The 57671-nt window shown below is 45.4% G+C and carries 53 protein-coding genes (2 of these 53 running past the window's edge); 19 read left to right on the forward strand and 34 right to left on the reverse strand.

All coding sequences use genetic code 11. The annotated features are described in order from the left end of the window. Together OO774_RS12190 and OO774_RS12195 are read left to right on the forward strand one after the other, a co-directional pair. Positions 1-89 carry the final stretch of a methionine ABC transporter permease gene (locus OO774_RS12190; protein ID WP_264902927.1) on the forward strand. Its footprint begins 589 nt before the window's first position, so the window shows 89 of its 678 coding nt (coding positions 590-678); its start codon lies off the left edge, out of view; it ends in the stop codon at positions 87-89. Between the two features lie 33 nt (positions 90-122). Beyond that, positions 123-932 carry a MetQ/NlpA family lipoprotein gene (locus OO774_RS12195; RefSeq protein WP_263838148.1) on the forward strand — a complete coding sequence of 270 codons (810 nt, stop codon included), beginning with the start codon at positions 123-125 and terminating at the stop codon, positions 930-932. A gap of 273 nt (positions 933-1205) precedes the next feature. Here the strand turns inward: OO774_RS12195 and OO774_RS12200 are convergent, their stop codons facing one another. Together OO774_RS12200 and syd are read right to left on the reverse strand one after the other, a co-directional pair. After that, a complete protein-coding gene (locus tag OO774_RS12200) occupies positions 1206-1982 on the reverse strand; it encodes a Zn-ribbon-containing protein (RefSeq protein ID WP_065296433.1) in 777 nt (258 codons plus the stop codon). Between the two features lie 2 nt (positions 1983-1984). Further along, positions 1985-2530: a SecY-interacting protein gene (gene syd, locus OO774_RS12205; RefSeq protein WP_264902928.1), complete on the reverse strand. Its 546-nt coding sequence runs from the start codon at positions 2528-2530 to the stop codon at positions 1985-1987. Positions 2531-2637: 107 nt separating this feature from the next. Between syd and queF the strand changes: the two genes are divergently transcribed. The 5 genes from queF (at position 2638) to xni (ending at position 9983) form a co-directional block, all read left to right on the forward strand. Then, a complete protein-coding gene (gene queF, locus OO774_RS12210; RefSeq protein ID WP_264902929.1) occupies positions 2638-3483 on the forward strand; it encodes an NADPH-dependent 7-cyano-7-deazaguanine reductase QueF in 846 nt (281 codons plus the stop codon). 139 nt (positions 3484-3622) lie between these two features. Beyond that, positions 3623-5905, forward strand: coding sequence for a tetratricopeptide repeat protein (locus tag OO774_RS12215; protein WP_264902930.1), 2283 nt, complete (start codon positions 3623-3625; stop codon positions 5903-5905). Positions 5906-6002: 97 nt separating this feature from the next. Then, the gene (locus OO774_RS12220) at positions 6003-7568 is read left to right on the forward strand and encodes a GGDEF domain-containing protein (RefSeq protein ID WP_264902931.1); all 1566 of its coding nucleotides are present in this window, start codon (positions 6003-6005) and stop codon (positions 7566-7568) included. Between the two features lie 197 nt (positions 7569-7765). Next, entirely contained in the window at positions 7766-9142 is a 1377-nt protein-coding gene (gene ppnN, locus OO774_RS12225) for a nucleotide 5'-monophosphate nucleosidase PpnN (protein ID WP_264902932.1), read from the forward strand. 58 nt (positions 9143-9200) lie between these two features. Then, a complete protein-coding gene (xni, locus tag OO774_RS12230) occupies positions 9201-9983 on the forward strand; it encodes a flap endonuclease Xni (RefSeq protein WP_264902933.1) in 783 nt (260 codons plus the stop codon). A gap of 292 nt (positions 9984-10275) precedes the next feature. Here the strand turns inward: xni and rlmM are convergent, their stop codons facing one another. The 7 genes from rlmM to pomA form a co-directional block, all read right to left on the reverse strand. Further along, the gene (gene rlmM / locus OO774_RS12235) at positions 10276-11367 is read right to left on the reverse strand and encodes a 23S rRNA (cytidine(2498)-2'-O)-methyltransferase RlmM (RefSeq protein WP_264902934.1); all 1092 of its coding nucleotides are present in this window, start codon (positions 11365-11367) and stop codon (positions 10276-10278) included. Then, on the reverse strand, positions 11364-11762 hold the full coding sequence (locus tag OO774_RS12240) for a DUF423 domain-containing protein (protein WP_264902935.1): 399 nt from the start codon (positions 11760-11762) through the stop codon (positions 11364-11366). The genes rlmM and OO774_RS12240 overlap by 4 nt, the downstream gene beginning before the upstream one ends. Next, positions 11752-12375, reverse strand: a complete 624-nt coding sequence (locus OO774_RS12245) for an alpha/beta fold hydrolase (RefSeq protein ID WP_264902936.1) — start codon at positions 12373-12375, stop codon at positions 11752-11754. Before OO774_RS12245 ends, OO774_RS12240 begins: the two co-directional genes overlap by 11 nt. Beyond that, positions 12356-13276 carry a transcriptional regulator GcvA gene (locus OO774_RS12250; protein ID WP_264902937.1) on the reverse strand — a complete coding sequence of 307 codons (921 nt, stop codon included), beginning with the start codon at positions 13274-13276 and terminating at the stop codon, positions 12356-12358. Before OO774_RS12250 ends, OO774_RS12245 begins: the two co-directional genes overlap by 20 nt. A 684-nt stretch (positions 13277-13960) precedes the next feature. Then, positions 13961-15409, reverse strand: coding sequence for a tRNA uracil 4-sulfurtransferase ThiI (gene thiI / locus OO774_RS12255; RefSeq protein WP_264902938.1), 1449 nt, complete (start codon positions 15407-15409; stop codon positions 13961-13963). 388 nt (positions 15410-15797) lie between these two features. Beyond that, positions 15798-16754 (reverse strand): flagellar motor protein MotB, encoded by a 957-nt coding sequence (locus OO774_RS12260; RefSeq protein ID WP_264902939.1) that lies wholly within the window; start codon positions 16752-16754, stop codon positions 15798-15800. 14 nt (positions 16755-16768) lie between these two features. Beyond that, positions 16769-17530 (reverse strand): flagellar motor protein PomA, encoded by a 762-nt coding sequence (gene pomA, locus OO774_RS12265; RefSeq protein ID WP_264902940.1) that lies wholly within the window; start codon positions 17528-17530, stop codon positions 16769-16771. Positions 17531-17789: 259 nt separating this feature from the next. On the opposite strand from pomA, the gene xseB reads away from it, so the two are divergent. From xseB to dxs, 3 genes are read left to right on the forward strand one after another with little or no spacing between them, the layout of a single operon-like run. Next, entirely contained in the window at positions 17790-18032 is a 243-nt protein-coding gene (gene xseB / locus OO774_RS12270; RefSeq protein ID WP_237316541.1) for an exodeoxyribonuclease VII small subunit, read from the forward strand. A 21-nt stretch (positions 18033-18053) separates the two neighbouring features. Further along, positions 18054-18938, forward strand: coding sequence for a (2E,6E)-farnesyl diphosphate synthase (gene ispA / locus OO774_RS12275; protein ID WP_264902941.1), 885 nt, complete (start codon positions 18054-18056; stop codon positions 18936-18938). Between the two features lie 20 nt (positions 18939-18958). After that, positions 18959-20824: a 1-deoxy-D-xylulose-5-phosphate synthase gene (gene dxs / locus OO774_RS12280; RefSeq protein ID WP_264902942.1), complete on the forward strand. Its 1866-nt coding sequence runs from the start codon at positions 18959-18961 to the stop codon at positions 20822-20824. 86 nt (positions 20825-20910) lie between these two features. On the opposite strand, the gene pgpA is transcribed toward dxs, so the two are convergent. From pgpA to ribE, 4 genes are all read right to left on the reverse strand, one after another. Continuing rightward, positions 20911-21417, reverse strand: a complete 507-nt coding sequence (gene pgpA / locus OO774_RS12285) for a phosphatidylglycerophosphatase A (RefSeq protein WP_264902943.1) — start codon at positions 21415-21417, stop codon at positions 20911-20913. A gap of 40 nt (positions 21418-21457) precedes the next feature. After that, complete coding sequence (gene thiL / locus OO774_RS12290; protein ID WP_264902944.1) at positions 21458-22423, reverse strand: thiamine-phosphate kinase; 966 nt, start codon at positions 22421-22423, stop codon at positions 21458-21460. 76 nt (positions 22424-22499) lie between these two features. Then, the gene (gene nusB, locus OO774_RS12295) at positions 22500-22967 is read right to left on the reverse strand and encodes a transcription antitermination factor NusB (RefSeq protein ID WP_020333700.1); all 468 of its coding nucleotides are present in this window, start codon (positions 22965-22967) and stop codon (positions 22500-22502) included. Continuing rightward, complete coding sequence (gene ribE / locus OO774_RS12300) at positions 22967-23437, reverse strand: 6,7-dimethyl-8-ribityllumazine synthase (protein WP_014231012.1); 471 nt, start codon at positions 23435-23437, stop codon at positions 22967-22969. The genes nusB and ribE overlap by 1 nt, the downstream gene beginning before the upstream one ends. Before the next feature lie 88 nt (positions 23438-23525). Here ribE and OO774_RS12305 point away from each other — a divergent pair, with 88 nt between their 5' ends. After that, on the forward strand, positions 23526-23651 hold the full coding sequence (locus tag OO774_RS12305; protein WP_264902945.1) for a hypothetical protein: 126 nt from the start codon (positions 23526-23528) through the stop codon (positions 23649-23651). Here the strand turns inward: OO774_RS12305 and ribBA are convergent. From ribBA to OO774_RS12355, 10 genes are all read right to left on the reverse strand, one after another. Next, positions 23607-24716: a bifunctional 3,4-dihydroxy-2-butanone-4-phosphate synthase/GTP cyclohydrolase II gene (gene ribBA / locus OO774_RS12310; protein WP_264902946.1), complete on the reverse strand. Its 1110-nt coding sequence runs from the start codon at positions 24714-24716 to the stop codon at positions 23607-23609. The genes OO774_RS12305 and ribBA overlap by 45 nt on opposite strands. 138 nt (positions 24717-24854) lie before the next feature. Further along, on the reverse strand, positions 24855-25508 hold the full coding sequence (locus OO774_RS12315) for a riboflavin synthase (protein WP_264902947.1): 654 nt from the start codon (positions 25506-25508) through the stop codon (positions 24855-24857). A 17-nt stretch (positions 25509-25525) separates the two neighbouring features. Next, positions 25526-26644: a bifunctional diaminohydroxyphosphoribosylaminopyrimidine deaminase/5-amino-6-(5-phosphoribosylamino)uracil reductase RibD gene (gene ribD, locus OO774_RS12320; protein ID WP_264902948.1), complete on the reverse strand. Its 1119-nt coding sequence runs from the start codon at positions 26642-26644 to the stop codon at positions 25526-25528. 5 nt (positions 26645-26649) lie between these two features. After that, positions 26650-27099, reverse strand: a complete 450-nt coding sequence (nrdR, locus tag OO774_RS12325; RefSeq protein ID WP_237316551.1) for a transcriptional regulator NrdR — start codon at positions 27097-27099, stop codon at positions 26650-26652. A 127-nt stretch (positions 27100-27226) separates the two neighbouring features. Beyond that, positions 27227-28477: a glutamate-5-semialdehyde dehydrogenase gene (locus OO774_RS12330; RefSeq protein ID WP_264902949.1), complete on the reverse strand. Its 1251-nt coding sequence runs from the start codon at positions 28475-28477 to the stop codon at positions 27227-27229. A gap of 17 nt (positions 28478-28494) precedes the next feature. Then, complete coding sequence (proB, locus tag OO774_RS12335) at positions 28495-29634, reverse strand: glutamate 5-kinase (RefSeq protein ID WP_264902950.1); 1140 nt, start codon at positions 29632-29634, stop codon at positions 28495-28497. Between the two features lie 120 nt (positions 29635-29754). Beyond that, positions 29755-30144 (reverse strand): sigma factor-binding protein Crl, encoded by a 390-nt coding sequence (gene crl / locus OO774_RS12340; RefSeq protein ID WP_264902951.1) that lies wholly within the window; start codon positions 30142-30144, stop codon positions 29755-29757. 111 nt (positions 30145-30255) lie between these two features. Next, positions 30256-31503, reverse strand: coding sequence for an esterase FrsA (frsA, locus tag OO774_RS12345; RefSeq protein ID WP_264902952.1), 1248 nt, complete (start codon positions 31501-31503; stop codon positions 30256-30258). Positions 31504-31594: 91 nt separating this feature from the next. Then, entirely contained in the window at positions 31595-32059 is a 465-nt protein-coding gene (tet(34), locus tag OO774_RS12350; protein ID WP_014231003.1) for an oxytetracycline resistance phosphoribosyltransferase domain-containing protein Tet(34), read from the reverse strand. A gap of 266 nt (positions 32060-32325) precedes the next feature. Continuing rightward, the gene (locus OO774_RS12355) at positions 32326-33615 is read right to left on the reverse strand and encodes an NCS2 family permease (protein ID WP_264902953.1); all 1290 of its coding nucleotides are present in this window, start codon (positions 33613-33615) and stop codon (positions 32326-32328) included. Between the two features lie 1012 nt (positions 33616-34627). Between OO774_RS12355 and OO774_RS12360 the strand changes: the two genes are divergently transcribed. Continuing rightward, complete coding sequence (locus OO774_RS12360; RefSeq protein WP_264902954.1) at positions 34628-36100, forward strand: aminoacyl-histidine dipeptidase; 1473 nt, start codon at positions 34628-34630, stop codon at positions 36098-36100. A gap of 79 nt (positions 36101-36179) precedes the next feature. Here OO774_RS12360 and OO774_RS12365 read toward each other — a convergent pair whose 3' ends face one another. After that, positions 36180-36719 (reverse strand): DUF3332 domain-containing protein, encoded by a 540-nt coding sequence (locus tag OO774_RS12365; protein ID WP_264902955.1) that lies wholly within the window; start codon positions 36717-36719, stop codon positions 36180-36182. 326 nt (positions 36720-37045) lie between these two features. Here OO774_RS12365 and OO774_RS12370 point away from each other — a divergent pair, with 326 nt between their 5' ends. Together OO774_RS12370 and OO774_RS12375 are read left to right on the forward strand one after the other, a co-directional pair. After that, the gene (locus tag OO774_RS12370; protein ID WP_264902956.1) at positions 37046-38113 is read left to right on the forward strand and encodes a succinylglutamate desuccinylase/aspartoacylase family protein; all 1068 of its coding nucleotides are present in this window, start codon (positions 37046-37048) and stop codon (positions 38111-38113) included. A gap of 217 nt (positions 38114-38330) precedes the next feature. Continuing rightward, entirely contained in the window at positions 38331-38771 is a 441-nt protein-coding gene (locus OO774_RS12375; protein ID WP_264902957.1) for a DNA-directed RNA polymerase subunit beta, read from the forward strand. 81 nt (positions 38772-38852) lie between these two features. Here the strand turns inward: OO774_RS12375 and OO774_RS12380 are convergent, their stop codons facing one another. Beyond that, positions 38853-39161: a DUF3622 domain-containing protein gene (locus OO774_RS12380; RefSeq protein ID WP_014230997.1), complete on the reverse strand. Its 309-nt coding sequence runs from the start codon at positions 39159-39161 to the stop codon at positions 38853-38855. A gap of 492 nt (positions 39162-39653) precedes the next feature. Here OO774_RS12380 and OO774_RS12385 point away from each other — a divergent pair, with 492 nt between their 5' ends. Both OO774_RS12385 and OO774_RS12390 read left to right on the forward strand, forming a co-directional pair. Beyond that, on the forward strand, positions 39654-41114 hold the full coding sequence (locus OO774_RS12385) for a chromosome condensation regulator RCC1 (RefSeq protein WP_264902958.1): 1461 nt from the start codon (positions 39654-39656) through the stop codon (positions 41112-41114). Next, a complete protein-coding gene (locus OO774_RS12390; RefSeq protein WP_264902959.1) occupies positions 41111-42427 on the forward strand; it encodes a di-heme oxidoredictase family protein in 1317 nt (438 codons plus the stop codon). Before OO774_RS12385 ends, OO774_RS12390 begins: the two co-directional genes overlap by 4 nt. 294 nt (positions 42428-42721) lie before the next feature. On the opposite strand, the gene purL is transcribed toward OO774_RS12390, so the two are convergent. Beyond that, a complete protein-coding gene (gene purL, locus OO774_RS12395) occupies positions 42722-46630 on the reverse strand; it encodes a phosphoribosylformylglycinamidine synthase (protein ID WP_264902960.1) in 3909 nt (1302 codons plus the stop codon). A 298-nt stretch (positions 46631-46928) separates the two neighbouring features. Here purL and mltF point away from each other — a divergent pair, with 298 nt between their 5' ends. After that, on the forward strand, positions 46929-48572 hold the full coding sequence (mltF, locus tag OO774_RS12400) for a membrane-bound lytic murein transglycosylase MltF (RefSeq protein WP_264902961.1): 1644 nt from the start codon (positions 46929-46931) through the stop codon (positions 48570-48572). Positions 48573-49085: 513 nt separating this feature from the next. Continuing rightward, complete coding sequence (locus tag OO774_RS12405; protein WP_264902962.1) at positions 49086-49220, forward strand: hypothetical protein; 135 nt, start codon at positions 49086-49088, stop codon at positions 49218-49220. Between the two features lie 51 nt (positions 49221-49271). Here OO774_RS12405 and tadA read toward each other — a convergent pair whose 3' ends face one another. The 6 genes from tadA to OO774_RS12435 form a co-directional block, all read right to left on the reverse strand. After that, positions 49272-49805, reverse strand: a complete 534-nt coding sequence (gene tadA / locus OO774_RS12410) for a tRNA adenosine(34) deaminase TadA (RefSeq protein WP_264902963.1) — start codon at positions 49803-49805, stop codon at positions 49272-49274. A gap of 157 nt (positions 49806-49962) precedes the next feature. Beyond that, entirely contained in the window at positions 49963-51522 is a 1560-nt protein-coding gene (locus OO774_RS12415; protein WP_264902964.1) for an AbgT family transporter, read from the reverse strand. A gap of 299 nt (positions 51523-51821) precedes the next feature. Next, entirely contained in the window at positions 51822-52232 is a 411-nt protein-coding gene (locus OO774_RS12420) for a prepilin-type N-terminal cleavage/methylation domain-containing protein (RefSeq protein WP_264902965.1), read from the reverse strand. Next, on the reverse strand, positions 52222-53535 hold the full coding sequence (locus OO774_RS12425; RefSeq protein ID WP_264902966.1) for a hypothetical protein: 1314 nt from the start codon (positions 53533-53535) through the stop codon (positions 52222-52224). The genes OO774_RS12420 and OO774_RS12425 overlap by 11 nt, the downstream gene beginning before the upstream one ends. Then, positions 53532-54149: a prepilin-type N-terminal cleavage/methylation domain-containing protein gene (locus tag OO774_RS12430; protein WP_264902967.1), complete on the reverse strand. Its 618-nt coding sequence runs from the start codon at positions 54147-54149 to the stop codon at positions 53532-53534. The genes OO774_RS12425 and OO774_RS12430 overlap by 4 nt, the downstream gene beginning before the upstream one ends. Continuing rightward, a complete protein-coding gene (locus OO774_RS12435) occupies positions 54130-54639 on the reverse strand; it encodes a GspH/FimT family pseudopilin (protein ID WP_264902968.1) in 510 nt (169 codons plus the stop codon). The genes OO774_RS12430 and OO774_RS12435 overlap by 20 nt, the downstream gene beginning before the upstream one ends. 103 nt (positions 54640-54742) lie before the next feature. Here OO774_RS12435 and OO774_RS12440 point away from each other — a divergent pair, with 103 nt between their 5' ends. Further along, positions 54743-55177 carry a type IV pilin protein gene (locus OO774_RS12440; protein WP_264902969.1) on the forward strand — a complete coding sequence of 145 codons (435 nt, stop codon included), beginning with the start codon at positions 54743-54745 and terminating at the stop codon, positions 55175-55177. A 66-nt stretch (positions 55178-55243) separates the two neighbouring features. Here the strand turns inward: OO774_RS12440 and dnaJ are convergent, their stop codons facing one another. Beyond that, entirely contained in the window at positions 55244-56395 is a 1152-nt protein-coding gene (gene dnaJ / locus OO774_RS12445; RefSeq protein ID WP_264902970.1) for a molecular chaperone DnaJ, read from the reverse strand. 217 nt (positions 56396-56612) lie between these two features. Beyond that, positions 56613-57671, reverse strand: partial view of a molecular chaperone DnaK gene (dnaK, locus tag OO774_RS12450; RefSeq protein WP_264902971.1) — the 3' portion only. The gene runs 855 nt beyond the window's last position; the window shows 1059 of its 1914 coding nt (coding positions 856-1914); the start codon falls outside the window, past its right edge; the stop codon is at positions 56613-56615.

Here is a 57671-nt window from a genome sequence, read left to right on the forward strand (position 1 = left end):
TGGCTGTTACCGTGGTTATGCTGATTGTACTGGTACAAATTATTCAATCTATCGGCGACGCAGTGGTACGCCGTGTTGACCACAGATAAGCATCAAAATTACACAATAATTAGGAGATACCGATGAAATTTAGCCTTAAAGGTCTTTTGACTGTCGTAACAGCCGCTTCTGCTCTAGCACTTACGGGTTGTGGTGATAAAGAAGTTGATGTGAACAAAGTAAAAGTGGGTGTTATTGCTGGCGCTGAAGCACAGGTTGCGGAAGTTGCAGCTAAAATCGCAAAAGAGAAGTACAACTTAGACGTTGAGTTGGTGACTTTTACTGATTACGTTACACCAAACGCAGCGCTAGACGACGGTTCTATCGATGCAAACGCATTCCAGCACAAGCCATACCTTGATCAACAGATTAAAGACCGTGGCTACAAACTGGCTATCGCAGGTAACACTTTCGTTTACCCAATCGCTGGTTACTCAAAGCAAGTTAAATCTGTTGATGAAATCCAAGATGGTGCACGTATCGCAGTACCAAACGACCCAACTAACCTAGGTCGCGCACTGATCCTTCTACAACAACAAGGTTTGATTGAACTACGTGATGGCGTTGGTCTACTTGCAACGGTACGTGACATCGTTGGCAACCCTAAAAACATCGAAATCATCGAACTAGAAGCGCCACAACTTCCACGTTCACTAGACGATGTAACGCTATCTATCATCAACACAACATACGCAAGCTCTATCGATCTGTCTCCAGAGCGTGACGGTGTATTCGTTGAAGATAAAGAGTCTCCATACGTAAACCTAGTGGTAGCACGTGAAGAGAACGTTAACGCTGAGAACGTACAAAACTTCGTGAAAGCTTACCAAACTGAAGAAGTTTACGAAGCAGCGAAAGAACTATTCAAAGGCGGCGTAGTTAAAGGCTGGTAATTAAACCCGTCTTAGCAAACATCTCTGCTGACAATTGCCAAAAGGGCTGATGTGAAAACATCAGCCCTTTTGCTATTTATACTTATCGACAAACCTAAATAAGAAAGTGGTCATACGTAATGATAGAGAACCAGAAAACAGGCATCGAACACAAACACGCATCAACCCATCCATGGGGCTTCTATTTGCCATCCATGGCAAATAGAGTTTGTTTATCAAAACCTGTTCCCTGACCAGTTAATTTTCCAGATTGGTACTCGGCAGTCCAAACGGCTACTTTAGGTGGTCCCAAGAGATATTCGAAACAATTCTGCAGTCATCGCACTTAAAGTAAAAGATGTCATGCAACGGCTCATCCAACAGCCAATCTCCACCACACTTCGGACACTTACGCGCTTTTTCACTTTCAAGAGACTGGCCACCCACACGGTATTGATAGTAGTAGGTTGGAATTTTAGTGATGTATTCAATACGACCACGTAAATCCCAACCTCGGCGAAACAGGACACTGTCAGCATCACATATCTCGTGCAGCGCGGCATGTTCAGCACGACATCCGCCCGCCATTTGAATTTCATCACACGCTTGCCATTCCGTTTGCCACTTAATGACCGCTTTATGGTCACCGTTTAGTGTTGGATCATTGCGGTACAAAGGGATTGGCAATAAGGTTTCACCACTGCGCAGTGGTGAACAAGTATGTACGTAAGTGGTATAAAGCACCTGCCAGCTTGGTGTCTCGTCTTCTGCGGCTTGCTCAGAGTTCAAATCTCGACCAAGCAAGCGCATTTTCGGCGCGAGCAAAGAGGCTTCCGACAAACGATTCATACACACTTTGACAAAGTCTGAATGATAACGCGGGTGTAGGCTGTCCTGCTCGGGGCAAACCACACGCACAAAAAACTCGCCATCACCCATCACAATAGGAAACTCACGACCAAGTACCTGGCCGTTATAACGCAGTGCGTCCATTAACCCATTAATCGCCTTATCAACCGCGCTGACGGTAGTGTTATCAAAACACTCAAACTGCAATTCAACAACGTACATGCTTACACCGCAGCTTCTAAATTGGTTAGAAAATCGCAGATATTATCGGCAAGAACATCACGCTGAGAAGTACCCAGACGCTCAAGAATGACGTTGCCCGTCAAGTTACAGATAGAAATCACATCCAGCTCTGCGTCGGTTGCAGCAATAAAAACGGTTGGTTTAAGCTTAAGACGACGCTGTGTCACCAGATGACCAAGGATATTTTCTTGCAGACGATCAAAGTCATCATCGCTCCACACCTGCAACAATGTCAGTTCATTGCCCTTCCAGGTCGCTTCCATGTCTGCGCTGTATTGCGAACCATAAAACGTTTTAATGTCATCGTGTAACGTCAGTTCAATCGCATTTTCAACGTTGGTGAAATCTGCTTGCTCTTCACGCTGACACGCTTTCCATAAGACCGCCCCTTCACGTTTCTCTTCAACACATGGTGATACAAGATCAGCAAGCTCCTCACTACGTGGCAATTCATTGTGCTTAGTTTGCCAGGCTTGTTGGTAGCGTAGGCTAAAATCTTGTAGCGCCTGAGTAACGGTTTGGGTCATGAAGGTCTCCTATTCCTTGTTTATCTGCCTGCAATATTTGCCAGATAGCAATTAATCAGCGGATTCAGTAAAATTCTCTCCATTCTAATCGAAAACGACCACAAAGTATGAGCAAATATTCTGACGCTAAAGAGCTTGCAGGGCTAACTCTGGGTAAAAAGACCGAGTACGCGAACCAATACGATGCGAGCTTGCTGCAACCTGTCCCGCGTAGCCTCAACCGTGATGACCTTGAATTAGGTGACGTGCTGCCGTTTATGGGTCACGACATCTGGACCTTGTATGAGCTGTCGTGGCTAAACAGCAAAGGTCTGCCACAAGTGGCTGTGGCTGAAGTGTACATTCCGGCCTCCAGCGCTAACTTAATTGAATCGAAGTCGTTTAAGCTCTACCTGAACAGTTACAACCAGACTCGTTTTGCAAGTTGGCAAGACGTGGCCGAACGTTTAGTACAGGATCTTTCGGCTTGCGCAGGTGAACAAGTCATCGTTGAAGTAAATCCTGTCACTCATTACACCAATCAGCCTATCGTCACGATGGAAGGTGAATGTATTGATGATCAAGATATTGAAATCAACAGTTACGACTTTGATGCTTCCTTGCTGGAGGGCGCTACTGGTGAAGAGCAAGTTGAAGAAACGCTACACAGTCACTTATTGAAGTCGAACTGTTTGATCACCAATCAGCCAGATTGGGGGAGCGTTGAGATTCGCTATCAGGGTGCGAAGCTAGACCGCGAGAAGCTGCTACGCTACTTGGTTTCATTCCGTGAGCATAACGAGTTCCATGAACAATGTGTCGAGCGTATTTTCACCGACCTGATGAAATATTGCCAACCGAGTAAACTGACCGTTTTTGCTCGTTATACTCGTCGCGGTGGTCTGGACATCAACCCTTACCGTTCGACGGAGCAAGACAAACCAGAGCATAACCACCGCATGGCTCGTCAGTAATTATTTAATGGCAGAAACAAGCTCGGCAATCTATTGGATTGCTGAGCGTTTTTATTGTCCAAGCATGGTACTATATTCTCCTACTCAAGGTGACTTGGTGGGATAGGCAAAATCTAAACCAGTTCGAGGGAATGAAAGGATGTTTTGGAACAGCTCGCGTCTATTCAGATTGATTGGCTTTTTCTGCTTGTTACTGGCACAGCCGCTGCACGCGACCATTTTATCTTCTGCTTTACTCAATGAAGCCCAACAACTGGCGGAAATCGACCCTTCACAAGCAAGACAAGCAGCAACAAACTACCTGTTGCAGCGAGAATTGATTGAGCGTAGTGAAAGTGATGGCCCCTCCGCGATGTCTCGTGAAGAAACCGACCGCAGTATCCGAACTCCAAATAGCACCATCGAAGCACATAAAATTATTGCCCAGGCAAACTTCGCTTTAGGGGATGTCAGTGCGGCAATCAAAAATCTCAATGAAGCCCAAACCCTGGCACAAAAATACGAGCTTCCATACCTGTATTTAGATGTACAACTGATCCGCAACCAGATGATCTGGACCGGAAATAAAAACTACGCTGCGGCAGAAGAAGCCTTAGACCAGATAGAGAATGCACTGAATCAAGAGGATGCCGTTATACAGCGTGCCGATAGCATTCGTTATCGCCTGATCATGCAACGTGCACTTTTAGCGCATTATCGTGGTGATAACCTCAAAGCGGAGAATTATTACACTCAAGCAAAAGCGATGCTGCAAATCATTCGCTCCAGCTTGATTCTCATCGATCACTACACAACCGTTGGCGAGTTTTATCTTAACGAGAAAAAATACAATATTGCCCTTTCTGAGCTTTTATATGGTTACTGGCAATCGATTGAAAGCGATAGTGGAGCCAGACTGGCCAAAATAAACCGCTTATTGGCAAGACTATTCCAAGAGCGACGCGTCTACGACAAAGCGATCGAGTACTTATCTCAGGCAGCAGACTTTTACGACTCTTACCCAAACTCACCCATCCTGGCGGATGTGCTTGAGCAGATGGGTGACATTTACTTTTATCAGGGAAAATTTAACTTAGCCTTGGTCCACTATTTCAATGTATTGGATCACGAGAGCACCAGTAAAAGTATCAACCGAATGATCAATATTCGTCTGAGCCTTGCGGCAACTTACCTTCAACTCTATAACTATGCGCTGGCAGGGCAATATCTGGACAGCTCAACTGAACTGCTTGAATATGCTGACATCCCAGCACTGAAGGCCAAAGCTGCCCTCCTGCACTCTGGTCTTGCTTATCACCAGAACAACAGTAAAAGTGTGATTGAAAATGCACAAAAAGCACTCATGTTCATTGATGCTTCGGCTGCAGGAAACAACTTTCTTAAGCAGCAGTCCTACCGTTATCTTGGGCTAGGCTACGAGCAAGCCGGTGAATACCAACTTTCGCTGCAAGCGTATAAGAAATACACCAACTTGGTTAAACTAGAACAGATACAATTAAACCAAATCAGTGAAGACGCGTTCCGACAACAAAAAGAGTTCGCGGAGCAAACTATTCACTTTGCAGGCTTAACCCAACGCTTGACGCAAGTCGAGGGTGAGCACCGTAAATTCCAGAAGATTTCTTTCGCGCTATTTATTACCGTTTTAGTGATGTTTCTGTTCATCATGCGCCGTGGCGTCATCATTCAACGTCAGTCAGGTCAAATTACGAAACTACGTAATGACCTGTTCACACACTCGCGCTCCCGACTGAGTAACTTACGCATGCTCAATGTCAAACTCTCCCGCTCTTTGAAGAAGTCAAGTGACACCTTCGAACAGTGGCAGCTTGGCGAGTTAATCCACGAGCCTCTGAATGACCGTCTGCGCTTTGTGATGATCGACCTGCCTTTCTTACGCAGTATGTACGTTCAAAACGGTTACCAAGCAGGACTGGAGCTAGAACGGGCGTTTGGTGAGTTCCTGTCTGAAAAGGTCAAAAAGCCAGCTCGTTTGTACCACTTTTCAGATGCGAATTTACTCTACATCGAACCAAACGCTGATCGAGATGCGTCGGCAGAAATGATGTTTAATAAATTTCAGGCTTGGGTGGATGACTTTGCTAACCAGCATAACGTCAATCGAACCATTCGCATGGGGATCAGTGACTACCCATTCCTGCCACGAGCCTACACGGCAATTAATGATGCAGAGCTACTGGATTTACTCCTACTCGCGACTCATATTGCGCGAGAAGTCAGCTTGCAAGATAAACAAAGCCACTGGGTATTCCTTAAAGCCATTGAGAATGCGCCAGCAGCAAGCTTTGCAACGGGTGACATAAGAAAGGCCTGTCAGCACGCCATCAATCAAGGCTTAATCAAAATTCACTCTTCTTACAAGAATGAGGATGACATCAAGAAAATATTAAAAAATGGATAATTAATCGTCACTTAGGATGAATAACTGATGACGCTATAAGGTTTTTTGTTATTATCAGGTGATCGTCAATCGTACATGGATTTAAAGTAATCGTTTCATGGGAATCTTGGAATCCGATATTCAGGCTCAGCTGCATCAGTTAAGTTGTCAACTTGATCAACTTAAACTGACTCATCGCGATAGTTCGCTCAAATTTAAACGTGAGCAACAAATCCTTAAGCGCGTTTTGGCGTCCTTATCGTCTGCATGTCCTGGCTCTGATGCTCAATTATCCAACTACTTGTCAGAAATTCAGCAAGAGCTGCAACATAAAACGGATATCAGTACTTTGATTCCGCGTTTAGCGGTGTTAGAAAGAAGGCTCAAACAGCAGTCCAGAACCATGGAAAAACAGAACGGCAACCTCGACGTTCAAATCAAACGCAGTGGTGAAACGCTGCAACGAGTGACTGGCTTACCCGCCCAACTTAAGCGTGAGCTGCGTAACCTAATGAGCTTTTCTGAAGCGAACTCGGTCACCAACGTCGATCAAGCGACCAAACTGCTTAGTATTTATGAACGCGCGCTAAAAATCATCACCTCGAACTCACGTTTGCATTTAAGTGAGTTTGAGAGTACACCAGAAAAGTCTCAACTTGAGAGCCTTGCTAGTGATCTGCAACACACGATTACGGAATTGGATTTTGAGGGGGAATATGGCGACAGACTGCTCGACATTCGCGCTAAACTACTAATGAGCGTTAACGCTGAGTCATTAATTGAGCTAACACTGACCACTTTAAAGTTAGTGGTAAAAGCGACCAAATCGGAGCGAGAAACCTCCAGTCAATTTCTCGACCAGCTAAATACATCCCTTGCAAGTAACCTGAAAACCATCCATCAAAACGCTGATCAACATCAAACTTACTTTGACCACCGACACGAGTTGAACTCAGAAATGACGAGCTTAGTTGAACAAAGTCAACGCTCATTGAGTCAGGCGCAGGACTTAACCAACCTGAAGAAAGAAATGGCACCACTGCTTGCTAAAATGGCGTCACTGTCCGAACGTTTGGAGATGACGGAAGCTCGTGAGCAGGCACTACAAGAGCGAATGACTTACAGCAAGAATCAACTGGAAGCGGTGTTTGAAACCACGCAAGACTACCGCCGCCGGTTGGATGATCAAACTCAGCGCCTGCTGCTTGACCCGCTGACCAAAGTTTACAACCGCACCGCATTTAACGATCGCCTCGAACTGGAATACCGACGCTGGGTTCGGTCTCAGAGAAACTTACGTCTGGTGATGTTTGATGTCGACAACTTCAAAGCCGTTAACGACAGCTACGGCTATACCGCCGGAGACAAAGCTCTCAAAATAATTGCCCGCACCATCAGCAAACGTGTATCCGAATTAGAAACAGTTGCTCGCTTCGGCGGAGAAGAATTTATCTTACTTATTCCAGAACAGTCGGAAGAATACACATTGGAACTGATGAAAAGTATCCAGCGTGAAATCGGCCAGTTGCCATTTAAGTTCCGTGAACAAAGTATCATGATCACCCTAACCGCGGTTTCTACTTCATTTAGAGAGTCAGACTCTCCCGAGCAAGTACTGGGACGTCTCGGAAAAATGGTACGTGACACCAAAAAGCTCGGAAAAAATCAGCTAAACTGGAGCTGAATCGTTCAAAATACAACCAAACAAACAAATTTCATCCCTTCATTTTACTTATATCCACCATTTTTCAACGAGTTATCACATTTCTTCTATTCCAGTCTGCTAAGCTTCAATTATCCAGCCTTCCAATCACAAACAACACGTATAAACCAAAGGTGATGGAGTACTTTCCTCAAATATAATCACAACAAGGAGGCGCTATGATTACCCATATCAGCCCCGCAGGTAGCATGGACTTGCTATCCCAATTGGAAGTTGAACGTTTAAAAAAGACCGCATCGAGCGATCTTTACCAACTTTACCGAAACTGTACATTAGCGGTCTTGAACTCAGGCAGCCATACCGATAACTCGAAAGAGCTGTTAGACCGATACCAATCCTTTGATGTTGACGTGCTTCGCCGTGAACGTGGCATCAAGTTAGAACTGACCGATCCACCCGAGCATGCTTTTGTAGACGGCGATATTATTAAAGGGATACAGGAGCACCTGTTTTCAGTCTTACGCGATATCGTGTATGTGAATATGCACCTGGCAGACAGCCAGCGTTTAAACCTGACCAACCCGGTCCATATTACTAACTTAGTGTTTGGGATCCTACGCAACGCAAGAGCTCTTACGCCCGGAATCGCGCCTAATCTGGTGGTTTGCTGGGGTGGGCACTCTATCAACGCAGCAGAGTATCAATACACCCGAGAAGTGGGTAACGAGCTAGGTCTTCGAGAACTGAATATTTGTACCGGCTGTGGGCCCGGTGCAATGGAAGGGCCAATGAAAGGGGCTGCCATCGGACATGCGAAACAACGTTATACCGAGCAGCGTTACCTTGGTTTAACCGAGCCATCTATCATCGCTGCTGAGCCACCTAACCCTATCGTGAATGAATTAGTGATCATGCCAGACATTGAAAAGCGTCTGGAAGCCTTTGTTCGCATGGCACATGGCATTGTAATATTTCCGGGTGGTCCGGGAACTGCCGAGGAACTGCTCTACATTCTGGGTATTATGATGCACCCAGAGAATGCTAATCAACCAATGCCAATCATACTGACTGGCCCGAAAGAAAGTGAAGACTACTTCCTAGCTATCGATGAATTTATTCGTGACACGCTGGGAGAAGAGGGTCGTAAACATTACCAGATCGTGATTGATAATCCGTCAGAAGTTGCCCGGATTATGAAACGCGGTATGGATGATGTTCGCACACATCGGAAAGAAAAAGGCGATGCCTACAGCTTTAACTGGTCACTAAAAATCGAGCCGCACTTCCAGTTACCATTTGAGCCAAATCATGACGCAATGGAGCAATTGGATCTGCATATGGATCAGGAACCCCAAGTTCTCGCAGCAAACTTGCGTCAGGCGTTCTCAGGCATTGTTGCTGGTAACGTGAAAGCGGAAGGCATCAAAGAAATCGAAGCCAGAGGTCCGTTCACCATCCATGGTGAACCAATACTGATGAAGAAGCTCGACAAATTACTGCAAGACTTCGTCGATCAACATCGAATGAAACTGCCAGGTGGCAGCGATTATGAACCTTGCTACCGAATCGCTCATCCTGAAAATGATGGTCGATAGTCAGGCTAGCATTCGTTACACTAGGGGCATTACGCCCCTTTTTTATTGCTAAGTCATTATGTCTATTCATCTTGTTATTATTGATGCCCTAAATCTGATCCGCCGAGTGCACTCCGCTCAACCCGATCCCACTGACATAGCAAGAACGATTACCACTACCCAAAGAACGCTGACTCGGATCCTGTCCGAGGCGCAACCAACCCATATCATTGCGGTGTTTGATCATCATGAACAAGACCGGGGCTGGCGTGCCAAGATACTGCCGGACTACAAACAGAACCGTAAACCCATGCCAGAGCCCTTGATGCAAGGCCTTGATGTGATTCAGCAAGCCTGGTGGGAGCAAGGCATTGACTCATTACTGTCTGACGGTGATGAAGCCGATGACTTAGTAGCAACCCTAGCAACCAAAGTCGCTGGGCATGGAGAAAAGGTCACCATTGTTTCGACCGACAAAGGCTACTGTCAACTGCTCTCCCCTACACTTCAAATTCGTGATTACTTCCAGCACCGTTGGTTAGATGAGCCATTCATTGAAAAAGAGTTTGGAGTTAAGCCAAGTCAATTGGCTGATTACTGGGGACTGGCTGGTATCAGCTCTAGTCAGGTTCCGGGGGTTCCAGGTATTGGCCCTAAAGCGGCAAAAGAAATTCTTACCCAATTCGATGATATTGAAGCGGCTTACACCAGTGATGAATTGCTACCAAAGTATCGCAAAAAGCTGGATGAGCATATCGAGTCGGCTCGCTTATGTAAGCAGGTCGCCGCACTCAAATGCGATATTGAGCTTGGCTTCAATCTGCAAGATATCCGCTTTACCGGGCCCAATAAAGTGGAGTAACAAGCAAACATCATGTAATAAAAAGTACCTATTCGAAAGGAATAGGATTCTATAGATTTAAATTGTTCTCTTTACACTCATCACCGTCATTCCAGCGAGCCTTAGCGAGACTCGGAATCTAATATCAGGGTACAGTGAAGTATTAGGGTCGACCTTAGCGACAAAGCGCTCGGATAGTAGATTCTGAATCACGCTCGTGCCTCGCTGTTCAGAATGACGAGAAGGCATGGCCCTGCTGCTCGATGAGCAAGCTGCACGGCCAGTTCAAAAGGCGCTTTTTGATCCTAGAAGATTAGTATGGCGAGATGTTCGATAAGCACTGGATGTGAATGGTGATCTCTTCACGGTCATGGTAAAGGTGCTTAGCTTGCAGCTTAAACTTCACCTTGTTCTCAATCAGGAACATTTTCAGGTTTTCAAGATCTTGCAAAACCTCGTCATAACGGCCTTTCATTGGAAGTTTCAGGTTAAAGATGGCTTCTTTTGCCCAGCCTTTCAGTAGCCACTGTCCCATAAGATGAGCCACGCGTGCAGGCTTCTCAACCATGTCACACACAATCCAGGTGACATTCTTACGGTCTGGTTCAAACTTAAAGCCGTCCACCATGTGGTGCTTAATCTGGCCAGTTTCCATCAGACTGTCTGCCATCATGCCGTTGTCAACACAATGCACGAACATCGAACGCTTCACCAATTGGTATGTCCAGCCACCCGGACACGCACCCAGATCTACCCCCCACATGCCGGGAGCCAAACGCTCATCCCACTCTTCACGTGGAATAAATACATGGAAGGCTTCTTCAAGCTTCAATGTTGAACGGCTTGGTGCATCTGCCGGGAACTTCAGACGAGGAATTCCCATGAAGAATTGTGAGTTATTCCCCGGGAATGAGTAACCCACGTAACAATGACCCGGTGCAACAAAGCAGATGTGTAATACTGGCTTCTTAGCGTTGTCTTTATCCCACATCAAGCCTTTTCCACGTAGCGCCTGACGCATTGGTACAGTAAATTTACGGCAGAATTTTAGTAGCTCTTTCGCCTCATTGGTGTCTGGCGTTTCAATACGCAGATCACCACAACGAGGGAAACCTTCAACTTCAGACAACACCTCAAGAATTGGGCTGATGCGGTCATCGCTTGGCAAAGATTCACATTCGGCTGCAACAGCAAACATTTGGCGAGCAAAGATCAAAGAACTGAAGTCGAGACCTTTTACCAGCTTGTCTGCGTCTCCATCCTGGTAACACTCGAAGACAACATAACCTGAGTTTTTCTTCACACGAGGGAAGCCGTACACTTCCAACTGTGTCGCTTTGTCCTGAATTTCACCAGCACACTCTTTCTCAAAGCCTGAACGGCAATAGAGCATTAGTTGTTTCACTTGGAGACCTCTTTGATATTAAACGCAGCAAAAAAGAACGAGCACCAACCGATCATGAACATCAATCCTCCCAACGGAGTAATCGGTCCAAACCATTTAATGCCTGTCAGCGCCAGCGCGTATAGACTGCCGCTAAAACAAAAGATGCCGATGATAAAGCAAATTGCAGCGATGAAAAAATACTTTTGTGCTTTTTGTTCCAAATTCATCAACAACAGAATGGCACAAAATAGGACGGCAAAAGTATGGATGAACTGGTAAAGAACACCAGTCTCAAACACATCAAGAAGATAGGGAGCAAGCATCGCTTTTAAACCATGGGCCGCGAACGCGCCAAGCGCAACCGAAACAAGCCCGGAAAGACCAGAAAAGGAAAGTAACCACTTACTTTTCACTGTACACCTCTTTAATAAATTTCGCTAAGTGTTCAACAGCCAGAGCAATATTGCCCTCTTCGGTGTAACCAGAACGCTTACGTGGTTTAAAACTATGGTCACCATCAGGTACAAAAGTGACAGACACCTGCTCAGATAACGTGAAGTTTTCAAACTCCTCACGCTTTCCAAAGGTATCTCGCTCGCCTTGTAGAATCAGTGTGGGCTTCTCAAGCGTTGCCAGATGCTCACCTTTGTAGTTTTCTGGCTTACCCGGTGGATGAAAAGGAAAACCTAAACAAGCAATGCCTGTCACCAGCGTATTTTCAGCCAATAAACTCGACATGCGCCCGCCCATAGATTTACCACCAATGACCACTGGCTTATCGGTAAAGTGAGTGATTACTTCTTCATAGGCTTCGAGCAATTTTGGCGCACGATCTGGCGGACGCTTTTTACCGTCTTCAGCACGTTTAACCATATAAGGAAAATTAAAACGGACGACACGAATTCCCTGCTCAACGAGTCCTTTAGCGACGGCAGCCATGAAGTCATGCTCCATGCCAGCCCCAGCACCATGAGCAAAAATAAATAACGGTCCGTTTTCCGGCCCCTCAACTATCCACTGGTTCATCCAATACTTCCTCTTGTTCTTTTCTTGCCGTTGCAAGCATCCAGTCACGAAATGTCGCAATACGTCCCATGTCTGCTTGCTGCTCATGACACACCACATAGAACGCATTTTTCGAAATTAAGACCTCATCGAATGGCGCAATAAGTCGCCCAGCTTCCATTTCTGGCTGAGCTAAAACGTTATTTCCTAGCGCAATACCTTGTCCGTGTACCGCTGCCTGCAACACCATCGTCGAGTGGCTAAAAATTGGACCATGATTTACATTGATGCCTTCGATATTGTAATGACGTGTAAACTGCTTCCAGTCTTTACGCGAAGTATCATGTAACAAAGTGTGTAATCGGAGATCATTGAGTGATTCTAACGGCTTCGTCCCCAAGAGTAACGATGGGGAGCAAAGTGGAATCAAAAATTCCTGATACAATTTGTCCGCGCGAAGTCCCGGCCAGTTACCACGACCATAATAGATAGCGACATCGACGTCGTCGGTCAGTGAGCCCTCATCCATATCTACCGCTTTAATCCTTACATCAATGTCTGGCTCCTGAGCATTAAAATCGGCCAACCGAGGCACTAGCCACTGAATAGCAAAACTTGGTGGTAAGCTGATGGTCAACGCACCTTTTTCACTACGTTCCAATACTTTATCGGTCGCTTCTGCAATAGAAGTAAAAATATCCTTGATGTCTAAAAAGTAACTTTGACCTTCTTCCGTTAACAGTAATGAGCGGTTTCGGCGACGAAATAACTTGAGTGATAAAAACTCTTCCAGCGCTTTGATCTGGTGACTCACGGCAGCTTGGGTAACGAAGAGTTCTTCAGCCGCACGTGTAAAACTAAGATGACGTGCTGCAGCTTCAAATACTCGAAGAGAATTCAAAGGAGGCAATCTGCGAGACATAGGGAACCTCAAATAGGATTAGTTTTTTTTATCTGAAACATTATAAAATTTCCGTTGTCGAACAGCCAGATAAATTCTATATTTCACACCGCAGCACGGGCCTGAACGGCTTGATTTCTCTAGAAATCAATTGGCTTCGTTGTTGCGATGTTGTGTTTGCAAACTCGTATTTCGAGTTAGGTAGATTTCTACCAAGATGTTTTGTCTACAATCCCTGAGACAAAACATATACTTCCTGTATTTATTTTTGACCTGTCTGTCAAATTTCTTACACCGCCTGTTTAGGCGGTGTTTTTTTATCTGAATTATCTAAGTTTAACAAAATAACACACTAACCCATAAAATAATCTCAGTTGCATTCACTACCCCCCCCTCTTCTAATACATATTTAGTCACAACTCAGCCACCACAGTGTCATTACTCTAATTTTTACGACGACAAATACTGATAGACCGAGAATTGATCCATCCTTGGGAAAGCTATCTCATTATTACTCTTGGAACTAAGTTCACTTTTTCTAGAACATTTCGGATTAATTAACGTTATATCAGTACCCATCATAATGGTTGCGAGGGACTGCAGTATAACCAGTCAAAACCCTTGCCTTCGGCTGAATAAAAGACATAAAAAAACGCAAACTGATCGCTCAGTCTGCGTTTAGAAAGTGGTGTTGTTTTCGCCTTACTATGGGCGGTAAACCTTCACATTGTTAAAGCCCTGCTCTTGCAAGTAAAGCGCTTGCAGTCGGCTCATGACTCCACGGTCACAGTACAACAGGTAAGTCTTAGATTGGTCCAAGTCACCAAACTGCGTACCTAGCTTGTAGAACGGGATGTGTTTGATATCAACGCCGTCGATTTCGAGAGGATTGTCGTCTTCCTCTTCAGGGCTGCGGATATCAAGGACAATCGCATGCTCTTCAACAGCCTGAACTTGCTCCACTTCTGGTGCCGCTTTCTCAGACTCTTTCGCAATATCACGAATATCCATAACTCGAGCTTCTTTCACCACATTTTCCAAAATAGTGAAGTCAAAGTTCTCTTCTTCCGCTTCTAGCTTCGCTTTGATTGCTTTTACTGTTGGCTTCTTAGAAATCACGCCGCAGTATTCAGGCATGGTCTTGGCAAAGTCTTCGGTACCAATTTCGCGCGCCAGGTTGATGATGTCTTCTTTGTCCCAGTTAATCAGTGGACGAAGAATCAGTGTGTCTGTCACGTTATCAATGTGGCGAAGGTTAGTGAGCGTTTGGCTAGAAACCTGACCAAGTGCTTCACCCGTTACCAGAGCTTCAATCTTGAATTTCTCAGCAACCATACCCGCAGCACGCATGAACATACGCTTAAGAATAACGCCCATCTGGCCGTCATCCACTTTCTCAAGTATCTCAGCGACGACAGGTTCGAAATCGATAGAGATAAAGCGAACTTTTGCTGAAGAGCCGTATTTGTTCCATAGATAGTGAGAAACCTGCTTAACGCCGATTTCGTGCGCTGGACCACCTAGGTTAAAGAAGCAGTAATGTACTTTTGAACCACGCTTAATGTGCAGGTAACTTGATACACCAGAGTCAAAACCACCCGAGATCAGGCTTAACACATCTTCTTGCGTACCTAGCGGAAAGCCACCAAGACCTTTATGACGCGCAAGAACCTGGTTCAGTTTGTCGCCCGACACTTCCACCTTCACGGTTACGTCTGGGTTATGCAGTTTTACGCTCGCGCTTTCGACCGCCTGGTTCAAACCACCGCCAACATAACGTTCCAGCTCAATCGAGGTAAAGTCATGTTTACCGCGACGCTTAGCACGAACGACGAAGGTTTTGTTTTCAATCAGAGGACGACTTAGCTCAAGCACTTGCTCAAAGATGTCGTGCAAGTCTTTAAACTCAGACTGCTTCACTTCAAGTACATGGTGGATACCTGGGGTGTGAGTCAGAATCTCTAACACTTCAGCGTGGTATTGGAAGCTCTCAGAGGTCACTTCAATGTGATCACGACGGTTAAATACGGCGACAGATTCCGTGCGGCTCTTGACGATATTACGAATGTTACACTCTAAAATCTTTGTGAAGCGCTTACGCACAGATTCACTTTTGACAAAAATTTCTGGATGGGGCTTTACAATAAATTTCATAGTCTAATTCGCAGGTTAGTTTCGCAATCAACAGAGAGTGATACTCAACTTCGATACTTCATACGCAGCAAAACCACGTCTTGGTCACAAAAGATTGTCTGAGCTCACTTCAAAGGCGCAAGATTATACACCCAAGCGGATTGGAAAGACAAAAAAAGCGAACTGTCGATTTCACGCCGCTCGCTTATTTGTATAACCAATCAGTCATCCTGAACAGCGACGAAGGAGCGTGATTCAGGATCTACTTACCGAGTGTGTTAACGCTGAAAGTGCCTATTTCGCCACATACTTAAATTGAGTAGATTCCTGATGTCGCTAAGGCTCCTCGGAATGACGCCAATAAATGAAAGTCGTTTAAGCGAACGGTATCAGGCTTCCAACTCGCTTTTTATTGCTCATGTTGAATCACAGGCACTTCATCGCTGTAGAGTGGTTCACCCTGCATAATGCTGATCTCCACACGACGGTTAAGAGCACGGTTGTCATCGGAGTCATTTGGAACCAGCGGTTCAGTGTCAGCCATTCCTCGCACTCGTAAACGTTGATGAGAAAACCCTCTCACCTTCTCCATCTCCTGCGCGACAGAGACTGCTCGCTGAGATGACAGATCCCAGTTAGAGCGATACAGTTCAGAATCCAGCACCTGGTTATCGGTGTGGCCAGAGATTCTCACAATACCGGGTACGTCTTTAACCAGTTCAGCAATCTGACGTACCAAAGGACGAAATTTAGGCTGTAGGAACGCAGAACCTTCCGGAAAAGCCCCCTTTTCTCGCATACGAATCACGATCTGCTGCCCTAAGTTTTCGACTTCGATCGCACCCTGATCGATCTCTCGCGCCAAAGCTTTCTTGATGCTTTCCATCAAGGTTTCCATTTCTTGCGACATCATTTGAGACTGCTGCTGTTGGATCTCGGACTCGGTAGTCTGGTTATTCCTTGTTGATGTCTCTGGTGACTGGCCGCCAGTTAATTTTCCTTGATCATGCCTACTTCCACCGGAGCGATCAGACTCACCTTCATGGAACTCCAATGTTTGCTGAGTGATGTCCATGGTTTGCTGCATAATGACGTCAATCGGCGTTGGCTCCGGGCGTCCCGGTCTGAACTCCTGAGCAATAATACTGGTTCCTTTCGGGATATCTTTTACTTCGAGCTGACTTTGTACGCCAAATGCGAACTTCATCGAGCCTGCAATCTGCTTAAACTTGAGCACATCCATCTCTGAGAACGAGAGCAGCAGAACAAAGAAGCACATCAATAATGACATTAAGTCAGCAAAGGTCCCCATCCACAACGGGAGGCCGGGGGGCGGACAATCACATTTATTATCTTCATCATCCATCACAATGCTCCTGATTACTCACCGATCTCTAAGGCACGCTTGCCTTCATTGAGATAGTTCTTCAGGTAACTATCGATGACTCGCGGGTTCTGACCATCTTGTATGGCAAGAACACCATCCATGATCAGGCGGCGATTCAACGTTTCTTGGTCACGTCGCAAAGAGAGTTTGTCAGCAATCGGGAAAAACACCATGTTGGATAAAATCGCACCGTAAAGCGTAGTCAAAAGCGCAACGGCCATGGCAGGTCCAATGGATTTAGGATCATCCATGTTTGAAAGCATCGCCACCAAACCGACTAAGGTACCAATCATGCCCATCGCGGGCGTGACATCACCAAACGCGCGGAATACGCCAGTTCCTTGCGTATGTCGCTCCCCAGTCAGCGCAATATCTTTTTTTAATGCGGCACGAACCACATCTGCATCATGACCATCGACCAAAAGATCGATGCCTTTTTGCATAAAGCTGTTAGTAATTTCCATTTCTTCTAGTGCGAGAAAGCCGCCTTTACGCGCGGCATCGGCCATTTCAACAATTTTAGCGATCAAGTCTTCAGGCTCATCGGCTTTAAACAGGAAAGCTTTACCTGCAATTTTTGCCGCCCCAAAGAACTGCCCGATTGTGAACTTCATCAACACGACAAAGGTTGAGCCACCAACAACGATAAGGATTGATGTTACATCGACGAACATACCGATGCTGCCACCAAGCACCATCGCCATTACAACGAATGCAAAACCGCCTATCAAACCTAGTAGGGTTGCTAAATCCACACAGCACTCCTCTCGCTCTATTTATCTATTACTCACGAATTACTACTTGTATCGACAACTCGAGGAGAATTTTTAGAAAAATCTTAGCTAGCCGATCACAAATTCATACCAGTAACCTTTAGTAAAATGGATACTTTCATCGCTCAGACGCATTTAGAGCCAATTTTGTGACAATTGTGTAAGGTTAAATTTGACCAAGTTACTAGGCTAAGGTAACTTTCGTGCATCTTATGAGAGGCTAAATAAAGGCAGAGAAGAGATGGCGGTTAAGAAACCAGAAAACATGACCTTCGAAGCAACCATTGAAGAGCTTGATAGCTTGGTTGATCAATTAGAAAGTGGCGATCTTGCCCTGGATGATGCCTTACGTAAATTTGAGCGAGGTATTGCCCTAGCTCGTGCAGGCCAAACAAAGCTAAGCGACGCTGAACAACGCGTAAGTATTCTTCTCAGCGAAGATGATGAAGCACCACTGAGTGACTTCAATCCAGATTCAGAATAATTATTAGTAGTGAGCGATGTGATGCAACAGACATTGACTTCTTTTCAACAAAGAAACAATCAACAATTGAATTTGTGGCTAGAACAGCTTCCGTATCAAGAACTTCCATTGATTGATGCAATGAAATACGGCCTTTTGCTAGGCGGTAAACGCGTTCGTCCTTTTCTCGTTTACATCACTGGCCAAATGCTTGGTTGTAAGCCTGAAGATCTGGACACTCCTGCCGCAGCGATTGAATGCATTCACGCTTACTCGCTTATTCATGACGATCTACCCGCGATGGATGATGATGAGCTGCGTCGTGGCCAACCGACTTGCCATATTAAGTTCGATGAAGCGACTGCAATACTGACTGGTGACTCACTCCAAACGCTCGCCTTTACAATCTTGGCAGATGGTCCTTTAAATCCAGAAGCAGAAAAGCAGCGTATCAACATGATAAAAGCTCTGGCTCACTCGTCAGGCTCTAACGGCATGTGTGTCGGACAAGCACTGGATTTAAGTGCGGAGAATCGCCAAATTTCTCTCGAAGAAATGGAAGAGATCCATCGTAAAAAGACCGGAGCCCTAATTGACTGTGCGGTTAAATTAGGCGCTTTGGCCGCTGGTGATAAGGGTATCGCAGTTTTACCTCATTTAGAGCGCTATTCGAAAGCAATTGGTTTGGCGTTTCAGGTTCAAGACGATATTCTTGATATCATTAGTGACACAGAAACATTGGGTAAGCCTCAGGGTTCTGATCAAGAACTCAATAAGAGCACTTACCCTTCCCTGCTGGGTTTAGAGGGAGCGATAGAGAAAGCTCACTCTCTGTTACAGGAAGCACTTCAAGCCTTGGAAGCTATCCCATACAATACTCAGTTACTTGAAGAGTTCGCCCGATATGTCATCGAGCGCAAAAATTAACACTATAAGCGCGCATTTATATGACTCTTGATATTTCAAAATACCCGACACTGGCGTTAGCAAATACACCGGAAGAATTGCGTCTTCTTCCGAAAGAAACATTACCAACTTTGTGTGATGAGCTGCGAACGTATCTGCTAAATTCAGTGAGCCAATCAAGCGGACACTTAGCGTCTGGCTTAGGCACAGTAGAGCTCACCGTTGCCCTGCATTATGTATATAACACACCAGTAGACCAGTTAATCTGGGATGTTGGTCATCAGGCTTACCCACATAAAATCCTGACCGGACGTCGTGACAAAATGCCGACCATCCGCCAAAAAGGTGGGCTTCACCCATTCCCTTGGCGCTCTGAGAGCGAATACGACACGCTGTCGGTAGGCCACTCTTCGACGTCTATCAGTGCTGGACTTGGTATGGCCATCAGCGCACAGAAAGAAGGCAAAGGGCGTAAGGTCGTGAGTGTTATTGGTGATGGCGCCATTACCGCGGGTATGGCTTTCGAAGCAATGAACCACGCTGGCGATGTTCATCCGGATATGCTGGTGATTCTGAACGATAATGAGATGTCGATTTCAGAAAACGTTGGTGCACTGAATAACCACTTAGCAAAATTACTGTCTGGCAACCTGTATACGTCGATTCGCGAAGGTGGCAAGAAAGTACTTTCTGGCGTTCCACCAATCAAAGAGTTGGTTCGCCGCACGGAAGAGCACCTCAAAGGCATGGTCGTGCCAGGCACGCTATTCGAAGAGTTCGGATTTAACTACATTGGTCCGATTGATGGACACGACGTCAACGAACTGGTTCAGACACTAAAGAACATGCGTGAGCTGAAAGGCCCTCAATTCCTGCACATCATGACCAAAAAAGGCAAAGGTTATGAACCCGCAGAGAGAGATCCAATCGGCTATCATGGCGTACCAAAGTTCGACCCGACACATGATTGCCTGCCAAAGAGCAGCGGTGGCAAGCCAACGTTCTCAAAGATCTTTGGTGACTTCCTGTGTGATATGGCTGCGCAAGATCCTAAGTTGATGGCGATTACACCAGCGATGCGCGAAGGCTCTGGCATGGTGCGTTTCTCTAAAGAGTACCCAGATCAGTATTTCGATGTTGCGATTGCTGAGCAGCATGCAGTGACGCTCGCTACAGGTATGGCGATTGCTGGCAATAACCCAATCGTTGCCATTTACTCGACCTTCCTGCAACGTGGCTATGATCAGCTTATCCATGATATCGCGATTATGGACTTACCAGTGATGTTCGCTATCGACCGAGCAGGTTTGGTTGGTGCTGATGGTCAGACTCACCAAGGTGCGTTTGACTTGAGCTTTATGCGCTGCATTCCAAACATGGTGATCATGGCACCAAGCGACGAGAATGAATGTCGCCAAATGCTTTACACGGGTCATAAGCATACGGGCCCGAGCGCAGTTCGTTACCCTCGTGGCAACGGCATGGGTACCGACATCGAAAGTGAATTTACCGCACTTGAGATCGGTAAAGGCCGAATCGTGCGTCAAGGTGAAAAAGTCGCTATCCTGAGCTTTGGTACCTTCCTGGAGAATGCGTTAGAAGCCGCTGGAAACCTTAATGCAACGGTTGCCGATATGCGCTTTGTGAAGCCACTAGATGAAACGTTGATTCGTCAGCTAGCGAGTGAACACGATGTGATCGTGACGCTAGAAGAGAATGCGATTGCTGGTGGTGCAGGTGCAGGCGTTCTTGAGTTCATGATGAAAGAAAAAATCATCAAGCCAGTACTCAACCTTGGCTTACCTGATAAGTTTGTCCCTCAAGGTACTCAGGAAGAGCTACATGAAGAGCTTGGTCTGGATGCGAAAGGGATTGAACAATCGATCACTGACTATCTGGTGAAGTAATCTTCACTGAAGATAACTTATTGATACTAAAAAGGGATGCATGATGGCATCCCTTTTTATTTTGCTCAGATTTAGTTTAAAGCTTATTAGTTCATCCAACCTGCGTAGTGAGCGACTAAAAACAGAACAATCCCCGCCATAATGCCCGCCACAATGTCATCGATCATGATGCCTAAACCACCATGCACTCGCTTATCAAGCCAGCCGATAGGCCAAGGTTTTACCATATCGAAGAAGCGGAACAAAACAAACCCCGTCAGCAACCACTTCCATTCGGTTACCGGGATATTAAGTGCCGGCATAATACTCATCGTAATCCAAAATCCAGCGAACTCATCCCAGACGATCGAACCATGATCGTGAACTTTCATGTCATCAGAGGTCACCTGACAGATTTTCACGCCAATTACGCATGATATGAGCACTACGATGACATAAGCAGAAAACGGCAGCTGAGCTAACAACAAAAAGAAGGGTACCGCAGCTAATGTGCCCATGGTTCCCGGAACAACAGGCGACAAACCGCTACCAAACCCTGTTGCCAATAAATGCCACGGATTCTTTAACGAAATAAGAGAAAGAGGGTTGGTCATATTCTTAAACCTATAACTGCTAATTTAGTGTCTATCTTGGTTACTTAAAGTGGTCGAAACCGCTTAAGTCCCAGTCAAGAGGTTGATTGTTGTCGTGAAGCTCAAACGTACCCTTCGGTCGAATCTGACCAATACATGTCACTTTACAGCCAATATGAGACAAGGCGCTTTGCAATGAGCCATGGTTTTGTTCTGATACGGTAAAACACAACTCGTATTCTTCACCACTCGATAAAGCATACTGCTGTGCGCTGACCTTATCATCTAAAAACTGCGCCAAGTCCGAAGATATAGGCAATTGAGAGACATCGATACTGACACCGACCTGTGACCGCTTCAGTATGTGCTTGATATCGGATATCAAGCCATCGGAGATATCGATAGCAGAAGATGCAAGACCGACCAGAGCTTGTCCCGCTAATACACGTGGCGTACTCAAGTAATGCGCTTTTTCCAAACTCTCCGCACCTACGCGAGTACGAAGAGAGTCGTCTAAGATAACATCCAGTCCAGCTTTCGCATCGCCAAGACAGCCTGTTACATAAACCCAGTCACCGACTTTCGCCCCCGAACGAGTTAACGCTTTTCCTTGCGGGACAAATCCCTGCACTGTCAATGTTAAACTCAAAGGCCCTTTGGTAGTATCCCCGCCGATAAGTTGAATACCAAAATAATCAGCAAGTTCAAAGAAGGCATCACAGAAAGGCGCAAGCCACTGTTCATCAGGTTCCGGCATCGTTAACGCAAAACTCACCCACGCAGGCGTTGCGCCCATCGCGGCTAAGTCGCTGATGTTGGAGGCGAGTGCTTTGTGCGCGACCCAAGCAGGGCTCGCATCAGGAAGAAAGTGTGTCCCCGCAACTAAGGTATCGGTGCTGATCGCAATATGTACATTATCTGGTGCTTTGACCAGTGCACAATCATCCCCTGCAGCAAGGTGAACATCTTTTCGTTGGTTTTGACGACCAACAAAGTACTTGTCTATTAAGCTAAATTCACCAGACATAATTTTTTTCTTTTTATATAAAAGCTTTTGATATAAAAAAGGTCAGCATATGCTGACCTTTTTACTCAAGAAATCGTTATTTCTTACGTACGTGAGGTGCTGCTTTATCCAGCACGCCATTGACAAATTTGTGACTGTCTTCCGCAGCGAACACTTTTGCAAGTTCAATCGCTTCGTTGATCACGACTTTGTAAGGCACATCTTCGCGACGAGTCATCTCGTACATAGCAAGGCGAAGAAGAGCAAGTTCCATCATATCCAGATCCTGCATTGGACGTGAAATGTATGGACGAATTTTACTATCTAGCTCAGCGTGGCTAAGTACAACACCGCCTAGTAGTTCACGAAAGTACTCTACGTCAGTTTCTGGCGCAGCTAGAGCTGGCTCTGATGCATGAAGTTCTTCTTCATCGTATTTGTCACCAGACAAAAACTGTTCTTCAATCTTGGCAACATTCTCTTTAGTAATTTGCCATGAGTAGATCGCTTGTAGAGCGAATTGACGTGCATTACGACGTGCGGCTGGTTTCACACTGGCCCCCATTAGGAATCAATTTCAGATAGTACATTAATCATTTCAAGTGCGCTTAGTGCAGCCTCTGCACCTTTATTACCAGCCTTGGTTCCTGCGCGTTCAATCGCTTGATCGATAGTATCAACAGTCAAAACACCAAATGCGACTGGAATACTGTATTCCATAGACACTTGTGCCAGACCTTTGTTCATTTCACTACAAACATAGTCAAAGTGAGGCGTTCCACCGCGAATAACTGACCCTAAAGATACGATAGCGTCGAATTTACCGGTTTTAGCAACACGTTGAGCGACTAGAGGTAGTTCTACGGCACCTGGACAACGAACAACGGTAATGTTGTCATCGCTTACTTGCCCGTGACGCTTTAGTGTATCGATCGCACCAGAAAGTAGGCTTTCGTTAATAAAACTGTTGAAACGAGAAATAACGATAGCAATTTTTGCATTTGGCGCTGGGAAGCCACCCTCGATCACTTTCATAAGCTTTCCTTTAACTCTATTTTTAAGTGAAATATGTTCATCAAGTGAGAATCGCCGGATTCTAGCACAACTTTGTGAGCAATATCTAATGGAAATTGGTTGGGAGTACCGAGTTACTGGTCTGGAACAACATAACACTATTCAAGACCAGCAACTTATCGTTCAGTCGTTACTCGCAGACGTATTCAACGACGTTCAGGCCAAAACCGCCTAACGCATGGTATTTTTTATTGCTTGACGAAAGCAGACGCATATCGTGAATACCTAAGTCAGCCAGAATTTGTGAGCCTACACCCACACGACGCGAAGTACCTTGTTTCTTCGCTAGCGTCGGTGCTTCACCTTTGTCTTGCGCTTCAAACATCTTTACGCGATGAATAAGCAGTTCACTTGAGTCCTCATGCCCCAGCACAACCAAAACACCACCCTCTTCGCCAATGCGTTTCATCGCCTTGTCCAGGGTCCAGCTGCGCTCAGCATTACGGTCACTGCGCAATAAGTCCGTAAACACATCTTGCAGATGTACGCGAACTAACGGAGCTTTATCTTTCCAGTCACCCTTACACATGGCGTAATGAACTTGGTTATCTATCGTGTCTTTGAAAGTGACCAGCTTAAACTCACCAAACTCGGTCGGCAGCTTACATTCAGCAACACGTTCAATGGTCGTCTCTGTGTTATTGCGGTATTCGATTAGGTCAGCGATCGTGCCCAGTTTAATGCCGTGTTTTTCACAGAATATTTCAAGATCTGGTCGACGCGCCATGGTGCCGTCATCGTTTAGAATCTCTACAATGACAGAAGCAGGTTCCAGACCAGCAAGACGAGCTAAGTCACAGCCAGCCTCTGTGTGGCCAGCACGCGTTAACACGCCACCATCTTGAGCCGCTAGTGGGAAGATATGACCTGGTTGAACTAAGTCTGCAGCTTTCGCGTTAGGCGCAACAGCCGCTTGAACAGTGCGCGCTCGATCCGCAGCCGAGATACCAGTCGTTACCCCTTCTGCCGCTTCGATAGAAACCGTAAAGTTTGTCGTGTATTGCGCATTGTTATCTTGCACCATTGGTGGCAAACCTAGACTAGAGCAACGCTCCTTGGTCATTGTAAGACAAATCAAGCCACGTCCATGAGTAGCCATAAAGTTGATCGCTTCCGGCGTGATATGCTCGGCAGCCATGATCAAATCACCCTCATTCTCGCGGTCTTCGTCATCCATTAAGACAACCATTTTACCTGCGCGAATATCATCAATAATTTCTTCTGGTGTACTGATTGGCATATTCTGTTTCCCGTTATTCTAAAATTTATTTTTGCGGCAACAATGTGTTGGAACTTGATTACAAGCAGACTTGCGGCAATAGTTTGAGCTTTGTCGGCGGTAAGTCAATTGCCCAGCGGGCGTTCTGTGAATACAGTCCTAGGCAAATCCGTTCTGCTGCAAGAAATCCATCGTAATACGTGACTCTTGCTTCTCTTCTTGCTGCCCCTGAAGTAATCGCTCCATATAACGAGCTAATACATCTACTTCTAAGTTAACTTTGCGACCGACCTGAAATTGATCAATCGTGGTTTCTTCACTCGTGTGAGGAACAATCGTTAACTTGAATGCATTTTTACGTAAGTCATTGACCGTCAGGCTAATACCATCGACGGTGATTGAGCCTTTTCCTGCGACATATTTGCTAATCTCAGCAGGCATCGCTACCCAAAACTCTATTGCTCGACCAACTTGATTACGTTCAACAATTTCGCCAACACCGTCAACATGACCAGACACGATATGTCCACCAAAGCGCGTGGTGGGCAACATGGCTTTTTCTAGATTAACCTTGTCACCGACTTGATATTGTGCAAAACCCGTCATTTTCAGTGTCTCTAACGACAGATCCGCACGGTAATAATTGCTGCCAAAATCAATAACCGTCAAGCAAACGCCATTAGTCGCAATACTATCGCCCAACTTAACGTCAGACATATCTAAATTACCCGTTTCAACCGTTACGGTGATGTCTTCGCCTTTCGGCGTAATCGCAGTAAGTTTTCCTACTGCTTCTACAATGCCTGTAAACATAATTGCTTCTTTTCTATCTATTTTCGTATCAGCGTTGCGGTAATTCGAATATCTACCCCAACCATACGAGCATCGGTTATGTTCAGATCGATAACGTGATCCATTGACGTTAAACCCAGCGCCCCAATCAGCCCACGGCCATCACTGCCCATCAACTTTGGCGCGAGATAAACGATCAGTTCATCGACAAGATTAGCTTGTATGAGTGCACTCGCGAGCGTCGCACCTGCTTCAACCCATAAGTGATGAACTTGATGATCATTCGCGACGGCTTGCAAAGTCGCGGCAAGGTCAATCTGGCCAGCTTCATTCAATTGAGGAACGCTATCGCCATCTTTACTGACGATGATGCGCTCACCATCGGTATTAAACAACTTAAGATCATCAGTCAACTGGCTTTGACGATCTAAAATGATGCGTACTGGCTGACGCACCGCTTCAAGTTGATACTGCTGCTGTACGGTTTGCGGCAAATCATCCCAGCGAACATTCAAGGAGGCATTATCGTCAATCACGGTTTTGCTGGTCGATAAAATCCCACCACTCATGGCACGATAACGCTGCACATCCTGACGAGCACGTGGGGAGGTGATCCACTGGCTCTGGCCATTATCAAGTGCAGTTTGGCCATCAAGGCTGGCAGCCATCTTCAATTGGACGAAAGGCATCCTCGTCTGCATAAACTTGATGAAGCCTCGATTCAACTCGAGAGCGTCGCTTTCCAATAAGCCAACCTGAACTTCAACCCCAGCATCGCGCAGCATTTGAATACCGCGACCAGCGACTTTTGGATTCGGGTCTTGCATCGCACAGACCACTCTCGCGACCTTCGCTTTAATCAGCCCTTCAGCACAGGGAGGCGTTCGCCCATAGTGGGAACAAGGCTCGAGAGTGACGTATGCCGTCGCACCTTCCGCTTTATCCGCCGCCATTCGTAACGCATGGACTTCGGCATGTGGCTCTCCGGCACGCAGATGATAACCTTCCCCGACTATCTGTCCGTCACGAACAATGACGCAACCGACATTCGGGTTCGGGGCCGTGGTATAGATGCCACGCTTAGCGAGCCTGATAGCGCGCGACATCATAGAAAAGTCTTGAGAGGAGAAGGCAGGTTGAGGCGTGTGTTGTTCCATGTTTATCAGTCTTCCAGGCGGGCAATCTCTTCGCCAAATTCGCGAATATCTTCGAAACTGCGATAAACCGACGCAAAACGGATGTAAGCGACTTTGTCCAGTTCTTTCAGTTGATCCATGACCAAGTTACCAATCATCTCACTTGGTACTTCACGCTCACCCGTCGCGCGTAACTGAGATTTAATCATACTGATCGCCAGCTCTATTGCATCGGCACTGACAGGGCGTTTTTCTAAGGCACGCTGAATACCACCGACCATTTTATCTTCGTCAAACGGTTCGCGGTTGCCATTGGATTTAATCACCTTAGGCATCACCAGTTCAGCGGTTTCAAACGTCGTAAAGCGTTCACTACAGGCCAGACACTGGCGTCGACGGCGAACCTGATGGCCATCTGCAACCAAGCGAGAATCAATAACTTTTGTTTCGTTTTCCGAACAAAAAGGACAATGCATATCACCTCCAATCAAAGCGCTCTTAAGTTTGTTCCAAGAGCCAAACTAGTGTAGCGGAATTGGTATGTGAGAGAAAACAAAAAGGGGCTCAATAGCCCCTTTTTCAATCAAACTCGAGTGGAATATGTTAACTGCGTACTAAGTAGTTGGCTTTCCCTACCCATTTGTAGCTGGTCAGCTCTTCTAAACCCATTGGACCACGCGCATGAAGCTTCTGAGTAGAAACAGCAACTTCAGCGCCCAAACCAAATTGTGCACCATCGGTAAAGCGTGTTGCCGCGTTAACGTATACTGCCGCAGAACCCACAGAGTTGATGAACAATTCTGCATTTTCCAAGCTGTTAGTCATGATCGCATCTGAGTGGCTGGCGTTATGTACTCGCATATGGTCAATGGCGTCTTTTACATCATCAACGACTTTCACACCAAGCGTGTAGCTCAACCATTCTGTATCAAAATCACCTTCGCCCGCATCGCGAATTTGCTGCGCATTCGCCATCAGCGCTTTAGCTTTAGGATCAGCAACAAAAGTGACCTTCTCGTTCATGCGCTCAACTAGCAGGGCCAAAAATTCAGCCGCCACGTTTTGGTGTACTAATAAGGTATCAAGTGAGTTACATGCCGATGGACGCTGTACCTTTGAGTTTTCAACCACATTAAGTGACTTCTCAAGATCCGCTGATTCGTCGACAAAAATATGGCTGATACCAAAACCGCCAATAATAACCGGGATAGTGCTGTTTTCTTTACACATTTTGTGTAGGCCAGCACCACCACGTGGAATGATCATATCCACGTAGTCGTCCAATTTTAGCAACTGAGAAACAAGCTCACGATCTGGCTTTTCAATGTATTGAACGGAAGCCGCAGGCAGATTCGCTTTAGCTAATGCAGACTGGATAACTTTGACCAGCTCCATATTAGAGAAGAAGGTCTCTTTGCCGCCACGCAAAATGCTGGCGTTTCCGGTTTTCAGACACAAGGCTGCAATATCAATCGTTACGTTCGGGCGCGCTTCGTAAATCACCCCCACCACACCAAGAGGAACTCGGCGACGAGCCAAAGACATGCCATTTTCTAGCACTTTACTGTCGATTTCACTACCAACTGGATCACTAAGGCTGATCACGTTACGCACATCGTTAGCGATGCCAGTTAATCGCTCTTCATTCAGCAGCAGACGGTCCAGTAAGGCATCCGTCAGGCCTGCTTCGCGGCCAAGTTCGATGTCTTTTGCATTTGCTGCCAGAATAGCCGCTGAGTTTGCTTCCAGCTCATCGGCAATGATGGCCAGAGCTTGGTTTTTCTGTGATGTTGACGCTGTCGCCAATTCAAAAGCTGCATCTTTAGCAGCTTTACCCATGTTCGTTAAATCCACTGTGCTTCCCTTAATTTCTATTCCTGAATGACGACAAGATCATCGCGGTGAATGACTTCTGAGCCGTAATCGTGACCCAAGACAGTGATAATATCTTTGCTGTGCTTGCCTGAGATTTTAGTTAAATCCTCGCTTGAGTAAGCACTAATACCACGAGCCACCAACTTACCATGGGTATTGGTAACACGCACCACCTCACCACGGGCAAAATCACCACTCACTTTAGTCACCCCTTTGGCTAACAAGCTGCTGCCTGTGCCAATCACTGCGTTTACTGCACCATCATCGATAATAATATCGCCTGATGCAGCAGGACCCGCCAAGATCCAACGCTTACGGTTTTCCAGAGCTTCAGAGCAAGGTAAGAAACGTGTGCCATGGGGTTGTGGACTCAATGAATCCGTTATTACATTAACTGCACTACCCGCCGCAATAATCACTTCGATACCCGCACGGCGAGCGATGTCAGCCGCTTGAAGCTTGGTAGCCATACCACCAGTACCCAGCGTCGTGCCGCTGTCGCCTGCGATTTTACGCAGCGTATCATCGATAGTTTTAACTTCTTTGATCAGCTCTGCATTTGGGTCTTTACGCGGATCAGCCGTAAACAGACCTTTTTGGTCTGTAAGAAGCAGTAATTTATCTGCACCACATAAAATTCCCACCAGTGCAGACAAGTTGTCATTATCACCGACTTTAATTTCACTGGTTGCTACCGCATCGTTTTCGTTCACGATTGGAACGATATCGTTTGCGACTAAAGCGTTAATAGTATCGCGTGCATTAAGGAATCGCTCGCGATCTTCCAGATCTGCACGAGTCAAAAGCATTTGGCCGATCTTAATATCGTAAATACTAAACAGAGACTCCCACGTTTGAATCAAACGAGTTTGCCCTACTGCAGCAAGTAATTGTTTACTCGCCATTTCGTTGGGCAATGCGGGGTATCCAAGATGCTCACGGCCTGCTGCAATTGCACCAGACGAAACCATTACCACTGAATGGCCTTGTTTTTTTAGTTCAGCACACTGGCGCGCCAGCTCAACCATATGAGCACGGTCTAGCGCGAGTGTCCCGCCTGTCAGCACACTTGTACCCAGTTTCACAACGACGGTTTTTGGCTGTGAAACGACTGCATTTTGTTGATTCGTTGTCATGATGTCTTCTGAAGTGAAAAACAAATTAAAGGAGATGTTTTAACAATCAAATGGGGATTTAACAAGAGAAAAGGTGCGAAAACGCACCTTTTTGTTTTTTAATAGAAGAAAAGGGGATAATTAGGCAAAGTCAAACGACTCTGTATGGTATTCAACCTCTAATTTGAAATGTTCTTCGAGGGTATCGACCAGTTTCTGATGGAAGGTACTTTGTGTTAAGTAAACTTCCTCTACCGATTTTTTAGGCAACGCTTCCGAGTCCCATTGCCCTTCTTTATTGTATTTGCCGATGTGGTATTTGGCAGTAAAGCCCCCTTCGATAGCCTCTAAGTCCATCCACCAGCCCCAAAACTCTCGTTTTTCTGGTGATTTCTTATCGTCGACGCAAACTGACAAACAATCAAAATAGTAACGACCTTCTTCTGATTGCGGTTCACGTAGATAAGGCCCTATCGCCTTTAACTTAGACATCAAGCGAAAGTGAGTTGGCCCCTGAGTCGTCTCTGACATATGAATCTCCGTTTCCATAATAAAAAGTGAATACTCAAGAATGATTATTATTTGATTATCATGAGCTTAATTTTTGCTCAGGTACTCACTTTAACTCAATGGCAAGGTTTGTCATCTTAATAATTCATCTTCCAACCACTTTATGGCCAAATCGAGGGATTGCTCATAACCTTTTGAAATCGACTTAGCGCTGATTTTTTTCGCCTGTCCATACTGACTAAAAAGTGCAACTAGCTGATTATCACTGTGTGGTGAGACCGGATCGCCCTCCAAACCTAATGCCAGAATTGGCACCTTAGTTCTACGGTTAGATAGAAAGCCTTGAACTTTCAGCGACCACGCTTTCATTTGCCCTGCCATGCTGTTGATATCGACGGCACTTTTACCTAGTCGTGATGCCAATAAATCCAGGTACATTTTCGGCATCTGCTGTAATTTTTGAGTAGAGGTAAAAAGATCATGCACAGGTGCGCCCATCGCAACACAAGCTTTTATCTTTTCCTGCTCAATAAATGAAAGACGAACCATCGCATTGCCGCCAAAGCGAAATCCAACTAGCCCCACTTTATGGTGATCAACGTAAGGAATCGAATAAAGCTCATTCAGTACCGTCTGGTGGATACAACTCGTGTCTTCGGTCAGAGGCCAACGTGAACTGTGTCCAATCGAAGGCATATCAACCGTTAGCATCGCAATATCTTTTGGCGCAAAATGATGACGGAACAGTTGCCACATGTCGGTTTGCAGACTATCCAAACCCGCACTAACCATCACAACAGGCAGTTGCTTATCCGTTCTAGGCAGATGTAAATTCGCAATGATTTTCCGATTCTGGTACGGCACTTCGATTTGTTTGATGGTGTATTGGGTTTTCTCTGCCCCTTCCGAATACGCTTTGTTGGCCAGCACCTGAGCCTGCAGCGCTAAATTATCGTTCTTTAAATGCGGGTAGCCAGCGATACTGAAACACAAAGAGGCAGTAAAAAGCTCATCTGCGGCTGCTTCTCCTTGCATATTTTCAGCACGCTTTTGATGCGCCATGCCCAACTTGATCCACTCGAACGTCCAGTTTCCGCTGTGGTAACCCATCACGGTATCTAACCAGTCATCGTTAGTACGAGAGTGGGTCGAAGAGGCAATTCTAGATAGCACCTGTTCTATCTCAATGGGATCTACACCTTGCCATGCCCATTGCAGACGCAGTAAATGACGATACCAAGCACTCTCTGCCTTTGCTTCTCTTTCATCGAGGATTTTCTGGCTGGTTGGCATGTACTGAGTTAATGCCGAGGTCTCTCTGGCTTGCTTGTGTTTAACAAACAATGTTTCGGATAGGTTTTTACTGATATCTTCCGGCATATGAAGCGCTCTAGACTAATTGCAATATCTACAATGATAATAAAAAAAATGCCCCTAAACAGGGGCATTTCTCAATATTCTTTGACTGCAATTATTTTTGCTTGCGGTTTACTGGCTCAACGTACTGGATAGACATATCCCATGGCTGCTCGATCCAAGTATCTTGCTCAATATCAACAACGTAGTCGTCTAGAAGCTCTTTGCCTGACGGCTTAGCACATACAGCAATCATTTTTGCTTTTGGATACATTTCACGCAATTGACGCGCAGTATCACCACTATCTACTAGGTCTTCAACGATTAGGTAACCTTCACCGTCACCTTCTGGTGCTTTAAGTACAGACATATCACGCTGATGGTCATGGTCGTAACTTGAAATACAAATAGTATCAACGTAACGAATGCCCAGTTCGCGAGCCAGAATTGCACCAGGGACCAGACCGCCACGGCTTACTGCCCAGATACCCTTCCACTGCTCAGCTGGCATTTGCTTCTCAGCCAGTTCACGACAGTAAGTCTGCATCGCATCCCAAGTGATAATGAATTTTTTACTCATTGTAATAACCTAATAATTTAAAAATATGTATCCCCAATAATTAGTGAAAATGACGGATAAGCGATCTATTCACTAAGCTCTCAAAATAAATCTGAGGCGGGGTTTAAAGCAGCGCAAACGATTATTCTACCGAAAGCTAATATTAATACCAATGGTGATATCAAATTTCTCTACATCGAGCGTAGAAACTTCCATTTCAGTAAAGAAAATTAAAATAAAAAAGCCAGCGCAAACTCGTGTTGGCACTGGCTTAGAACTGAATAGAATTAACCTACAAGGTATTTGACGATGAAGATAGCTGACATCACCCAAACACTCAGCGATACATCACGACCTTTACCACTGAAGAGCTTGATAGCAGAGTAAGCGATAAAGCCTAGTGTAATACCTTCCGCAATAGAGAAAGTAAGTGGCATAACAAGACAAGTAACAACCACTGGTGATGCCTCAGTCAGGTCACGCCAATCGATACTTACTAAGCCAGACAGCATCAGGATCGCTACGTAGAATAGAGCACCTGATGTTGCGTATGCTGGAATCATACCTGCAAGAGGTGAAAAGAATAGAGCCAGTAGGAACAGCACGCCCACAACAACAGCCGTCAGACCAGTACGACCACCAGCAGCGACACCAGCCACACTTTCAATGTAAGAAGTGGTGTTTGATGTACCCAGTAGAGCACCTACAGAAGTTGCTGTTGAATCAGCTAGTAGCGCTTTATTCAGGCGAGGAATGTTACCGTTTTCGTCTGTTAGACCTGCCTTTTGAGAAACGCCAACCAGCGTACCCGCAGTATCGAACAAGTCTACAAATAGGAAAGCAAACACAACAGAGATCATGCCAACTTCAAACAAGCCAGAGAAATCTAGTTGTAAGAACGTAGGAGCAATACTTGGTGGTGTCGACATCACACCGCCCCACTGCACATCACCGAAAAGTAGGCCTAGTGCAGTCACACCTAGAATTGCAATCATTACCGCTCCCTTCACACCACGGTGAACAAGCGAAATAGTCAGGAAGAAACCGATTGCGGCTAAAACAGATGGTAGCGAGGTAATATTACCCATCGAAACCAGAGTCGCTGGGTTATCAACCACGATGCCTGCATTTTTAAGTGCAATAAAAGCAAGGAACAAACCAATACCTGCCGAAATGCCGGTACGTAATGAGTGAGGAATTGAGTTGATGATCCATTCACGAATCTTGAACACACTTAATAGAATGAACAAAATACCGGAAACAAATACAGCAGCCAATGCCACTTGCCATGTGTAACCCATTCCCAATACAACAGAGTAAGTGAAGAATGCGTTAAGCCCCATTCCCGGAGCCTGTGCGATTGGGTAGTTAGCTACCAAACCCATAATGAAACAGCCAACAGCAGCAGCAAGACAGGTGGCGACAAAAATAGCACCACGATCCATGCCTGTGTCAGCAAGGATAGCTGGGTTTACAAAAATAATGTAAGCCATGGTCAGGAAGGTAGTAACACCTGCGATGATCTCAGTGCGCACATTAGTGCCATTTTCACTGAGCTTAAAGAGCCTTTCGAGCATGATCGAGTCCTGTTAAAGGTAAAAAAGTAAACGGTTGCGTAATCGATTGGTGTGAATTATAAAGTTATCAAATAGTAAATTCCAGATAGAATCTTCACTCTAAATGGATTTTTTTGCAGGATATGAAACCCATTCGCTAGGATTTTTTACACTGGGAAAAATTAAAGCTTAAGAAACAATAACTAGCAAATTCAGACGTAATACTCACAAAGAATACAAACTGAACAATGTTCTAAACTTTCACATCGAAAGCTCGATTTCTAGTTATCTTTTTGAGCGTATTGCGTGAAGATATTGCATTAGACAGGACAAGTGATAAAGGAATTGACACTTAGTGATGATTTTTTAGACAAGCCACGAAAAAGAACATAAAAAAACGCCACTCGAAATGAGTGGCGGCGAATCATGTCAGAACTATTACTGAAATAAAATTCCAAATTATAGGGGTGAACAAACTGTTCAAGTCACATGCGTTGACGACTTACTTAGTAGCCAAAGCTTGTTGGGTATACAAAGCTACCGGTATATACAGATTTAGTATTCCAGAACATTGTACTTGGTAAACCTTTCATAACTATCACCTTCTTAATCAATTAATGCAGTCGTTGATTCTCAGTTCCTTGGAGGCGATTAACGGACTCATCCTTTGAGCATTTTATTCTTCTCTCTGAAGATGGTTATAAATATACCACCAAGAAATTTTATTACAACTCTTTTAGTGATTTGAATCACAAAAATTACCACAAACAGAGTATAAACTGCGATTCATGTAACTAAATTACACATTTATAAATAAGAACATGACGTAATATGTCCAAAACAACATAAAGTCATGCTTCTCATTCATAAACTGTGACAATCCATAAAGAAATCCTTAGGTCGGCGACTACTCGTCGCCCTCTTCAGGTGGTATCCTTGAGCTAACTAAGCCAGATATAAATAGCGATTTATGCTAATCATTTGCAATTATTGCAACAACATATCTGGAAATATAGATAAAAAGGAGCTTTCCGTGTCTGAATTCCACTCTGAAATCAGTACTTTGTCACCCAGCCTACTTTGGCGCTTTTTCGATAAGATTTGTTCGATCCCTCATCCATCCAAGCATGAGGAAGCGCTAGCACAATACATTATCAGTTGGGCAACCGAGCAAGGTTTTGACGTACGCCGTGATCCTACTGGTAACGTCTTCATCAAAAAGCCAGCCACTCCAGGTATGGAAAACAAAAAAGGTGTAGTTCTGCAAGCGCACATCGACATGGTGCCGCAAAAGAACGAAGACACTGACCACGACTTTACTACCGATCCGATTCAGCCATACATCGATGGCGAATGGGTAACCGCAAAAGGTACGACACTTGGCGCTGACAACGGCATTGGCATGGCATCGTGTCTAGCGGTTCTTGCCTCTACTGAGATCAAACATGGCCCGATTGAAGTTCTTCTGACCATTGATGAAGAAGCTGGTATGACAGGTGCATTCGGGCTTGAGTCAGGCTGGTTAGAAGGTGAGATCCTGCTAAACACAGACTCTGAGCAAGAAGGTGAAGTCTACATGGGTTGTGCTGGCGGTATCGACGGTGCAATGACATTCGATATCACTCGTGATGCGATCCCAGCAGGCTTTGTTACTCGCCAACTAACACTAAAAGGCTTAAAAGGCGGCCACTCTGGTTGTGATATTCACACGGGTCGCGGCAATGCCAACAAATTGCTGGGTCGCTTCCTTGCAGGTCACGCTCGTGAATTAGATCTTCGTTTGGTTGAATTCCGTGGTGGTAGCTTGCGTAATGCAATTCCTCGTGAAGCATTCGTCACTGTTGCACTTCCAGTAGAACACCAAGACAAACTTGCAGAGTTGTTCAACGACTACACAGAACTACTGAAAGCTGAGCTAGGTAAAGTAGAAACCGATATTGTTACTTTCAACGAAGAGATTGCAACTGACGTTCAAGCGCTTGCTTCTGCAGACCAACAACGCTTTATCGCGGCGCTTAATGCATGTCCAAACGGCGTTATTCGTATGAGTGACGAGATAGAAGGTGTCGTGGAAACCTCTTTGAACGTGGGTGTCATCACCACAGAAGAGAACAAAGTAACCGTACTGTGTCTAATCCGCTCACTGATTGATTCTGGCCGTAGCCAAGTGGTTGGTATGCTGCATTCCGTTGCAGAACTGGCTGGTGCTCAAATCGAGTTCTCAGGTGCCTACCCTGGCTGGAAACCAGATGCGGATTCAGAGATCATGGCAATCTTCCGCGATATGTACGAAGGTATCTACGGTCACAAACCAAACATCATGGTGATCCATGCAGGTCTGGAGTGTGGCCTGTTTAAAGAACCTTATCCTAATATGGACATGGTATCTTTTGGTCCTACGATCAAATTCCCTCACTCTCCTGACGAAAAGGTGAAGATCGATACCGTTCAGCTATTTTGGGATCAAATGGTCGCTCTTCTGCAAGCGATTCCTGAAAAAGCATAATCACTTATTGTGTGAAGATACGATAAGGTCAAGAAAGGGTGCAATCGCACCCTTTTTTCTTGCAAATGATGCTAGCTGATTACACACGCGTTTGTGCGTAGGCTGCCAACTCATCCATTGAAGTCTTAGCTACCACTTCACCATCAATGAAGTAAGTAACAAAGTCGCCTTCACGTACGCCAGTCAACATTGCTTTATCGCCATTACTGTACGTAATGTCCATTTGGATGGTGTTTTCGTCGATTTGTTCCATTTGGCCTTGCTCAATCACTCGGTTGTTAGCCAGAGGGCTAATTGGAGCGGTTGTCAGAGACTCATCTAATTGGTGGTTTACATCAATGTAAGTGTCCACCTTAGAATCAAAAATATGCGGCTTACCGTTTAACGGGTTTTTACCTGTCCAAAATTCCAATGAGTTAAATACGATATAATCAGCTGCTATCGCTACACCATAAACGGGCGCCATAAGCATGTTCAGACCACCACGAGCATAACGGTTATCTACCGCTTTTACGTTAAAGCCCATAACATAACCAGTCACTGCATTACTGCCCACACAACCTGAAAGCGCAACTGCCACAGCAGTCATTACGCCTATTTTAGCCATTGCCTTTTTCATCAAAACCTCAAGGTAGAGTTTATTCGGTCAAATCCGGCGCGGATGTTAGCTAAATAAAAATCAGGAAAAAAGCGATATTTAGTCTCCAGAAGTTTTATTATTACTTTTAAGACTCAATCAGTTAGCAAGAAAATAGTTACCTGAAGAGCCATAAGACTAACAAGATACAACCGCTATAACTGGCGTCATTTTTACAACAAAAACCTCACACAAGACTGATTAGTCGCGTTAATAAAAATAATTTGTCGTATCCTTAATCAAAATGATTAGTTTGATTATGACGCGATTGTTACATTGTTGAAAAACTATTGGAAAGAGATGGTTTTATGGTCAGAAGTAAAAGAAGCAAAACCTTTGAGCTCCTCGGATATCAAGTACAACCAGGTCAGCGATTAGAGATCGAATTCGAAGCCGCACAGCTTTATACGCACTCTCCCTTATCGATTCCCGTAGAAATCATCCACGGGAAACAAGAAGGGCCAGTACTGATGGTTAACGCTGCCATTCATGGTGATGAGCTCAATGGTGTTGAAATCGTTCGCCAGATGATTAACCAATTGGATCCACAGAAGCTGAAAGGCACAGTCATTGCCGTCCCGATCGTGAACGTATTTGGATTTATCCACAAATCTCGTTACTTACCAGACCGACGCGATCTCAACCGTTGTTTTCCAGGTAGCGAAAAAGGCGCGCTAGCATCGCGAATGGCATACGGCTTCTTTAACAACATTGCGAAACGTTGTAACTATATTATCGATTTGCACACAGGGGCTATCCATCGCACCAACTTGCCCCAAATTCGCGCAAATCTTAGTAACCCCGAAACATTACGAATAGCGAAAGCCTTTTCCACTCCAGTGATTATCGACTCAGCGTTGCGTGATGGCTCTTTACGCAGCGAAGCAGAAAAGTGTGATATTCCTGTGCTCACTTACGAAGCGGGCGAAGCGTTACGCTTTGACCCACTCTCTATTAGTGCAGGCGTTCTGGGTATTCGACGTGTCATGCAGGCAATCGGCATGTTAAGAGCAAGCCGCAAAAAATTCCCAGAGCCCGTGATCGCTAAATCCACCAGCTGGGTACGTTCACCAGGAAATGGCATTCTGCGTACTGTAGTGAATCTAGGAGACAAAGTGGAGCAAGGTGAAACCCTCGCCTATATCAGCTCTCCACTTGGACATGTTGAGTTAGAACTTAAAGCACCTAAAAGTGGCCTGGTCATTGGCCAGCACACACTGCCTTTAGTCAATGAAGGTGATGCGATTTTTCACTTGTCTTACTTCAAGCAAGGGGATAGCGAAGTCGGTCAAGCGGTAGAAAACTACATAGAAGAACTGAACGAGTATGATGTTGACCAAGTCACGACGGGTCAAATTCCGTTGGACGTTCAGTAAAGTACAAAGTTAGAAAATCGAAGCCTAGTGGTGTTAACGCTGGGCTTTTCACTGCCAAAAGTAAACCTATTATCCCAAATCAGACTGCCAAACAGAAAAACAAAGCTTAGCCTCTGGCGAATTCTCGGTCCCAACTAAGATACCTCACAGAAAAAAAACACAATTGCACAGTGTTTCATTTATTCGTATGATACCTGCTTTTGCTTGCATTCATACTATGTACAAACCCTTTTCTATTACTCTGATGAGTTTCGTATTCTCTACGTACAGTTTTGCCCAGTCATCAGATCTTATCGCCCAATACTTACAAGAACAAAACCAGCAGTCATCTTATAACGATCACTACGCCCATCCCGTTGCAGCGCAGTTAGATACAGAGGCTAAATCCACAGGGGTAATCTGGCGCGAAGATGGCAAACCAGAACACTGCCAATACTTTAAAAACAGCACTTCAGCTACCAGTAATTTTGACTATGGTGAAGCGAACGACCTTTCCGATGGCTTACATCATTTCGATTTACCACCAATACATTCACGTAATATAAAAGTATCGCATCGCGTTTATGCCAATTCGCCTAATTTACTGCCAGGCAACCAACAATTCGCGACGCCATCAGAAGGCTCAATCAGCCTGTCGATCTCATCGGACTGTTTTTGACTAATATAACACCTATAAAAAAGCCCTGAACAATACGTCAGGGCTTTTAACATCAACAAGTTACTTGTCTAAATCGAAGTCTTATTCTTCGTCAGCTTCTGCTTCAGCATCACGCGCTTTACGAGCTTCTTCTTTACGAACTTTAGCTGCAAGTTGCTCAGCTTCACGCTCTTGACGTTGTGCTGCTTTACGTTCGTTACGAACTACTTGGTTTTGAACAAAACCAGCCAGCTCTTGCTCTGCCCAAGCTTGAGCTTTCTCTTCACTTTCAAAACCAGTTTCACGCTTTGATACTACAGTTTTACGAGAAGTGACTTGGCGAGTGATCTCTGCGCTCCAGCCGTTACGTTTTTCAGTTACGCGGATAGCAAATTTTTGATTTTTTGACATTTAATTCATTTCCTAAGGGATTAATCAGGGATTCGGTCAACTTGATAACTCCATCTAAGCTGAGCTGTTTAACACCATCCCTTGGTAAGCGCGGTATTAGAGCATAAATCACCGTTGTTGGCTGCAAATATTTTCTTTCCACTTTGCTGAAGACAAGAATACCTGAGAAAACCACCAAGATCACAACGCGACTCAAACTGGTTTCTTTTTCAAATTGAGCCTCTAACTCGGTAATTTACTGCATAAAAGCCGCTGGGGTTATTTCGTTTCCACAGTTTTCCTGCTCAGTTTTCATACAAACACAGCCGTAGAATCAACAGAATATGAGAACGAGAAACGGAAATCTTGTTGGTTAATTTTTATTCTTTTACGTTAAAGAACGGTTAAAAATGTGAGGAAAAACACATTAACCTATATTAGCGTTGGATTGATTACTCTAAAAACTATATATAAACCCGCCGTAACAAAAACAATTCTCAGTTAGATTATCAAATGAAATTAACAAAAACACTTTTGGCAGTGCTCGTGACTGCCCTTGTAGGTTGCGATTCAAATGACGAATCAACCGCTGCCAATACCGGACCAGAGACCCAATTGACCAAGTCTTGGGATGCTCATAGTACCTATTCATCGATGACGACCATTTCTGGAACCAGTAGCGATACCGATGGCGTCGAGTCAGTGACAGTATCTGTCAATGGAGAAATTCAAGACGCTGATTTCGATGGCCAAAACTTTTCACTGGCGGTCCGCTTAGTTCCAGGCTTAAACAGCTATACGGTGCTCGCGACCGACTCATTAGGCAATCAAACATCATTGACAGATCAAGTTTACTTCGGGCATCAAGTATCTGCGGGCGGTGCTCATAGTGGCGCGATCTTAGAGGGAAAACTATGGACCTGGGGTCGTAACAACAAAGGTCAAACTGGCCACGGGTATATCAGTACCCTTGATGAAGATAACCACCCAACAACACCAACTGAACTTGCTGTCACTAGTGAGGAACAAGCTGTCTCATTTGTATCGCTCGCATTCAACCAAAATGCCTCAATTGCCCTTGATAGCACAGGTCAGGTTTGGGCTTGGGGTGACGGCGACGGAGGCCAACTTGGTTTGGGTGAAGACGATGACGTATTGAGCGAAGACGATGTATTAAGCCCGCAAAAGATATCGTCTCTGGAGAATATTATTTCAGTTGCGCGCGGATATGACCACACAGTAGTTCTCGACGATCTTGGCCAGGTATATACCTTTGGTGAAAACGACAAGGGGCAACTGGGTAACAACTCGATTGAAGATTCTGACTTCCCGGTAAAAGTTGAGATATCAGACATTATTCAAATTGAAGCGGGGTCAGATAGCACTTACGCACTAGATATTAACGGCAACCTATATGGTTGGGGCCAAAATAGCAATGGCCAGCTCGGACAAGGGCAAGACAATATTGATGATATCCTTATCCCTACCCTAATTGACTTTCCAGAAAAAATCACTTCATTTGCAGCAGGTAAAGCCCATGTCATTGCAATTGGAGAAAGTGGTCAGCTGTATGGTTGGGGCCTGAACGCAAGCAATCAATTGGGTAATGATGAGGATGAATCATGGCCAAGAGAGCTTTATGAAGCGACAGTATTACCTTGGGTTGAAGATGGCGTCATGGCTTGGGCAAACGGCAACCAAAGCTTTGTTGAAAGATCAGATGGCCAAATATACCCATGGGGCAACAACGGTATGGGAACATTAGGGCTCGAAACCGATGAAAGCCCAGTCGCTCCGACGGTTGCTATCACAGATCTGTCTTCAGTATTAGACATCGGTGCCGGTGCGTTACACACCGTAGCGCTAAGGTTTGACAGCGTCGTTTTCACTTGGGGTTGGAGCTTTGAAGGGTCATTAGGTATCCCAGATCCAATCAATGCTTGGGGTTACTCTCTGCCACAGAAAGTGAAATGATGAAAAAGATCGTATTACTTTTGTGCAGTGCTTGGCTTTTTGGCTGTGACGGTTCATCGTCACAGTCAGAAGAGCAGCCAGCGCAAGTCACACTTGGTCCAGCGGGAGGCGTTGCAACGGCTAGCTATGATACAAACAAAGGCTTTTTGCAATTTATTCCTGAACTGGATATCCAAGACTATCACGGAGCCTCTCAAGGCAGAGAGCTGTTTATCGCCACATGGCTTCCTGCTCCCGGAAGCCGTGAACTGCTTGATGGTTTCGGCCCTTTGGCAATTACAGATTCGTGCGCTGGTTGCCATGAAACATCCGCTCGAGCTGAGTCATTGAAAAGTGATGGCAGCACCGGAGATGGCATTTTATTCCGTTTGGCAGATGAAAACGGCGTCGTCGACCCATTTCTGGGTGGACAATTGCAAACTTTTTCTGCCGATGGATCTCCTGAAGGCTCTGTTACTTGGACAAAAGGCAGCAGTGATGAGGTTCTCTTTTATCTGAATGATGCTATGAATCCTCTGGCAGAAGGTGTGTCTTTGGGACCTCGCCTTTCACCCCAGCTTATTGGCATGGGATTGTTAGATTTAGTACCGGAATCAGTCATCCTTGAATATCAGGATATCGAAGACAATAACTCTGATGGTATTTCCGGACGAGCCCATCAGCTGGAAACATGCATCGGACGTTTCGGCTGGAAAGGTGTTCACTGTACTTTAGAAAGCCAGGTAGCAGGCGCTTTCCATCAGGATATGGGACTCACATCCAGCTACAACCCTGAAGAGCCTTGTACTGAACAACAAGAGGTTTGCGAATTGATGCCATCTGGCGGTTCGCCGGAAGTATCCGATGCTTCACTCGAAGCAATTAATGACTTCTTGACCATTCTTGCAGTGCCTGAACGCCGCAACGGTGACAGTACGACTTTTCAACAAGGTCGTAAGCTATTTATGGATGTAGGTTGTGATAATTGCCATCGAGAGTCACTCACAACCGGTGAAGTCGCTCGTTTCCCGATTCTAAGCAACCAAACCTTCTATCCATATACCGATTTGTTATTGCACGATATGGGCCCTGATTTAAGTGATGGTGTAAAAGAGGGAGACGCGGAAGCGGAAGAATGGAAAACACCACCTTTGTGGGGTCTTGGCCTTATCGAAGGGGATGGGCAAAGCCGATTTTTACATGATGGTCGTGCAGAAGATCTGAAAAGTGCCATTTTATGGCATGGCGGAGAAGCGCAACCCGCTAAACAAGCGTTTGTTGAACTTACTGAAGAAGACAAACAGTTACTGTTAGATTTCCTGCGCTCCATCTAGCTAACTGCTCCATTACAATGCCAGTTTGCAATTACTTACTGGCATTTTTTATTACGTAAACACTAGAAAATTAGCTGGTCAGGTAACAAGGTTCGATAAACAAACTCTATTTGCCATGGATGGCAAATAGAAGCCCCATGGATGCGTTCTTATAAACATACGGTGCGTGTTTATGTTCGATGCCTGTTTTCTGGTTCTCTATAATTTAGTATGACCACTTTCTTACTTAGATTGGTAAAAACAAAAAGCGCAGACCTTTCGATCTGCGCTTTTCTTTTATCAAGACAATCAGAATTAACCGATGTTCTTACGTGCGTTTTGGAACATACGCATCCAAGCGCCGTTTTCACCCCAGCCTTCAGGAGACCAAGAGTTTGCAACCGTACGGAATACACGCTCTGGGTGAGGCATCATAATGGTTACACGACCGTCAGCTGTCGTTAGGCCAGTAATCGCATTTGGCGAACCATTCGGGTTGTTCGGGTATTGTTGCGTTGGGTTGCCGTTATTGTCGACGTAACGCAGCGCTACAGTGCCTGATGCTTCAATTGCGTTCAGGTGCTCACCGTCACGCACTTCGACACGACCTTCACCGTGAGAAACAGCGATAGGCATACGAGAGCCAGCCATGCCATCGAAGAACACAGAATCAGATTTCTGTACTTCTACCAGGCTAAAGCGCGCTTCAAAACGCTCAGATTCGTTGCGAACAAAACGTGGCCACAAATCTGCACCTGGAATAAGTTCTTTCAGGTTAGAAAGCATCTGACAGCCGTTACATACACCTAGAGAGAAAGTCTCTTCACGATTGAAGAACGCCTGGAACTGCTCACGAGCTTGTGCGTTAAACAGGATAGACTTCGCCCAACCTTCACCCGCACCTAGCACGTCACCGTAAGAGAAACCACCACAAGCTACCAGACCTTGGTATTCATCCAGTACCGCTTGGCCTGTCAGAATGTCGCTCATGTGGATGTCAGTTGCTTCAAAACCAGCACGGTCAAACGCTGCTGCCATTTCAACGTGAGAGTTAACGCCCTGCTCACGAAGAATCGCCATCTTAGGTTTCGCGCCTTTCGCAATGTAAGGTGCTGCGATATCTTCATTCACATCAAAGCTTAGAGATACGTTCAGACCTGGGTCCGTGTTGTCTTTCTTCGCTTCAAATTCTTGGTCTGCACATGCTGGGTTATCACGTAGCGCCTGCATTTTGTGCGTGGTTTCTGCCCAGATAACACGTAGGTCGGTACGAGAGCGCTCAAGTACGACAGCATTACCAGAAGTGATAACAAAGTCGTCTGACGCTTCAACTGAACCAATCACGTGTGAACACGCTTCCAGGCCGTTCGCTGCCAGCGTAGCCAGAACTGAATCAAGTTCGTCGTTCTTAACCTGAACAACCGCACCTAACTCTTCGTTAAATAGAGTCGCCAGCGCATCTTCACCCAGACCTTCGATGTTCGCTTTCACACCACAGTGACCCGCGAATGCCATCTCAGCCAGTGTCACGAATAGACCGCCGTCGCCTTTATCGTGGTAAGCAATCAGCTTGTCATCACGAACCAGTGTTTGCATTGCATCGAAGAAGCCTTTTAGCTGTTCTGCGTTGTCTACGTCTGCCGGCTTATCACCAAGCTGCTTGTAAACCTGTGCCAGTGCGGTTGCACCCAAACGGTTTTTGCCGTTACCAAGGTCAACAAGAACAAGTGAAGTGTCACCTAGTCCTTCCAAAGTATCAGGTGTACGCAGCTGTGGCGTGACTGTCTTACGCACGTCTTCAACACGGCCAAACGCAGTGATTACTAGCGATAGTGGAGAAGTAACTTCTTTGCTTTCGCCATTATCTTCCCACTTGGTCTTCATTGACATTGAGTCTTTACCAACTGGGATAGTCAGGCCAAGCGCTGGGCATAGCTCTTCGCCAACCGCTTTCACCGCTTCGTAAAGACCTGCATCTTCACCTGGGTGGCCTGCTGGAGACATCCAGTTTGCAGAAAGTTTAATGTGTTTGATATCACCAATGTCAGTTGCAGCAATGTTAGTCAGAGACTCACCGACTGCCAGACGAGCAGATGCACCGAAGTCTAGTAGCGCAACCGGAGTACGCTCACCCATCGACATCGCTTCGCCGTGGTATGTGTCGTAACTTGCCGCCGTAACCGCACAGTTCGCCACAGGAACCTGCCAAGGACCAACCATCTGGTCACGAGCAACCAGACCTGTTACTGAGCGGTCACCGATAGTAATCAGGAACGTTTTCTCAGCAACCGTTGGTAGACGAAGTACGCGATCTGCCGCTTCGTTGATTTCAATACCGTCACGTGCAATCGCCGGGCTATCTACTTTCAATGTGGTTGCTTCACGGTGCATCTTCGGTGTTTTACCAAGCAAGATATCCATTGGCATATCAATTGGCGTATTGTCGAAGTGAGAATCTTCTAGTGTCAGATGACGTTCTTCTGTTGCAACACCGACTACTGCGTACGGTGCGCGCTCACGCTTACAGATTGCATCGAATGCTTCCATCTGTTCTGGCGCAACCGCAAGAACGTAACGTTCCTGAGATTCGTTACACCAGATTTCCAGAGGGCTCATGCTCAACTCATCATTTGGTACATCACGTAGCTGGAACTTACCGCCACGTTCGCCGTCGTCACAAAGCTCAGGAAGTGCGTTAGAGATACCGCCCGCGCCCACATCGTGGATAAATGCGATTGGGTTCTCTTCGCCCAGCTGCCAACAACGGTCGATCACTTCCTGACAACGACGTTCCATCTCTGGGTTTTCACGTTGTACTGAAGCAAAGTCCAGATCTTCTGCAGACTGGCCAGATGCCATTGAAGATGCCGCACCGCCACCAAGGCCGATGTTCATTGCCGGACCACCAAGTACGATTAGGCTCGCACCGACCGGGATCTCTTTCTTCTGCACGTGCTCGTCACGGATGTTACCCATACCACCAGCAATCATGATTGGCTTGTGGTAACCACGAATTTCTTCACCCGCGTGAGACGTCACTTTCTCTTCGTAAGTACGGAAGTAACCTAGTAGGTTTGGACGACCAAATTCGTTGTTGAATGCTGCGCCACCCAGAGGGCCTTCAAGCATGATGTCTAGTGCGTTTACGATACGACCAGGCTTGCCGAAGTCGGTTTCCCAAGGCTGTTCAAAACCTGGAATACGTAAGTTAGACGTTGTGAAACCAACCAGACCCGCTTTTGGTTTACCACCGATACCTGTCGCGCCTTCGTCACGGATTTCACCACCAGAACCAGTTGAAGCACCTGGCCATGGAGAGATTGCTGTTGGGTGGTTATGCGTCTCTACCTTCATCAAGATGTGTGCATCTTCATGGTGGTAAGTGTATTGACGAGATTTCGGATCGGGGAAGAAACGACCCACTTTAGAACCCGTCATTACTGCTGCGTTATCTTTGTAAGCAGACAGAACGTGGTCTGGCGTCGTTTCGAATGTGTTTTTGATCATCTTAAACAGTGACTTATCTTGGTCTACGCCATCGATAGTCCAGTCTGCATTAAAGATCTTATGACGACAGTGCTCTGAGTTCGCCTGAGCAAACATCATCAGCTCGATGTCGTTAGGATTACGACCTAGCTTAGTGAAGTTCTCTACTAAGTAATCAATTTCATCTTCTGCTAGCGCTAAGCCTAGTGAAACGTTGGCTTCTTCAAGTGCAAGACGACCACCAGCTAAGATATCAACGTGCGCCACTGGCGCTGGCTCTGCCACAGTAAATAGTGCAGATGCGGCTTCAAGTTCAGTAAACACCGTTTCCATCATGCGATCGTGGATTAGAGCTTTAACTGTGTCGATTTGAGCAGCAGAAAGTGTCGCAGATGTTTCTACGTAGTACGCTGTACCACGCTCCAGACGCTTAACATTGTCCAGACCACAGTTGATAGCAATATCGGTAGATTTAGAAGACCAAGGCGAAATAGTGCCAGGACGAGGCGTAACAAGAAGTAGAAGACCTTCAGGCTCGTGCTCTTCGATCGTTGGACCGTAAGTCAGCAACTTTTCAAGCTTTTCTAACTCTTGGTCATCAAGGTCAGATTTTAGATCCGCAAAGTGCATAAACTCGGCGTAAATGCCGGTTACAGGCAGATCTTGTTCACGACAAAGTTCCAATAGTTTGTTAACACGGAACTCAGAAAGAGCTGGGGAGCCACGCAAAATTCTCATGTGCTTAGGTCTCTTATGCAATTGATTAAGGTGATATTGGAATAAATTCAGCCACTTAGGCGTAAAAAGCCGAACTTATACCGATTCCACCTCTCCTTTGCGAGCGCATTATATAGCAATTGTTTTTGTGATGTAACACCAAAAGCAACCGTTTGCGTCAATTTTTTCTTCAAATTTGAATTATCGCCAAAATGTCGATAAAACACGCAATGTCACACTCAATCTGTGCGATTCCCTTTGCCCCACCACTTCCCTTTGATATAAAGGACAACAGAAATTTCTCGAGAAGTACCAATTAATGCAAATTAGCCAGTTCAACCGACTTAAGCGCAGCGTCTTACTTTTCGCTTCTGTGCTACTACTTTCTGCCTGCCAAATTGAGTCGACCCCAAAAAGTGAATTCCAAAAAATACAGGAACGTGGCGTTCTTCGAGTTGGTACACTTAACAACCAGCTTTCTTATTACATAGGCCCTGATGGCCCTGCCGGTTTAGATTATGAGCTTGCACGCAAGTTCGCTGAAGAACTTGGTGTAAAACTTGAGATCAAACCAGCATTTCGCCAAGCCGATCTATTTCCGGCACTGAAGAAAGGCGACATTGATATTATTGCCACAGGCTTGAACCAGACATCTCAAGCGGTGAAACGTTTTCGACCTGGCCCGGCGTACTACTATGTCAGCCAGCAAGTCGTGTATAAAAAAGGACAACTGCGCCCTCGCAGCATTGAACGACTGATAACGTATCAAGCTACGCAAGCTGGTGCTTCTGAAGAAGATAGCAACGCCGCAGCAAATACACTGCAAATCGTTGAACAGTCCCAATATGTTCCAACACTGACGGCATTAAAAAAGCAGCATCCAGAGCTACAGTTTGAAATCGTCGGTGATGCTGATACGCGAGACTTGCTGAAAAACGTATCCACTGGCGATCTGCGCTTTACCGTAACAGACTCGGTTGAGCTGTCGCTGGCCCAGCGCCTTTATCCCGATCTGGCTTTGGCTTTTGAGTTAACAGAAGATCAACCAGTATCTTGGTTTACCCGTCGTTCAGAAGACGAAAGCTTGTACGCAATGCTGATTGAGTTCTTTGGTAACATCAAGCAATCCGGTGAGCTCGCCTCCCTGGAAGAAAAGTACATCGGACATATCGAAGCGTTTGATTATGTGGATACTCGCGCGTTCATTCGTGCACTGGATGACAAACTTCCTAAATGGTCGGCCCTATTCCAAAAGTACAGCGAAGAGTTTGATTGGCGCTTAATCGCAGCGTTGGCTTATCAAGAATCTCATTGGAAGCCAAAAGCAAAGTCTCCAACCGGAGTACGCGGTATGATGATGCTCACCTTACCAACAGCGAAAAGTGTAGGCGTGACCAACCGTCTCGATCCTGAGCAGTCTGTCCGTGGTGGTGTGGAATACTTGCGTCGCATTGTCGCTCGCGTACCCGAAACGATTAGTGACCACGAAAAAATTTGGTTCGCACTTGCATCCTATAACATTGGTTACGGTCATATGCTGGACGCTCGACGCCTGACAAAAGCACAAGGCGGTGATCCAAATGCATGGGCAGATGTCAAAGACAGACTGCCTTTACTGCGTCAAAAACGCTTCTACAGCCAAACGCGTTACGGCTACGCTCGAGGAGATGAAGCGCGTAATTACGTTGAGAATATTCGTCGATACTATCAGTCAATTATTGGCCACGTTAGTCAAAAGCCAGTAGTAGACGAAAGTACTGAGGACCTGCAAGTCATCCCACCGCTTAATCCCGACACCCTCGTGTCTGGTGCAGTGGAAAGTATCACTGAAACAGTATCGGGCGCTGTAGAGGGTGTACCGGAACCAACAACAGAGCGGATAGAGGATGCAAAACCGGGGAGGTCAGGCGCTTCTGAAACAACAGAGGACGACGATACAACGCTAGAAGCCATACCCGAATAAGATTCAAACAAGCGAATAAAAAATGGCGAGTGAATAGCTCGTCATTTTTTGTTGAGTCTTTGAACAAACTTATCTAGAATCGATCTTTCCGAGTTAGGTTAACATCAAAAAGTAAGTGTAAACAAACTTAATGACCTACATTGTAACTCATTAATATTTAAACATTAGTTAGATATTTGAGTAACAATAGACTCGGCTGGCTACCCTCTCCCGATTAAACATGACGCTGATTATTAGAATGTCATCTAATGGTTGTTCACTAATCTGAGGTCGGGATATGAATGTCATTGCGATTGAAAATTACATCGATGACGCTCGGCCCATTATCAGTGTTGCAATTTCCCATGCCAAACTGGAAGCCAACTACACACAACGTTTTGTGTAAGTGGGGTTGATTACGTTGTGTATGAAAAAGTGAATTGTTGGACGTGATAACGATGAGTTTAGGTTAGTTAGACACAATCAATGTCTACTTGAGGGTGTTCGTAGTCTTGTCTGCTAGAGGTTTAGAATATGAGAAGACGTAAGGTTCAGTCAAAGCGTTTGCATAATACAGTGGCGGCAATCCGTCGTAAGCGCAAACTGACGAGCATGAAAAAGAAAATCAGTGAACGCCATCGTGTTTTCGTTCACTTAGTGAATCACTGAGAAAAGAAGCAAACATCTACCCGAACGTAGATGTTTGCGAATCTCTCTTCCTCAATCGCCATTTTTTATCTGATCACTCTGCAATGCTTTTTCAGCCTGTTTCTTTGCTTTGATCTCTTTACGGCGACGTTTAAAAAAAGCTTGTAACTGACTTCGACACTCTGCTTCTAATAACCCTTTTTCAACCGTTGCAAAATGGTATGCAGCCTGACTTTCAAATAAGTTTAATACTGTTCCTGCAGCACCCGCTTTCAGATCCGGAGCCCCAAACACCACTCGCTTCACGCGGCTGTGTAACAGTGCGCCAGCACACATCGGGCAAGGCTCTAACGTCACGTAAAGCGTGGTATCTAGTAAGCGATAGTTCTCTAAGACTTGTCCGGCTCTGCGCAATGTTTGAATCTCGGCATGTGCTGTTGCGTCATGAGTACAGATCGAACGGTTCCAGCCCTCTGCAATGATCTCCCCATCTTTTACCAAGACGGCACCAACAGGCACTTCGCCTTCTGCCTCAGCCAGATCAGCCAACTCGATAGCTCGGCGCATAAATTGTTCGTCTTGGGGAGTAAATTGAAGGTCAGACAAAGGGACTCCAGATTAGTGAATGTACGACGGGCCAATATTACCACTAACTTTCGACACGCTACAGCCACGTTAGAAATTACCGATGTCTTCCCTAAAAGAAACAACAAAAAAAGCGCAGACCTTACGATCTGCGCTTTCAGATTTAAGCGGTTACGACTTACATGGTGTAAGTGTATGGCGCCTGGATACCTAGAGGGATACCAATCATCCAGTAAACAACGAGGAAGATTGACCAACCGATCAGCATAGCGATCGAGAATGGCATCATCAGTGATGCAAGCGTACCAATACCTGTCGACTTCACGTAACGTTGACAGTACACCACGACTAGCGGGAAAAATACCATCAGAGGTGAAATGATGTTCGATACAGAATCACCGACACGGTATGCCGCCTGAGACAACTCAGGAGAGATACCAACCGCCATTAGCATAGGAACCAGAATTGGACCGATTAGTGCCCATTTCGCAGAAGCAGAACCAATAAGCAGGTTTACAGAAGCCGTTAGCAGAATCATACCAATGATGGTTGCTTCACCAGGAAGGTTCATTGCTTTAAGGCCTTCAGCTCCATACAGCGCTAGCATAGTACCAATATTTGACTGAGCAAAAGCAGACAAGAATTGAGCACAGAAGAAAGACATAACGATGTAAGCACCCATCGTCGACATGGTGTCTGCCATCGCCTTAATAATGTCGTTGCTTGATTTGAATGTGCCAGAAACTTTACCGTATACGTAACCAGGGATGATAAACAGAATGAAGATCAATGGAACGATCGACTTCATGATTGGTGCTGAGAATGCAGTGATTTCGCCTTCAGGTGAGCGCAATGCAGAGTTCTCTGGAATTAACGCCACAACAAGCAATGCAATACCAGCCAGCATCGACCAACCCGCATAGCGGAATGCTTTTGACTCAATTTCAGAAAACGAACCTAGGTCCGGAGCTTCTTCTGCATCTTCGTCTACTGGAGTTTTAGCCAAACGTGGTTCGATAATTTTCTCAGTAACATACCAACCGATAGCCACAATTATGACTGATGAGATACCAGTAAAGAAGATGTTCGCTAATGGGTTAACAACATATTCTGGATCAAGAACCTGTGCTGCCGTTTGTGTGAAACCAGCCAGTAGTGGATCGATACCAGAAGGAATAAAGTTTGCTGAAAAACCACCTGATACACCTGCGAACGCTGCCGCGATACCAGCTAGAGGATGACGACCAGCCGCATGGAAAATAATCCCCCCCAGAGGGATAACCAGAACGTAACCAGCGTCTGCTGCGGTGTGCGAGACAATCGCAACCAAAATAAGCATTGGCGTAAGAAGCTTCGCAGGCGTAAAGCTCAGCATCTTCTTAAGACCCGTGGTGATAAAGCCAGAAGAGTCAGCAACACCCACGCCTAACATCGCCACTAGTACGATGCCTAGCGGTGCAAATCCAGTGAATGTCGTCACCATATTTGCAAGAAAACTCGCTAGTGCATCACCAGTTAGAAGGTTTTTAACCGCCAAAGCTTCGCCGGTTCGGGGGTTTACAAGATCGAAAGAGACATTCGATAAAAGTGCGGATGCCGCCCAGGTAATGACCAGAGCCCAAAAGAACAAAATCGCAGGATCAGGAATTTTATTACCTGCACGCTCAATAAAGTTTAGAAAGCGATCCATCCCACTCGGCTTAGAAGATGGCGCCTTATTAATTGCTTGGTTACTCATGGTAACTCCATAATGAATGATGTTGGTGCTATGGCCTTTTGGAATAATTTATTGCGGCCTGTTTTCAGCCAAGTATTCTAGTTAAAACCAAGATAAAAAGTACAAGATGCTAGGATTTTTTCATATTTGGAGACACATTTTGCAAAAACAGCAATCACATGAAACATAATAAAAACAGCAGCACATCATTCACGTTAACAGTCCTAAAACCCTACATTAACTGATGGATATAAAGCCGAAAAGGACGTAGGAAAAAGGTGACAATGCTTTTAAATGCGATAGTGACGCACTGGAAATAGCTATTTATCAAATTCGCTATAACGAGAAATCATCGTTTTCAACTGAACAGACTGGGTCTGTCCCACCCTGTCTTCCCAGCTTGAAGTAATAATAATGGTCTTGAGCGAACCCGAGACGGTTGCGGGTGGTATCTGCCATTGAAGGCTGTAAGCCCCTGAAGTTGAAGAGCCAGTAGCGATAGAATCGAAATCGGCGATGGGCATTGCAGGAACGGCAGAAGATGCACCACGGGTGCGAAACCATTCGAGTTTGTTTTCGGCCAGACGAAGAGCCTCGAGACTTTGAATCGCATAGTCCGATTCGCGCTCTAAGTACACATTTAGCCTTGTTAAACCTAATGCTCCTACTCCGAGAAGAAGAAAAGCAATCAAGACTTCGAGTAAACTAAATCCTTGCTGTTTAGAGATCATTCCAGGAGCCCTTCTTCCAAACTACCTTTTTAAGTTTTTTGAGTGGTTCATTTATTACGTCGCGATTGTACTTAAATGATAGTGAAGCGTTAAAAAGAGCGAAAGTGCCAGGTGCATCCATTACAAAACCTCCTAGAGGGTTGAACGAGCCATGTTGGAAGTAGCCGACTCTTTCCTTTGTCATTGGTACGGTAGCAGCTAGTGTAGAAATCACCCCATTTAAATCTTTATGGTTCTCAAGTTTATCCCAACCGGTAAAGTCCGGAATAACCCCCTTCGGATCGGCGTATAGAGGGGAAATAAAGTGATAGAGCATGCCAGTAAAGTCATGAGTACCTCTTGTAGATAAAATCCCGTCTTGAACGACTAAAATAATGCCACTACCACTTAAGTGTTTATCAATAGCAGATTTGATGCTAGAAAAGCCCGCCGTATTTATTTCACATCCACCGTAGACCCAAACCAGATCTTTACCGGCTTTAATGTTGTCTACGATATTTTCTGCACACTTGTCGTTGAAACTAGGCTTTGGTAAATCTTTCTCAGAGTCCAAAGTAGCAGGGTTTAATGAGAGTGGCACATAACCAAACAGCGAGTTGTCAGACATCACATCAAACCATTCGCTTCGTGGAACATCAAATACATCCTTAAAAGGATCCATGCTTGAAGACTGTCGATAGTCATCTTCAGAGTTAGCAACACTCTTTGCCCAACTATAATGAGTTGATGCACATTTTTGTAATTGTCCAGCGGGGCTATCAGGAAAATTTGCGTAAGGTTTTTTGGATATTTCATAGGGGTGAACTGTGCTTACGTTTGTAGCATAGAAATAATTGGAGTAGAGAACCGACGTGCATTCCCATAAATTATTGCCAAGACTTTTTCCGGGATCCGCAGAGCTCCTATAAGAGCCATTAATAACAAGATCAGAAGTGGACTTGATGGCTCCGGCCCCACCAATTGCAGGGAGTTTGATGGTTTTTCGTAGCCTTGCGTTTTCTAACTCAGAAGTAACGACACTAAACTCTCCAGCAGAAAAAGCTAAGTCATTGAGTTGCATAGCAATTATACAGTCATCTACCGTGGTAGGTATCTGTTTCTCTAGCTTAGCTTTAGAAAATGCACATTCCAGCCCACCCTCAGCTTTCCAATGCGCCTGACGAGCTCTTAACTCATTCTGAGCAACTTTGATTTGGAAAAAAATACCTTTTGATGATGCAAGAACCACAATTAAAGCAAGCAGCAAAAGAATGGAAGTCACCAGCAGTGCGACATAGCCTGATTGATTAGACTTAAAATTCATTGCCAGTTCCTTTGCTTAATTGAGACTGTTTCCACTTTACTAACAGAGCCATCAACCGTTTGTAAACCTAACTGCACCTCGGTTAATGCACTTGTCGTTTTTCCATTCGTAACGGTTTCTGAACCCACTGAAAATTGCGTGACCTGGAAAATATCCTCATCAAATAAAGAGCGACAAAAATCTATGCCATCAAAAGTTAATATCTGAGCTTGTGAAACCACACCTTTTTCACATATTAAAAGTCGAGTATCGCGCTTCTCATACTTAATATTTCGATAGTCTTTGTTAGCCGGAGAGCCTTTTTTGAAATAAACAAAACCAATAGAAGAAGCGCCGCTTAACGTTATTGTATTTATAGAGCCAGATACCTTAAGCGAATTACCGTTTCCACCATCGTAGCCAGCACGTTGAATATCTTCTTTCATCATTGCAAAAGTAAGGTTAATCCCCTGTAGGAGATGTAATTCCAAACTTTTCTCTCTTGCTGTTTTTTGCAAGCTAAGAAAGACCGAGCCAATCACACCTAATAGAATTAAACCAATTAAAGAACTGATCATGAGCTCGATTAAAGAGCTGCCTCTTTGATAGCGCAGACTAACACTCTGGGTAGTCATATAATTTTGCTCCCGATATACTGCAAACTTTAATACGGCCAGGAGGGTTAGAAAGTTTGATTTTCAGTTTAGAATTCTTATTGTTAGTTGAAAGAAACTCTATACTCCCAGAGTTCGGGCGTCCTCTTACTGCTTCAAAGCTTATATATTTCGCGTCATAGTTGTGATTTATAGACAACTCTGAATAAGGTGAACCGGATAAATGTAATATGCTCTTTCCGCCAGAAACGGAGGAATCCGTCAAGTTAAGTGACCAATTTCCATTATCAATAGTGTTATCTTTATCCATCGAAAAATGCACGTACAACTTTGTATTTCTCATCACCGCTTCTGACCTACTTTGATTCAGAAATCCAAACAGTTCTGTTGCAAGGCCTTGCATTTGTACGGTTTGAGAAACACGGTTAAAACTTGGTGCCGCAACGGCCAATAAAATACTCAGCACCGATACCGTAATAAGTAGCTCCAACAACGTAAACCCGCGAGGCATTTCCCAAATTCCTATGCAAACATCTAGTCAACTGTAATTCATCTTGCACAGATGCTATCACCTGCGAAAAATAGGCGGAAAAGTAAAAAGGGAACGACTCGGAATGATTCGGATATATCGTTGTAACAGCTACAAAATAAGATTAAGCGGGATGACATTGATCGAATTACTGATAGTAGTCGTGATTGTCGGAATCATTGCGGCGATGGTCTATCCCTCTTATACGAATTATGTCATTAAGTCGCACCGGACCGTGGCGCTAAGCGATATCAGCCGTATCCAACTCGCGTTAGAAACCTCTTATGATGATGGGTATGACTGGAGTTCTATTATTTCGGGAGGCAATTGCTCGATATGTGATTCTGAAAACGATCGCTTTACTTTTTCCATCGTGAGTTCCGCAACCACGGCTTATACCATTACTGCAACAGCAAAATCCGATCTTGGCCAAGATGGGGACAGGTGCTTCCCCTCAGGAGTCAATGCACTCAAACTCACCGCAACCAATGTTGAATCGCCAAGCGCATGTTGGAACTGATAGTCGTTAAAAACGAAAAAGGCCTGCATCTCTGCAAGCCTTTGTCATCTTCAATTTTTGGTCGCTTTAGCTCGTCAGATCATCGAAGAACTTTTTAACGCCATTGAAGAAACCTTCTGACTTAGGCTTGTGTTTTGTCGCCGCTTCGCCACCACAAGATTCTTCAAACTCTTTCAACAACTCTTTCTGACGTGAACTTAGGTTAACCGGAGTTTCTACCACCAACTTCACGATCAGATCACCGATACCGCCACCGCGAACACCTTTCACACCTTTACCACGCATACGGAACATACGACCAGTTTGCGTTTCTGATGGCACTTTTAGGCTGACTCGACCATCTAATGTTGGTACTTCTACTTCACCACCTAGTGCTGCCATTGCAAAACTTACTGGTACTTCACAATATAGATTGTTGCCGTCACGCTCAAAAATATGGTGGTCTTTTACGTGTACCTGAACATATAGGTCACCTGCTGGTGCGCCCATTTCTCCCGCTTCACCTTCGCCAGACAGACGAATGCGGTCGCCAGTATCCACACCGGCAGGGATCTTAACGTTAAGTGTTTTAGTTTTCTGTTTGCGGCCCTGACCATGACACTCGTTACAAGGGTCTTTGATGATCTTACCTTTACCATGACAGGTTGGACAAGTTTGCTGAACCGCGAAGAAACCTTGACGCATTTGTACTTGACCGTGGCCATGACAAGTACCACAGGTTTCAGCTGACGTGCCTTTTTTCGCGCCGCTACCATCACAAGTTTCACAGTGAACCAGTGTTGGAACTTCGATTTCTTTTGTTACACCGCGAACCGCTTCTTCTAGAGTCAGTTCCATGTTGTAACGGAGGTCAGCACCACGTTGTGCACGATGACCACCACCGCCACCACGACGGCCGCCACCAAAGATATCACCGAATACGTCACCAAAAATGTCGCCGAAATCAGCACCGCCGCCGCCAAAGCCGCCGCCACCGAAACCACCGCCGCCTTGTTCAAAAGCAGCATGACCGTACTGATCGTACGCTGCTTTCTTCTGAGGGTCAGTGAGAACTTCATACGCTTCTTTTACTTCTTTAAACTTATCCGCAGCAGAATCATCACCCTGGTTACGGTCCGGGTGGAATTTCATAGCAAGGCGCTTGTACGCCTTTTTGATATCACGTTCTGATGCATCACGGCTTACGCCTAATACTTCGTAAAAATCACGTTTTGACATGTTCTTCGTCACCAATGTAGTACTGCAAACGGCCGCTGCCGCTTGGTGTTAATATCGTTTTAGGTAAAAGCTTTCTTTGAAAAGCGCTTAGCTAGAAAGACTGGGCTATTTACAAACATGCGGGCGTTAGAGTCACCTCAAACGCCCGCAAAGATTCCAATAAGTGTTTCCAACCGGGTAATTTTCTACCGAAGTATCAAATTACCCTAATGTTGAATTACTTCTTATCGTCTTTAACTTCTTCGAACTCTGCGTCTACAACATCGTCTTGTGCAGACTGTTGTTGAGCGCCAGCTTCAGCACCTTGTTGTGCTTGAGCTTGTTGCTGAGCGATTTCCATCAGTTTTTGAGCAGCCGTCATCAGCGCTTGAACTTTAGCGTCGATTGCTTCTTTATCTTCGCCTTTACGCGCTTCTTCTAGCTCAGAAATTGCAGCTTCAATCTTCTCTTTCTCTTCAGCTGGAAGTGCTTCACCCGCTTCTTCCACTTGCTTACGAGTACCGTGAATCATTTGGTCTGCTTGGTTACGTGCGGTAGCTAGCTCTTCGAACTTCTTGTCCGCTTCTTTGTTAGCTTCTGCTTCTTGAACCATTTTCTCGATTTCTTCGTCGTTTAGACCGCCAGAAGCTTGGATAGTGATTTTCTGCTCTTTACCAGTCTGCTTATCTTTCGCTGATACGTGAAGGATACCGTCCGCATCAAGGTCGAAAGTTACTTCGATTTGTGGCATGCCACGTGGTGCAGGCTGGATGCCTTCTAGGTTGAATTGACCTAGAGACTTGTTGTACATCGCTTGCTTACGCTCACCTTGCAGAACGTGGATAGTTACCGCGCTCTGGTTGTCTTCTGCTGTAGAGAAAACTTGGTTCGCTTTAGTTGGGATCGTTGTATTCTTCTCAACCAGCTTAGTCATTACGCCACCCATTGTCTCGATACCTAGAGACAGTGGAGTTACGTCTAGAAGCAGTACGTCTTTAACATCACCAGCAAGTACACCACCTTGAACTGCAGCACCCATTGCTACTGCTTCATCTGGGTTTACGTCACGGCGAGCTTCTTTACCAAAGAACTCAGCGACTTTAGCTTGAACCATTGGCATACGAGTCTGACCACCTACTAGGATTACGTCAGTGATGTCGTTTACTGATAGGTCAGCGTCAGCTAGAGCCACTTTTAGTGGGTCTAAAGAACGTTGTACTAGGTCTTCAACTAGAGATTCTAGTTTTGCACGAGTCACTTTGATGTTCATGTGCTTAGGACCAGTTGCATCCGCAGT

It is taken from the genome of Vibrio sp. STUT-A11, from assembly GCF_026000435.1.
Taxonomy (GTDB): domain Bacteria; phylum Pseudomonadota; class Gammaproteobacteria; order Enterobacterales; family Vibrionaceae; genus Vibrio.

Coding starts and splice junctions, on each gene's coding strand:
- OO774_RS12195 (WP_263838148.1), top strand. CDS start 123: ATGAAATTTAGCCTTAAAGGTCTTTTGACTGTCGTAACAGCCGCTTCT.
- OO774_RS12200 (WP_065296433.1), bottom strand. CDS start 1,982: ATGTACGTTGTTGAATTGCAGTTTGAGTGTTTTGATAACACTACCGTC.
- syd (WP_264902928.1), bottom strand. CDS start 2,530: ATGACCCAAACCGTTACTCAGGCGCTACAAGATTTTAGCCTACGCTAC.
- queF (WP_264902929.1), top strand. CDS start 2,638: ATGAGCAAATATTCTGACGCTAAAGAGCTTGCAGGGCTAACTCTGGGT.
- OO774_RS12215 (WP_264902930.1), top strand. CDS start 3,623: ATGTTTTGGAACAGCTCGCGTCTATTCAGATTGATTGGCTTTTTCTGC.
- OO774_RS12220 (WP_264902931.1), top strand. CDS start 6,003: ATGGGAATCTTGGAATCCGATATTCAGGCTCAGCTGCATCAGTTAAGT.
- ppnN (WP_264902932.1), top strand. CDS start 7,766: ATGATTACCCATATCAGCCCCGCAGGTAGCATGGACTTGCTATCCCAA.
- xni (WP_264902933.1), top strand. CDS start 9,201: ATGTCTATTCATCTTGTTATTATTGATGCCCTAAATCTGATCCGCCGA.
- OO774_RS12245 (WP_264902936.1), bottom strand. CDS start 12,375: ATGAACCAGTGGATAGTTGAGGGGCCGGAAAACGGACCGTTATTTATT.
- OO774_RS12250 (WP_264902937.1), bottom strand. CDS start 13,276: ATGTCTCGCAGATTGCCTCCTTTGAATTCTCTTCGAGTATTTGAAGCT.
- thiI (WP_264902938.1), bottom strand. CDS start 15,409: ATGAAATTTATTGTAAAGCCCCATCCAGAAATTTTTGTCAAAAGTGAA.
- OO774_RS12260 (WP_264902939.1), bottom strand. CDS start 16,754: ATGGATGATGAAGATAATAAATGTGATTGTCCGCCCCCCGGCCTCCCG.
- xseB (WP_237316541.1), top strand. CDS start 17,790: ATGGCGGTTAAGAAACCAGAAAACATGACCTTCGAAGCAACCATTGAA.
- ispA (WP_264902941.1), top strand. CDS start 18,054: ATGCAACAGACATTGACTTCTTTTCAACAAAGAAACAATCAACAATTG.
- dxs (WP_264902942.1), top strand. CDS start 18,959: ATGACTCTTGATATTTCAAAATACCCGACACTGGCGTTAGCAAATACA.
- pgpA (WP_264902943.1), bottom strand. CDS start 21,417: ATGACCAACCCTCTTTCTCTTATTTCGTTAAAGAATCCGTGGCATTTA.
- thiL (WP_264902944.1), bottom strand. CDS start 22,423: ATGTCTGGTGAATTTAGCTTAATAGACAAGTACTTTGTTGGTCGTCAA.
- nusB (WP_020333700.1), bottom strand. CDS start 22,967: ATGGGGGCCAGTGTGAAACCAGCCGCACGTCGTAATGCACGTCAATTC.
- ribE (WP_014231012.1), bottom strand. CDS start 23,437: ATGAAAGTGATCGAGGGTGGCTTCCCAGCGCCAAATGCAAAAATTGCT.
- OO774_RS12305 (WP_264902945.1), top strand. CDS start 23,526: ATGGAAATTGGTTGGGAGTACCGAGTTACTGGTCTGGAACAACATAAC.
- ribBA (WP_264902946.1), bottom strand. CDS start 24,716: ATGCCAATCAGTACACCAGAAGAAATTATTGATGATATTCGCGCAGGT.
- OO774_RS12315 (WP_264902947.1), bottom strand. CDS start 25,508: ATGTTTACAGGCATTGTAGAAGCAGTAGGAAAACTTACTGCGATTACG.
- ribD (WP_264902948.1), bottom strand. CDS start 26,644: ATGGAACAACACACGCCTCAACCTGCCTTCTCCTCTCAAGACTTTTCT.
- nrdR (WP_237316551.1), bottom strand. CDS start 27,099: ATGCATTGTCCTTTTTGTTCGGAAAACGAAACAAAAGTTATTGATTCT.
- proB (WP_264902950.1), bottom strand. CDS start 29,634: ATGACAACGAATCAACAAAATGCAGTCGTTTCACAGCCAAAAACCGTC.
- crl (WP_264902951.1), bottom strand. CDS start 30,144: ATGTCAGAGACGACTCAGGGGCCAACTCACTTTCGCTTGATGTCTAAG.
- frsA (WP_264902952.1), bottom strand. CDS start 31,503: ATGCCGGAAGATATCAGTAAAAACCTATCCGAAACATTGTTTGTTAAA.
- OO774_RS12355 (WP_264902953.1), bottom strand. CDS start 33,615: ATGCTCGAAAGGCTCTTTAAGCTCAGTGAAAATGGCACTAATGTGCGC.
- OO774_RS12365 (WP_264902955.1), bottom strand. CDS start 36,719: ATGAAAAAGGCAATGGCTAAAATAGGCGTAATGACTGCTGTGGCAGTT.
- OO774_RS12370 (WP_264902956.1), top strand. CDS start 37,046: ATGGTCAGAAGTAAAAGAAGCAAAACCTTTGAGCTCCTCGGATATCAA.
- OO774_RS12375 (WP_264902957.1), top strand. CDS start 38,331: ATGTACAAACCCTTTTCTATTACTCTGATGAGTTTCGTATTCTCTACG.
- OO774_RS12380 (WP_014230997.1), bottom strand. CDS start 39,161: ATGTCAAAAAATCAAAAATTTGCTATCCGCGTAACTGAAAAACGTAAC.
- OO774_RS12385 (WP_264902958.1), top strand. CDS start 39,654: ATGAAATTAACAAAAACACTTTTGGCAGTGCTCGTGACTGCCCTTGTA.
- OO774_RS12390 (WP_264902959.1), top strand. CDS start 41,111: ATGATGAAAAAGATCGTATTACTTTTGTGCAGTGCTTGGCTTTTTGGC.
- purL (WP_264902960.1), bottom strand. CDS start 46,630: ATGAGAATTTTGCGTGGCTCCCCAGCTCTTTCTGAGTTCCGTGTTAAC.
- mltF (WP_264902961.1), top strand. CDS start 46,929: ATGCAAATTAGCCAGTTCAACCGACTTAAGCGCAGCGTCTTACTTTTC.
- OO774_RS12405 (WP_264902962.1), top strand. CDS start 49,086: ATGAGAAGACGTAAGGTTCAGTCAAAGCGTTTGCATAATACAGTGGCG.
- OO774_RS12415 (WP_264902964.1), bottom strand. CDS start 51,522: ATGAGTAACCAAGCAATTAATAAGGCGCCATCTTCTAAGCCGAGTGGG.
- OO774_RS12420 (WP_264902965.1), bottom strand. CDS start 52,232: ATGATCTCTAAACAGCAAGGATTTAGTTTACTCGAAGTCTTGATTGCT.
- OO774_RS12425 (WP_264902966.1), bottom strand. CDS start 53,535: ATGAATTTTAAGTCTAATCAATCAGGCTATGTCGCACTGCTGGTGACT.
- OO774_RS12430 (WP_264902967.1), bottom strand. CDS start 54,149: ATGACTACCCAGAGTGTTAGTCTGCGCTATCAAAGAGGCAGCTCTTTA.
- OO774_RS12435 (WP_264902968.1), bottom strand. CDS start 54,639: ATGCCTCGCGGGTTTACGTTGTTGGAGCTACTTATTACGGTATCGGTG.
- OO774_RS12440 (WP_264902969.1), top strand. CDS start 54,743: ATGATTCGGATATATCGTTGTAACAGCTACAAAATAAGATTAAGCGGG.
- dnaJ (WP_264902970.1), bottom strand. CDS start 56,395: ATGTCAAAACGTGATTTTTACGAAGTATTAGGCGTAAGCCGTGATGCA.